The 43,807-nt window shown below is 47.4% G+C and carries 38 protein-coding genes and 1 tRNA gene; 27 read left to right on the top strand and 12 right to left on the bottom strand.

Annotated elements, in window-relative coordinates; translation table 11 throughout:
• Window positions 1-152: 152 nt before the first annotated feature.
• The 7 genes from ACYVB1_RS15875 to rpsF form a co-directional block, all read right to left on the bottom strand.
• A complete protein-coding gene (locus ACYVB1_RS15875; RefSeq protein WP_460924766.1) occupies window positions 153-2,213 on the bottom strand; it encodes a thioredoxin domain-containing protein in 2,061 nt (686 codons plus the stop codon).
• Window positions 2,214-2,324: 111 nt separating this feature from the next.
• Window positions 2,325-2,738 (bottom strand): hypothetical protein, encoded by a 414-nt coding sequence (locus ACYVB1_RS15870; RefSeq protein WP_460924765.1) that lies wholly within the window; start codon window positions 2,736-2,738, stop codon window positions 2,325-2,327.
• 15 nt (window positions 2,739-2,753) lie between these two features.
• Window positions 2,754-3,731, bottom strand: a complete 978-nt coding sequence (locus tag ACYVB1_RS15865) for a GSCFA domain-containing protein (RefSeq protein WP_460924764.1) — start codon at window positions 3,729-3,731, stop codon at window positions 2,754-2,756.
• Window positions 3,732-3,751: 20 nt separating this feature from the next.
• Window positions 3,752-3,892: a hypothetical protein gene (locus tag ACYVB1_RS15860; RefSeq protein WP_460924763.1), complete on the bottom strand. Its 141-nt coding sequence runs from the start codon at window positions 3,890-3,892 to the stop codon at window positions 3,752-3,754.
• Window positions 3,893-3,916: 24 nt separating this feature from the next.
• Window positions 3,917-4,363, bottom strand: a complete 447-nt coding sequence (rplI, locus tag ACYVB1_RS15855) for a 50S ribosomal protein L9 (protein ID WP_460924762.1) — start codon at window positions 4,361-4,363, stop codon at window positions 3,917-3,919.
• A 12-nt stretch (window positions 4,364-4,375) separates the two neighbouring features.
• Entirely contained in the window at window positions 4,376-4,627 is a 252-nt protein-coding gene (gene rpsR / locus ACYVB1_RS15850; RefSeq protein ID WP_115567587.1) for a 30S ribosomal protein S18, read from the bottom strand.
• Window positions 4,627-4,995, bottom strand: a complete 369-nt coding sequence (rpsF, locus tag ACYVB1_RS15845) for a 30S ribosomal protein S6 (protein ID WP_460924761.1) — start codon at window positions 4,993-4,995, stop codon at window positions 4,627-4,629. Before rpsF ends, rpsR begins: the two co-directional genes overlap by 1 nt.
• Window positions 4,996-5,582: 587 nt before the next feature.
• On the opposite strand from rpsF, the gene ACYVB1_RS15840 reads away from it, so the two are divergent.
• The 18 genes from ACYVB1_RS15840 (at window position 5,583) to ACYVB1_RS15755 (ending at window position 29,586) form a co-directional block, all read left to right on the top strand.
• Window positions 5,583-6,923 (top strand): cytochrome c3 family protein, encoded by a 1,341-nt coding sequence (locus tag ACYVB1_RS15840; RefSeq protein WP_460924760.1) that lies wholly within the window; start codon window positions 5,583-5,585, stop codon window positions 6,921-6,923.
• A 42-nt stretch (window positions 6,924-6,965) separates the two neighbouring features.
• Window positions 6,966-9,962 (top strand): TAT-variant-translocated molybdopterin oxidoreductase, encoded by a 2,997-nt coding sequence (locus ACYVB1_RS15835; RefSeq protein ID WP_460924759.1) that lies wholly within the window; start codon window positions 6,966-6,968, stop codon window positions 9,960-9,962.
• A 20-nt stretch (window positions 9,963-9,982) separates the two neighbouring features.
• A complete protein-coding gene (gene nrfD / locus ACYVB1_RS15830; RefSeq protein ID WP_460924758.1) occupies window positions 9,983-11,410 on the top strand; it encodes an NrfD/PsrC family molybdoenzyme membrane anchor subunit in 1,428 nt (475 codons plus the stop codon).
• Window positions 11,403-11,927 (top strand): DUF3341 domain-containing protein, encoded by a 525-nt coding sequence (locus tag ACYVB1_RS15825; protein WP_460924757.1) that lies wholly within the window; start codon window positions 11,403-11,405, stop codon window positions 11,925-11,927. The genes nrfD and ACYVB1_RS15825 overlap by 8 nt, the downstream gene beginning before the upstream one ends.
• Entirely contained in the window at window positions 11,927-12,643 is a 717-nt protein-coding gene (locus ACYVB1_RS15820) for a c-type cytochrome (RefSeq protein ID WP_460924756.1), read from the top strand. The genes ACYVB1_RS15825 and ACYVB1_RS15820 overlap by 1 nt, the downstream gene beginning before the upstream one ends.
• Window positions 12,644-12,668: 25 nt before the next feature.
• A complete protein-coding gene (locus tag ACYVB1_RS15815; protein ID WP_460924755.1) occupies window positions 12,669-13,940 on the top strand; it encodes a quinol:cytochrome C oxidoreductase in 1,272 nt (423 codons plus the stop codon).
• Window positions 13,941-13,964: 24 nt separating this feature from the next.
• Window positions 13,965-15,038: a cytochrome c oxidase subunit II gene (locus ACYVB1_RS15810; RefSeq protein WP_460924754.1), complete on the top strand. Its 1,074-nt coding sequence runs from the start codon at window positions 13,965-13,967 to the stop codon at window positions 15,036-15,038.
• Between the two features lie 19 nt (window positions 15,039-15,057).
• Complete coding sequence (locus tag ACYVB1_RS15805) at window positions 15,058-16,884, top strand: cytochrome c oxidase subunit I (protein ID WP_460924753.1); 1,827 nt, start codon at window positions 15,058-15,060, stop codon at window positions 16,882-16,884.
• Between the two features lie 7 nt (window positions 16,885-16,891).
• Window positions 16,892-17,968, top strand: coding sequence for a COX15/CtaA family protein (locus ACYVB1_RS15800; protein WP_460924752.1), 1,077 nt, complete (start codon window positions 16,892-16,894; stop codon window positions 17,966-17,968).
• A 4-nt stretch (window positions 17,969-17,972) separates the two neighbouring features.
• Complete coding sequence (gene cyoE, locus ACYVB1_RS15795; protein WP_460924751.1) at window positions 17,973-18,869, top strand: heme o synthase; 897 nt, start codon at window positions 17,973-17,975, stop codon at window positions 18,867-18,869.
• Between the two features lie 9 nt (window positions 18,870-18,878).
• The gene (locus ACYVB1_RS15790; protein ID WP_460924750.1) at window positions 18,879-19,463 is read left to right on the top strand and encodes a cytochrome c oxidase subunit 3; all 585 of its coding nucleotides are present in this window, start codon (window positions 18,879-18,881) and stop codon (window positions 19,461-19,463) included.
• A 22-nt stretch (window positions 19,464-19,485) separates the two neighbouring features.
• Window positions 19,486-20,235, top strand: coding sequence for a cytochrome c oxidase subunit 3 (locus tag ACYVB1_RS15785; RefSeq protein WP_460924749.1), 750 nt, complete (start codon window positions 19,486-19,488; stop codon window positions 20,233-20,235).
• 89 nt (window positions 20,236-20,324) lie between these two features.
• Entirely contained in the window at window positions 20,325-20,669 is a 345-nt protein-coding gene (locus ACYVB1_RS15780) for a cytochrome C oxidase subunit IV family protein (protein ID WP_460924748.1), read from the top strand.
• Between the two features lie 11 nt (window positions 20,670-20,680).
• Window positions 20,681-21,346, top strand: coding sequence for an SCO family protein (locus ACYVB1_RS15775; protein WP_460924747.1), 666 nt, complete (start codon window positions 20,681-20,683; stop codon window positions 21,344-21,346).
• The gene (locus ACYVB1_RS15770; RefSeq protein WP_460924746.1) at window positions 21,324-21,881 is read left to right on the top strand and encodes a DUF420 domain-containing protein; all 558 of its coding nucleotides are present in this window, start codon (window positions 21,324-21,326) and stop codon (window positions 21,879-21,881) included. The genes ACYVB1_RS15775 and ACYVB1_RS15770 overlap by 23 nt, the downstream gene beginning before the upstream one ends.
• Window positions 21,882-21,925: 44 nt before the next feature.
• Window positions 21,926-22,186, top strand: a complete 261-nt coding sequence (locus ACYVB1_RS15765; RefSeq protein ID WP_460924745.1) for a hypothetical protein — start codon at window positions 21,926-21,928, stop codon at window positions 22,184-22,186.
• 208 nt (window positions 22,187-22,394) lie between these two features.
• On the top strand, window positions 22,395-26,096 hold the full coding sequence (locus ACYVB1_RS15760) for a sensor histidine kinase (RefSeq protein WP_460924744.1): 3,702 nt from the start codon (window positions 22,395-22,397) through the stop codon (window positions 26,094-26,096).
• A gap of 58 nt (window positions 26,097-26,154) precedes the next feature.
• Entirely contained in the window at window positions 26,155-29,586 is a 3,432-nt protein-coding gene (locus ACYVB1_RS15755) for a hypothetical protein (RefSeq protein WP_460924743.1), read from the top strand.
• Between the two features lie 396 nt (window positions 29,587-29,982).
• Here ACYVB1_RS15755 and rfaD read toward each other — a convergent pair whose 3' ends face one another.
• The gene (gene rfaD / locus ACYVB1_RS15750; protein WP_460924742.1) at window positions 29,983-30,948 is read right to left on the bottom strand and encodes an ADP-glyceromanno-heptose 6-epimerase; all 966 of its coding nucleotides are present in this window, start codon (window positions 30,946-30,948) and stop codon (window positions 29,983-29,985) included.
• Window positions 30,949-31,046: 98 nt separating this feature from the next.
• Between rfaD and ACYVB1_RS15745 the strand changes: the two genes are divergently transcribed.
• From ACYVB1_RS15745 to ACYVB1_RS15725, 5 genes are all read left to right on the top strand, one after another.
• Window positions 31,047-31,949 carry an ABC transporter substrate-binding protein gene (locus tag ACYVB1_RS15745; RefSeq protein ID WP_460924741.1) on the top strand — a complete coding sequence of 301 codons (903 nt, stop codon included), beginning with the start codon at window positions 31,047-31,049 and terminating at the stop codon, window positions 31,947-31,949.
• The gene (locus ACYVB1_RS15740; RefSeq protein ID WP_460924740.1) at window positions 31,946-32,953 is read left to right on the top strand and encodes a FecCD family ABC transporter permease; all 1,008 of its coding nucleotides are present in this window, start codon (window positions 31,946-31,948) and stop codon (window positions 32,951-32,953) included. Before ACYVB1_RS15745 ends, ACYVB1_RS15740 begins: the two co-directional genes overlap by 4 nt.
• The gene (locus ACYVB1_RS15735; protein ID WP_460924739.1) at window positions 32,954-33,376 is read left to right on the top strand and encodes a 6-pyruvoyl trahydropterin synthase family protein; all 423 of its coding nucleotides are present in this window, start codon (window positions 32,954-32,956) and stop codon (window positions 33,374-33,376) included.
• A gap of 88 nt (window positions 33,377-33,464) precedes the next feature.
• Window positions 33,465-34,598: a lipid-A-disaccharide synthase gene (lpxB, locus tag ACYVB1_RS15730; RefSeq protein ID WP_460924738.1), complete on the top strand. Its 1,134-nt coding sequence runs from the start codon at window positions 33,465-33,467 to the stop codon at window positions 34,596-34,598.
• Between the two features lie 451 nt (window positions 34,599-35,049).
• The gene (locus tag ACYVB1_RS15725) at window positions 35,050-35,178 is read left to right on the top strand and encodes a hypothetical protein (RefSeq protein ID WP_460924737.1); all 129 of its coding nucleotides are present in this window, start codon (window positions 35,050-35,052) and stop codon (window positions 35,176-35,178) included.
• 142 nt (window positions 35,179-35,320) lie between these two features.
• Here ACYVB1_RS15725 and clpX read toward each other — a convergent pair whose 3' ends face one another.
• The 4 genes from clpX to ACYVB1_RS15705 all read right to left on the bottom strand — a co-directional run bounded on the left by clpX (window position 35,321) and on the right by ACYVB1_RS15705 (window position 39,165).
• On the bottom strand, window positions 35,321-36,544 hold the full coding sequence (gene clpX / locus ACYVB1_RS15720) for an ATP-dependent Clp protease ATP-binding subunit ClpX (RefSeq protein ID WP_460924736.1): 1,224 nt from the start codon (window positions 36,542-36,544) through the stop codon (window positions 35,321-35,323).
• Between the two features lie 351 nt (window positions 36,545-36,895).
• Window positions 36,896-37,594: a ClpP family protease gene (locus ACYVB1_RS15715; protein WP_460924735.1), complete on the bottom strand. Its 699-nt coding sequence runs from the start codon at window positions 37,592-37,594 to the stop codon at window positions 36,896-36,898.
• Window positions 37,595-37,681: 87 nt separating this feature from the next.
• Entirely contained in the window at window positions 37,682-39,007 is a 1,326-nt protein-coding gene (gene tig, locus ACYVB1_RS15710; RefSeq protein WP_460924734.1) for a trigger factor, read from the bottom strand.
• 76 nt (window positions 39,008-39,083) lie between these two features.
• A tRNA-Leu gene (locus tag ACYVB1_RS15705) sits at window positions 39,084-39,165 on the bottom strand.
• A 257-nt stretch (window positions 39,166-39,422) separates the two neighbouring features.
• On the opposite strand from ACYVB1_RS15705, the gene ACYVB1_RS15700 reads away from it, so the two are divergent.
• The 4 genes from ACYVB1_RS15700 to ACYVB1_RS15685 all read left to right on the top strand — a co-directional run.
• Window positions 39,423-41,624, top strand: coding sequence for a RelA/SpoT family protein (locus tag ACYVB1_RS15700; RefSeq protein WP_460924733.1), 2,202 nt, complete (start codon window positions 39,423-39,425; stop codon window positions 41,622-41,624).
• Between the two features lie 24 nt (window positions 41,625-41,648).
• Window positions 41,649-42,149 (top strand): Fur family transcriptional regulator, encoded by a 501-nt coding sequence (locus tag ACYVB1_RS15695; RefSeq protein ID WP_460924732.1) that lies wholly within the window; start codon window positions 41,649-41,651, stop codon window positions 42,147-42,149.
• Complete coding sequence (locus tag ACYVB1_RS15690) at window positions 42,121-42,471, top strand: STAS domain-containing protein (RefSeq protein ID WP_460924731.1); 351 nt, start codon at window positions 42,121-42,123, stop codon at window positions 42,469-42,471. Before ACYVB1_RS15695 ends, ACYVB1_RS15690 begins: the two co-directional genes overlap by 29 nt.
• Window positions 42,472-42,682: 211 nt before the next feature.
• Window positions 42,683-43,807, top strand: a 1,125-nt coding sequence (locus ACYVB1_RS15685; RefSeq protein WP_460924730.1) for a hypothetical protein, incomplete at its 3' end; no start/stop codon positions are given.

The following is a 43,807-nucleotide window of genomic DNA, read 5'->3' as shown; positions in this document are numbered from 1 at the left end:
GGCCTCATCAGGCCCTCAACTTCAGAGCTCCGGTTGATTTATTGGAAGAAATTGTAAATTGAAAAGTCAACTTTCAAATGGCTCAAAATACGGGGGAGCTTACACATTAAGCAAAGCAGATTTCTCTCTTTGGTCGAAATGACATGATAAACTTACAGCGGCGGAAACCTCGTGTTCTGCTGCATACCTTGTAGTTGCTCCAGTGCGGAGGCGGCATCGTGCACAGGCAGTTGACATGTTTTGTTGTAGCAGACGTAGATGGTAGTCTTGTTGTTGATGGCAACCTTGTCTTCTAACAAAGCAAGGCTGCTTTGGCCGTTGCTGCTACCCAGCAGGAGCATGTTGGGGAGGTAAAAAGCGCTGAGTTCGCTTCGTAGCTTCTCAGTTTCTTCACCCACTATGGCTACTTCTGCTGTAGGCGTTAACTTGTGGGAATACAGCGTTGCCCAATTGCTCAGGTGCGACGGCTCTTTAATCATCAAATCTTTTACCCTGGCCAGCATGTCATTGGAAAGGCTGGAGTAGCGCTCCTCATTAAAATATAGCCCCAGGAAGTGCAGGTTGGTGGCCATGACTGAGTTAGAAGCCGGCGTTACATTATCAATGATTTCTTTTTTGCGGGCAATGAGCTTTTCAGAACTCTTGTCGGTGAAGAAGAACATGCCTTCTGCTTCGTCAAAGAAGTTCTCTAGTGTATATTCTGTCATCTGCTTTGCCTCCTGTAGCCACTGCTCGTCAAATGTTACTTCATATAACCTTGTGAAGGCGCGGATGAGGTAGGCATAATCCTCCAGGAAACCATCTATCGTAGCTTTGCCTGCTTTGTAATTATGGTAGAGCTTGTCTCCTTTCTTCAGGTGCTGGAGCAGGAAGTTGGCATTGCGCAGGGCAAGCTCCAGGAAATGCCCGTTGCCAAACACATAATAAGCATCAGCCAGTCCTTTCAGCATGAGCGCATTCCAGGAGGTCAGGATTTTGTCGTCTAGTCCGGGCCGTACGCGGTTGGCCCTTATTTCCATTATCCTGCGCTTCCAGCTTTGCACCATGGGCTGCAGTACCTCTAACTCAAGTTTATGCTCCTGTGCAAACTCCTTGTCGCTGATGCGGCGGTGCAGGATATTGCGCCCGTGCTCAAAGTTTCCTGCTGCCGTGGCGTGGAAGTATTTCGAGAAGAGCGGCTCCTCATCCCCTAATATCTCCTGCAGTTCTTCTTTTGTGAAGGTGTAGAATTTGCCTTCTTCGCCCTCACTGTCGGCATCCAGCGACGAGTAGAAGCCGCCTTCCTTGCTCATTAGTTCTCGTTCCACAAAAGCAACCGTCTCATGCACCACCTCCTGGTACAATGATTCCCGTGTTGCCTGGTATGCCTCGGCGTAGAGGGTAATTAACTGGCCATTGTCGTACAGCATCTTCTCGAAGTGCGGCACCAGCCACTCGGCATCCACAGAGTAGCGGGCAAAGCCGCCACCAACCTGGTCATATATGCCGCCGTAGGCCATCTCGCGTAGCGTCAGGTGTAGCTGGTTAAGGGCTGACTGGTCGGAAGTGTGGTTGTAGTAGCGCAGCAGGAACAGGTAATTCGTGGGCATCGGGAATTTAGGCGCCTGGCCTAAGCCACCCAGCTTTTTGTCGAAACGCGTGCTTAAATTGTAGCCCATCAGCTTAAAATCCTCTTCGCGCACATGGAAGTTGCTCTCCCGCAACCCAAATTTCTCTAACTCGCTCCGGTTAAGGTGATCCACAAAATTTTCAGCCGATTCGTCCAGGTCCTGGCGGTTTTTCTGGTAGGCCACAGCTATGTTTTGAAGCAGTCCCACCCATTGCTGTGGCGGGAAATAGGTGCCTCCATAAAAAGGCTTGGCATCCGGGTTCAGGAATACGTTCAGCGGCCAGCCGCCCTGCACTCCCATGGCATGCAGCGCATCCATGTACACGGCGTCCACGTCGGGGCGTTCCTCGCGATCCACTTTAATGCATACAAAGTGCTCGTTCATTACCCGGGCAATATCCTCTTTCTCGAACGACTGATGCTCCATAACGTGACACCAGTGGCAGGCGGCGTAGCCAATGCTCACGATGATGGGCTTATCCTCCTGCTTTGCTTTCTGCAGGGCCTCTTCGCCCCAGGGGTACCAGTCAACAGGGTTATAGGCGTGCTGCAGCAGGTAAGGGCTGCTTTCGTGTATGAGTCTGTTTGCTTTCTTTTCTTCCATAGTGGTAGTGTATTTCCTGCAGTGCTGTTAAAGGAGGTGCACTGTACGTTTTACAAGATGTGATTATACGCCAGACGTTTCTGTTGGCTGGTTATACGCTTGTGGTAAATCCTATTGCCTGTTATAGGCGGTGCCTTGTTCTTTGACTGGCTCCAGCGTAATCTTTCCGGTGGCTACATGAAAGGAATACCTCGTTACCGGGTCCACCACCTTATCGTATTTGGCATAATAGCGCAAGCCGGTTTCAGGGTCTTCCATATAGCCAGCTACATCAGGAGAGGGCATGAGAGCGGGAGGGCCGTCAGGCTTTGCTATGGGCATGTTGGGTTTAACGTGAATGTTATGAGTGGCTACGTACGTTTGCAACTTTCCCAGAAAGATGCTCAGGTCGTTGACCTGTTCCTGCGCGCTGACTTGGAGAAGCGACACCAGGAAAAATATAAAGACAAGGTACAGTGTTTTCATTGGCCTCAGGACAAGGTTGTTATCTGTATACTGCCTGCCATTCACCTTAGTTTTGTGCATGTGGTGCCAGGCTTCCTATAGCAGCTGGTCACGCAGCACCTTCTCTTCCGCCGATGTGTCAATCTTATGTTTATCTTTGAGTTGTGCCAACTGCTGCAGCGTGTTTTTCAGGAAAGCCTGGTGCGCCTCCGACTGCGGGTGGAACGGCCTGTGCGCTGCTGCCCGCTGCATTTTCTGCCATGTCTCCAGGAAGGTCTGAAAATCCTTATCATAATATGCTGCGATAAACTTTTGCCAGATATAGTCTTCGGCTACTTCAGTAGGGTGCAGCATATCCTGCTTATAGAAGCGGTAATCCCGCAGGTCATCCATCATAATTTCGAAGGCGGGGAAATACTGTACGTGAGCATGGGCTTCCTCCAGTTGGTGGCACAGCACCCGCAGTGCTGCTTTGCTCACGCTGTTTATAGTTAGCGTTTCCTTTATATGCCGTACCGGGCTCACCGTTAGCAGCACTTTTAAGCCTGGATTAATTTGCTTAAGCAGTGAAAGCGTCTGCTCGAAAGCCTGCTTCATCTCTTCGGCCTGTAGTAGTACCCGCTCAAAATTCTTTGCCGGCAGCTTATGGCAGTTGGCGACAATTTTGTCTCTATCCTGCAACTTATAAGCTACTGCGGTGCCCAGGGTGATGATGAGCAGAGACGCCTGCTGCAGTTGCTCTCTCGTATGCTGCAGGCTTTCCTCCACATGCTGTAGCAGTTCTTGTTTGTCAGGGGAGGAGAAGGAGGAATGGAGGTCGTAAGCGTACCAGATGCCGTTCTGCTCCACCAGGTGCTGTTCAAACTCATAAGGTTTGCCTGCTGCGGACTGCAGCAACAGGCAAACAGACAGCGGATTAAAGATGGTCCCGAAGGGGTTTACCAGCACATCCACCTTGTTTTGCTTTAGCTTGTTGCCAATCACCTCTGCAAAACAGGAGCCGATGGTCAGTACCTTGTCCTGAAGGGTGAGCTGTAAATCGGTAGGAGGTATCTGTAATTCTGTCCGGAACATGGTTCGTACTTGGGGGTAAGTTAGCGGTTCTGGTATTCCATACGAAGGTACAGAGAAATTTCTACAGTGCCGGATGCATCAAACTGTGCCTTTTCTGCAGGAGTAGCTATCTGCCCTTGCAGGCGGGGCATAAAAAAAGCGTCCTGCCTTTTGAGGGGCAAGACGCTTTTTTGCTTGTGTTGTGCTTATTCGGCTACCACGTTGAATCTAACCTGGTGCTTCACTTCTTTGTGCAGGTTAAGTGTAGCAGTATACTCACCGGCTGTTTTCACATCCTGGTCAAAAGAGATACGCTTACGGTCTACCTCAACACCTTTTGCTGCCTTCAGGGCATCAGAAAGCTGAAGTGTTGTAACTGAACCGAAGATTTTGCCAGTCTCACCAACTTTAGCAGGAATTTCTAAAACAACATCACCAATGCTGTCAGCCAGCTCCTGTGCGTCATTTTTGATCTTATCTGCTTTGTGGGCGGCTTGACGGATGTTCTCCGCTACAACCTTTTTGTTTGATTTATCAGCGATAACTGCCAGACCCTGTGGGATAAGGTAGTTACGGCCATAACCTGGCTTCACAGTAACGATATCGTTCTTGTAACCTAGGTATTTTACGTCGTCTTTCAGTATTACTTCCATCGTGTTCCCTCCTTATTTTAAAGAATCTCCAACATAAGGTAAAATCGCAAGGTGTCTTGCTCTGGCAACTGCCTGCGATACTTTGCGCTGGAACTTCAGGCTTGTACCTGTCAATCTTCTAGGAAGGATTTTGCCCTGCTCGTTCACAAACTTCAGCAGGAAGTTACCATCCTTGTAGTCGATATACTTGATACCGCTTTTCTTGAATCGGCAGTATTTCTGACGATTCTCTTGCTTGTGTACTCTTTCGTTAACTAAGCTCATTATGCTTTAACCTCCTCTTTTTTAGCCTGCGTTTTGAATTCACCGTTTCTTCTGCGCTCATTGTAAGCCACAGCGTGCTTGTCAAGGGCAGTAGTTAAGAAACGAACAACTTTTTCATCACGGCGATAAGCCAGCTCAAGCGCATCTACAACAGTACCTGGTGCCTTAAATTCAACGAGGTGGTAGAAACCAGTAGATTTCTTCTGGATTGGGTAAGCAAGCTTACGAAGACCCCAGTTCTCTTCGTGAATAATGTCGGCGCCATTTTCCTTAAGCACCTGTCTGAACTTCTCGACCGTTTCTTGCATCTGCGCATCGTTCAACAGAGGCGTCAGGATGAAGACCGTTTCGTAATTTTTCAATTCCATCGGTTCGATATGATTTTTAATTTTAGCCTGCAAAGGTAGAAGTTAAATCTCTTTTAAGCAAGTTCTTGCCTTATAAATTATAATGTTGACTATGGTCATAGCACCATCCCTGCTGCCGGCTGTGTAGCTGACTACTATGGCTGTTATGGCTGTGCCCACCCCACCACCTGCTATCAAGTGGAGGGTAAAAAGGGTGGCCCTATATATAAGGTGTAAAATCTACACCTGAATTTAAGGTCAAATACTGTAAGTAGTAATCTGGAACAAAGAAGAAATTGTACTGATAATTCATAATTTCTAAAACAAGTAGTGGCGTAGGTAGTTACAGGATCAGGAGAATGAATATGATAAAACCTATAACGAGACAGCTGCGGCTTAGAGGTTTTTATTTATAATAATTCTAAATAAAAACCCTGTAAATACGACAGATAAAGCGTTATATAGAACTGTAGCCATGAACTTCAGCGGAGGTTCTGCTGAGTCCAAATAATAAAGTTATTCTGTTTGATTAATGGAATTCGCATAGTAGATTTGTGGCCGTAAAGCAATTTTACCACAACTAAACACTCACTCAAGAGATCTTGGCTATGATTAGCTGTATAGTTAAAACAAAAATCAAAGTTTTCCTTGCCTTCCTTATCGCTTTGGTGGTTTCGTTTGGCGCTTACGCCCAGGGAGCCAGCGAGCAGCAGGAAGTTTCACAGAAAGGGGTAGTGCCGCAGAGTACAGAAGGGGCGACAGCGGCTGCAAATACAGGCGGGCTGCCTGTTGATGACGATGCTATTGTGACGGCTGGTGATGCGTTGTTCAAAAACAACTGTGCTGTGTGTCACTCTGCTGGTTCTGATGTTATCGTTGGTCCTGGTCTTCAGGGTGTGACTGATAGAAGAAGCCATACCTGGTTGCAGCGTTGGATTAAAAACTCACAGGCGCTTATCTCAGCCGGCGATCCAGAGGCAGTTGCTATATACAATGAGTATAACAAGCAGGCGATGCCTTCTTTCAATTTCTCTGATGAGGAAATTACTGCCATTCTGACTTACATTAAGGCTGCTGAAGTTAATGCCAGCGGAGCGGTGGAGACAACAGTAGGTTCTGACCAGGCACAGGCACCGGGAACAAACGTTGGTCAGGATGCTATCGGAGCAGTTGGTGGTTACCTGGATATCATCCTGGTGGTGCTAATTGTAGTGCTGATTGTAATGGTGGTAACATTGTTGCTCATTACTTCAGTTCTTAAAAACTACCTGAATGCGAACCGCAAGCTAAGCGAAGTTGACGATCAGGTAGTAAACCAGCGTTTTGACTTTTCTAAAATTTACAAATCCAAGGCTGTTCGCACGCTAGTGGTGCTCATCTTTGTGGTAGTGCTTCTTGACCTGACCTGGGATACAGCCATGGGTATAGGTATACAGCAGGGTTATCAGCCGCGCCAGCCAATCGCATTCTCGCACAAGCTGCACGCTGGCGAGCACCAGATTAACTGTAACTACTGCCACACTACAGTATATAAGAGCAAGAGTGCCAGTATTCCTTCTGCTAACATCTGTATGAACTGCCACAGCCAGATTCAGACACAGTCTCCTGAAATTCAGAAAATATATAGAGCACTGGAAAAGAACAGGCCAATTGAGTGGGTGCGTATTCACAACCTTCCTGACCTGGCTTACTTCAACCACTCGCAGCACACGCAGGTTGGTGGTGTAGAATGCCAGACATGCCACGGCCCAATCCAGGAAATGGAAGTAGTATACCAGTACTCTCCACTAACAATGGGATGGTGTATAGACTGCCACCGCGAAACTCCGCTTAACACAGAAGGCAATGCCTACTACGATAACCTGGTGGAGTTGCATGAAGCGACATCTAAGGGCGCGTTCACAGTATCATCAAACGGTGGTACAGAGTGTTCGAAGTGTCACTATTAATATATTCTATTTCAATACAGATTCGAGTTTTCTAAATATAATATGCAAGACAGAATAAAATACTGGAGAGGAATTGAGGAGTTAGAGAACACTCCGGAATTCGCTAAGCATGCTCATAACGAGTTTCCAGAATTCCTGCCTGTTAAGGAAACCAGTGCAGAAGAAGGCTCTTCAAGCGGTAAAACAAAAAGAAGGGACTTCCTGAAGCTGATGGGCTTCAGTGTGGCTGCTGTTTCACTGGCTTCCTGCGAAGCACCAGTAAGAAAAGCAATCCCTTACCTGAACAAACCGGCGGATGTAGAGCCAGGTGTAGCCAACTGGTATGCTTCCACTTACTACCAGAGTGGTAACTATAACAGCATTCTGGTGAAAACCCGTGAAGGTAGACCAATAAAAATTGAGCCGAACCCACAGTCAAGCCTTACTCCTTATGGTACAAGCCCTGGTGCACAGGCTTCTGTGCTTGGGGTTTATGACCACAACAGGCTGAGAACGCCACTTATCGGTGGTAAAGAAGCAGAATGGGAGCAGGTTGACAGAGAGATAAGAGCACGCCTTGGCAACGTAACTGGCAAAGTGGCTCTCGTTTCTTCTACTATCATCAGCCCATCTACTAAGCGTTTGATCAACGAGTTTGGCGCAGGGTTAGGCAACTTCGAACACGTAACATACGATGCTAACTCAGCTTATGGCTTGCTGAGCGCGAACGGAGGCGTTGTGCCAGGCTATGACTTCAGCAAAGCGCAGGTTATAGTTAGTGTGAACGCTGACTTCCTGGGAACATGGATTGCTCCGGTTCCTTTTGCAAAGCAGTATATCCAGAACCGAAAGGTTTCTGCTGATAACCCGAACATGTCGAAGCACTATCAGTTCGAGACGCATTACTCGCTGACAGGTGCTAACGCAGATATCCGTGTGCCAATCAAACCGTCTGAAGAAGCTGCAGTAGTAACGGCGCTTTATAATGGTATTACAGGCCAGGGCGGAAGAGGTGAGGTGCCGGCTGCCGCTGCAGAAGCATTGAAAACTGCCATCTCTGAATTAAGAGCTAATCAGGGCAGAGCGCTTGTAGTAGCCGGTTCTAACGACCCAGGCACGCAGGCAATGGTAGCCGCCATCAACAGCGCCCTGGGCGCCGCAGGCACTACTATTGATACTAACGCTCCTTTCTATACAAAGCAGGGTAACGACGCGGCGATGATTCGCCTGATAAGAGAGATGAATGCTGGTACTGTTGGTGCCGTGTTCTTCTACAACGCCAACCCGGTTTACGATCACCCACTGGGAGATCAGGTAGTAAGCGGCTTGAAGAAAGTGCCTCTGAAAGTATCTTTTGCAGACAGAGTGGAGGAGACATCGCAGTTTGCAGATTTCATCACGCCAGACCACCATTACCTGGAGTCCTGGAACGACAACGAACCAAGAAGAGGGTTCCTGAGCATTACGCAGCCTGCCATCAGCCCAATATTCTTGACGCGACAGATGCAGGATAGCTTGCTTACCTGGAGTGGCAGCACCATCAACTACTACGAGTACATCCGCAATAACTGGAGAAGTGTTGCTACAGGCGACTTCAACCAGTTCTGGGAGCAGACTGTGCATGATGGTGTGTTAGAGAATGGCACCACCATGCTGACAGTGAACAACAACTTCACAGCTGCTTCTCCGGTTGCGAAACCAGTAAGTGCCGCAGCTATTGAGGCGGTGCTTTACGAGAAAGTAGGTGTCGGTACAGGCGAAAACGCAAACCTGCCATGGGTACAGGAAATGGGAGACCCTATTTCTAAAGCTACATGGGGTAACTATGTAGCCATGCCTCGCAGAATGATGGAGGAGATGGAGATTGTGCAGGGCGATGTGCTGAAAGTAACAACGGCAAACGGACAGTCTATAGAACTGCCTGCGTTAGTACAACCAGGACAAGCTAATGGCACGGTAGGTATTGCTATCGGTTACGGACGTAAATCCGACATGATGCCTATTGCAAACGGCCTGGGAGCAAACGCTTACCCAATTGCCACAATAGCAGACAACACCATCCTGTATACAGGTCCTGTTACTATCGAGAAAACAGGCGCTTTGTCTCCAATTGCACAAATCCAGACACACCATACTATCATGGACCGTCTGATAGTGCAGGAAAATACGCTTGCCAAGTATAAGGAGAACCCGAAAGAAGTAACAGAGTACATTCGCCTGACAACACACGATGGTCCGGTGAAGCCTGCAACTATCTCTCTTTGGGATGACTACGAGTACAAGAACCACCACTGGGGTATGGTTGTAGACCTTAACTCCTGTATTGGTTGCGGTGCCTGTACGGTAAGTTGCCACATTGAGAACAACGTGCCGGTAGTAGGTAAGGCAGAAGTGCTGAACCGCCGCGATATGCACTGGTTGCGTATCGACCGTTACTACAGTGCAGTAGAGCATGAGGAGAAGGATTACGCCACTATGGAGGATCCGGCTGAGAACCCATCAGTAATCTTCCAGCCGATGATGTGCCAGCACTGTAACCATGCACCATGTGAAACAGTTTGCCCTGTTGCTGCTACCATGCACAGCTCAGAAGGTATCAACCAGATGGTTTACAACCGTTGCGTAGGTACACGTTACTGTGCAAATAACTGCCCTTATAAAGTACGTCGCTTCAACTGGTTCGCTTACTTCAACAACGAGAAGTTCGCAACAGAGAACTATATGATGAACCACGACCTCGGTAAAATGGTGCTGAACCCGGACGTAACAGTTCGTGCCAGAGGTGTGATGGAGAAATGTACATTCTGTGTGCAGCGTGTGCAGCTAGCCAAGTTGGAGGCGAAGCGCGAAAACAGAAGACCACGCGATGGGGAAGCTGTAAGCGCCTGCGCCCAGTCTTGCCCAACAGAGGCTATCGTATTCGGTGACATGAAAGACCCGAACAGCCGTATCTCCAAGATACTGGCTCGTGAGCAGGGTGAGCGTGCTTTCCACGTGCTGGAAGAGCTTAATACGCAGCCGAACGTAACGTACCTGACTAAGATTAGAAATTTAGCTTAATTAAATAATTCGAGAGCGTTATGCAGCATGTATCTCCGATAAGAGAGCCTCTTGTAACGGGGGGGAAAACATACCACGACATCACTGAAGATGTCTGCAGACAAGTGGAGGCGGGACCCAACCCACGTTGGGCCGCCGGCCTTGCTGTTGCCCTGGTAGGTTTAGCCATATTTATATATTCAGTTTACCGTACCCTCTGGTACGGTATTGGTGAGTGGGGTCTGAACAGAACAGTAGGCTGGGCCTGGGACATCACAAACTTCGTGTGGTGGGTAGGTATCGGCCACGCGGGAACGCTGATTTCCGCTATCCTTTTGCTGTTCCGTCAGAAGTGGAGAACCTCCATTAACCGTGCAGCAGAGGCGATGACCATTTTCGCCGTAATCTGTGCCGCCATGTTCCCGGTGTTGCACATGGGCCGTCCCTGGTTAGCGTACTGGGTACTTCCTTTGCCAAACACCTTCGGATCGCTTTGGGTTAACTTTAACTCGCCGCTTCTCTGGGACGTATTCGCGATTTCAACATACTTCTCTGTATCACTTGTTTTCTGGTACATCGGTCTGATACCGGACTTTGCAACCATCCGGGACAGAGCAACAGGGCCCATCGCCAGAAGAGCTTATGCTATGCTATCCTTTGGATGGACAGGCTCAGCGAAAGCATGGTCACGCTATGAAACAGTTTCCCTGATTCTGGCAGGTCTGGCAACACCACTGGTACTTTCGGTACACACCATCGTATCTATGGACTTTGCAACCTCTGTGATTCCGGGCTGGCACACAACCATCTTCCCTCCATACTTCGTGGCAGGTGCGATCTTCTCTGGGTTTGCGATGGTACTTACCCTGATGATCATCACACGCAAGTTGTTCCACCTCGAGGATTACATTACCCTGGAGCACGTGGAGTCAATGAACAAGGTAATTATCCTGACAGGTTCTATTGTAGGTGTGGCCTATACAACAGAGTTCTTCATTGCCTGGTATTCTCAGGTAGAGTATGAGCAGTATGCCTTCATTAACCGTGCCTTCGGACCATACTGGTGGGCTTACTGGTCCATGATGACGTGTAACGTAATCACACCGCAGCTGTTCTGGTTCAGAAGCATCAGAAGAAGCCTTACAGCAACTTTCATCATCTCCATCTTTGTGAACATTGGTATGTGGTTCGAGCGATTCGTAATCATCGTAACCTCCCTGCACAGAGACTACCTGCCTTCTTCGTGGGCAATGTTCTCTCCAACCATCATCGACGTTGGGGTTTATGTAGGAACAATAGGTTTGTTCTTCACGCTGTTCCTGTTGTTCTGTAAGTTCTTCCCGGTAGTGAACATGGCAGAGGTGAAGGCTATCCTGAAGTCATCTTCAGAAGTGACACACACGCATGCAAATACCATGCATGGTACAGACAGAGATTTGAACACTAATACTGATCACAGATATGAATAAGAAATTCGTTCTTGGTATATATGACGATGAGGATGTACTGTTACATGCCATCGAGAATATCCGGGCTACCGGTACTAACATATACGATGTGTTTTCTCCTTATCCTGTACACGGTATTGATGATGTGTTAGGCATAAAGCGTTCAAGATTACCAATCGTAGCTTTCTTCTGCGGACTTTTCGGAACGTCTTTCGCACTTTGGATGCAAATCTGGATGCTGGGTTTTGACTGGCCAATGATCATAGGTGGTAAGCCGCACATCGCTCTTCCATCTTTTATTCCAGTAACGTTCGAGTTAACCGTGCTTTGTGCTGCATTCGGTATGGTGATAACCTTCTTTATAGTGAGCAGGTTAAAGCCGTCGTTGCGCGTGAACGTGTTCGACAAACGCTCTACAGACGATAAGTTTGTAATGGCGATTGAGGTTAAAGAAGGTGTAACTGATCTTTCAGCTTTAAACAAACTGCTTCGCTCTAATGGCGCAGTAGAAGTTAATGAGAAGGAGGTAGTAAAGTAATGAAAAGATTTTCAAAAATAAGTTTACAGGCCTCTGCTGTGCTTTTCTCCTCTGCACTGGTGTTTGCCTGCAACGACCCGCAAAGTCCAGGACTGGAGTATGCCCCTGATATGTATCATCCAGTTGCCCTGGATCCATATTCTCAGGTAAAAGAGAACAAGTATAACCCGGGCGGTATGAACATGCGTGAGCCAGCGCAAGGCTCTGTAGCGCGTGGCAAGCAGGGATACAATTTATACCTGTCAATAGATACTGCAGAAGTAGCCGGCGTTGAATTAACTAACCCGCTGCTTACGCAGCAGGACAGACAGGGTATAAGTGCTGAAGAGCATCTGGCACGTGGTAAGGTTCTGTATTCTCGCTTTTGCGCTCCATGCCATGGTGAGCAAGGCGATGGACAGGGACTGGTTGGCGTGAAATACAAAGGTGTTCCTTCTTTCTCAGCTGGTAGAGTTGCAGAGCTTCCTGAAGGACATATCTACCACGTGATAGCACAGGGTAGAGGACGTATGATGCCGTACGGGTCACAGCTGAACCCGACAGAGCGTTGGCAGGTGGTAATGTATGTGCAGCAGCTTCAAAAAGGAGCAGGTGCAGATGTAGCAACAACAGAGCAGACAGAAGAAGAGGCTGGTGGCGAGACCATCACAGATAACCCGGTTACTGGTACACCAGGTAGCGAGCTTCCTGCAGATAATCAAACTCCTCAAAACTAAGTCTAAGGCATAATACTAAAGGATAATGACAGAAGAAAGACTCATCATTAGCAGGAAAACGAATAACAGGTTTTTCTTAATGATAGCTGTAGGTGTAGTTTTACTTATAGCAGGTATCATCTTTGCGGCCGCAGGCGGAGGAGCTGAACATGGTGCAGAAGGAGGACATGGTGCCGCTGCTGCTGGTCATGAAGCAGTGTCCTGGAGCAAGCGCTTGTTTGTTAACCTGTGGATGAACAACGTTTATTTCACAGGTATTGCCCTGATAGGAACATTTTTCGTGGCTGTACAATACGTGGCTTATGCCGGATGGTCAGTACTCATCAAAAGGATTCCGGAGGCACTCAGCTATTACCTGCCAATTGGAGGTGTGCTGATGTTGCTTATTTATCTTTTCGGTTCACACGACATTTTCCACTGGACTCACGAATACCTGTACGATATCAATGATCCGCGTTACGACCCAATCATTGCAGGTAAAAGAGGTTATCTGAATACAGCGTTCTTCCTGATTCGTATGGCCCTTTACTTTGGCCTTTGGATCTGGTTCTTTATGTGGTTGAGAAGAGAATCTATCAACGAAGACCTGTACGGCGGCACCAGCTACTACCATAAGAGTATCCGCATCTCTGCCATGTTCCTGGTAGTATTCGGTATTACTTCATCTACTTCAGCATGGGACTGGGTATTGTCTATTGATACACACTGGTTCTCTACCATGTTTGGCTGGTACGTGTTTGCCAGCTGGTGGGTATCCGGCCTTGCTGCCATAACCCTTACAGTAATCCTGTTGAAGCAAAACGGTTACCTGAGAATGGTTAACGCAAACCACCTGCACGATTTAGGTAAGTTTGTATTTGCCTTCTCTATCTTCTGGACATACATTTGGTTCTCACAGTTTATGCTGTACTGGTATGCCAACATTCCGGAAGAAGCCATCTATTATTTAGAGCGTTTGGGCGGTAATGGCGGTCACTACAAATGGATCTTTTTTACTAACCTAATTATAAACTTTGCCTTCCCTTTCCTTGTTCTTATGACAAGAGATGCAAAGCGCCAGATGATCATGCTGAAGATAGTAACTATCGCCATTCTGATTGGTCATTGGCTCGACTTTTACCTTATGATGATGCCAGGTACATTGCGCGAAGGGGCAGGTATAGGGTTGATTGAAATCGGTACAGCGCTGCTATTCCTGGGAGTTTTCCTGTTAACATTCACAAAAGGATTGGCAAAGGCTTCTCTGGTTCCATTGAACCATCCGTTCGTGGAGGAGAGTGTTCATCATCATGTTTAGAGATTATACTAAAAGCGTTATATAATGATTACAATCGCCATAGTTTTATCCATCGTTCTTTTATTAGTCATCCTGTTCCTCCTCTTCAGGATAGGTACCCTGGTTTCCATATTCAAGGGATCTTCGGAACGAGCAGCAGGTACTACTAAAACCAGTAACCGTGTAAACGGTACTTTGCTCCTTATCTTCTTGTTTGGTGGAGGAGCCGCTTTTGCCTGGTCATTTATCAAGTACTGGGAAGAGATGAACCAGCCGCTTGCCTCTGTGCACGGCGACTGGACTGACAGTTTGTTCTGGACAACCATGATCATCATCGGTATCGTGTTTGTCATCACACAAATCCTGCTTTTCACTTACTCTTACAGATACCAGCACCAGGACAATAAAAGAGCCTACTATTATCCGCACAACAACAAAATAGAGATTGTGTGGACGATGATCCCTGCCATTGTAATGGCGCTGCTTGTGTTCGGTGGCTGGAAAACCTGGACTAAGATTACAAGCGAAGCTCCTGAAGAATCTGTGGTAGTGGAAGTAATGGGCAAGCAGTTTAACTGGATGATTCGTTACCCGGGTGCTGATGGTAAGTTAGGTGTAGCTAAAACCACTTTAATGGATGCTACAAACGAGTTCGGAGTGGACTTCAGCGACAGAAGCGCGATGGATGACATCATCAACCCAACGCAGATTCACGTGCCGAAGGGTAAGCCTGTTCTGTTAAAGATTCGCTCAAAAGACGTTATCCATAGCGTGTTCCTGCCTCACTTCCGGGTGAAAATGGATGCTGTGCCAGGAATGCCAACTAAATTCTGGTTTGTACCTACAAAAACTACGCAGGAAATGCGCAATGAAACAGGTAACCCTGACTTCAATTATGAGCTTGCCTGTACAGAAGTTTGTGGTCGTGGTCACTTCGCTATGCGATTTGTACTGGTAGTGGACGAGCCGGAAGACTATGAGGAATGGATAGCAAGTCAACCACCTTTTGTAGAGCAGAACCCTGATGTGTTAGCCAAATTCTCAACTGAAACTCCGAAACAGATTGTGCTCGGGAAATCAACTGAAGAAAAAGCAGAAGAAGTAAAAACAGAGTTGTAGCATTTAAATACTTTTGACTATGTCGAGTACAGATATTTCCATCAACCACGATATACATCACGCGCATGAGGAGCATGATCACCACCATGATCAGAACTTCTTTGAGAAGTATATCTTTAGCCAGGACCATAAAGTAATCGCCAAGCAGTTCCTTTTTACTGGTATTGCCTGGGCGTTTGTAGGAGGTTTCCTGTCTATCCTATTCCGTTTACAACTAGCCTGGCCAGAAGCAACTTTCACTTTCCTGGAGCCAATTCTGGGTGGCTGGATTAACAATGGTAAGCTAAACCCGGAGTTCTATCTGGCACTGGTAACCATGCATGGTACCATCATGGTGTTCTTCGTGCTTACAGCAGGTTTGAGCGGTACGTTCAGTAACTTCCTTATCCCGCTGCAGATTGGTGCACGTGATATGGCATCTGGTTTCATGAACATGCTGTCTTACTGGATCTTCTTCCTGTCAAGTGTAGTCCTGTTTGCATCGCTGTTCATCGAAACAGGGCCTGCAGCGGGTGGCTGGACAGTTTATCCGCCGCTAAGCGCATTACCACAGGCCATTGAAGGTTCTAAGGGTGGTATGACCATGTGGCTTATCTCTATGGCCCTTTTCATCGTGTCTCAGTTGCTGGGTGGTGTTAACTATATCACAACAGTAATCAACCTGAGAACAAGAGGATTGTCGATGACGAAGCTGCCCCTTACTATCTGGGCTTTCTTCCTGACAGCTATCCTGGGTCTGCTTGCTTTCCCGGTGCTGTTCTCTGCCGCGCTTCTTCTGATTTTCGACAGAAGCTTCGGAACCAGCTTCTTCCTGTCTGATATTTTTATCGCTGGTGAAGCTCTTTCTCAGACTGGTGGTAGCCCAATCCTGTTCCAGCATTTGTTCTGGTTCCTTGGTCACCCGGAAGTATATATCGTGATCATGCCTTCTTTCGGTATTGTATCAGAGGTAATATCAACTAACTCACGTAAGCCTATCTTTGGTTACAGAGCGATGATTGGTTCCCTGATTGGTATCTCGTTGCTATCGTTCGTTGTGTGGGCGCACCACATGTTCGTAACGGGTATGAATCCTTTCCTTGGTTCAGTGTTCATGTTCCTGACGCTGATTATTGCAGTGCCTTCGGCCGTAAAGGTTTTCAACTGGCTTGCTACACTTTGGAGAGGTAACATCAGGTTTACATCCGCTATGATGTTTGCAGTTGGCTTTGTGTCCCTGTTTATTTCAGGAGGTCTGACTGGTATTATCTTAGGTAACTCTGCGCTGGACATTCAGCTGCACGATACTTATTTCGTAGTGGCTCACTTCCACCTGGTAATGGGTGCTGCTGCCTTCTTTGGTATGTTTGCAGGTGTTTACCACTGGTTCCCCAAGATGTTCGGCCGTTTGATGGACGAGAAATTAGGATACGTTCACTTCTGGCTAACATTTGTGTCAGTTTACCTGGTGTTTATGCCAATGCACTACATCGGTATTGCCGGTTTCCCTAGAAGATACTACGCCTGGACAGGTTTTGAAGCTTTCAGTGGATTTGCAGATATGAATGTTTTCATCACGATTTCTGCAATCATGGGCTTTACAGCACAATTTATCTTCCTGTTCAACTTTGTGTACAGCATCTTCCGTGGACGTAAGTCAACTGCCAATCCTTGGCACTCTAATACACTGGAGTGGACAACACCAGTGTTGCCAGGACATGGTAACTGGCCAGGACCGATTCCTGCCGTTTACAGATGGCCGTACGACTATAGCAAGCCGGGTTCAGTTGAAGATTATATTCCTCAAAACGTACCTTTCTCTCAAACGCAGTCTTCAAACCTGCCACAAGAGAGAGACTTTGAATAGTTAGTTAATGGCTCAAAAGTCATTTAGCAGTAAAAAATTTAGAAATATTGGCTTAGTAACAGTATTTGCTGTTTACTTTCTGATATTAGTCGGAGGAATTGTTCGAAGCACAGGTTCCGGAATGGGTTGCCCAGACTGGCCAAAATGCTTCGGAAGCTGGGTTCCTCCGACTGATGTCAGCCAGTTACCTGAAGATTACCTAGAGGTATACAAACAAAAGCGAATAGAGAAAAACGAAAAGTTAGCGGCTACTTTAGATAAGCTCGGCTTAGAGCAGATGGCTGCCACTATCTTTTCACACCCAAGTCAGTACATCGAGACAGAGTTCAATGTTACCAAAACCTGGATCGAATACCTGAATCGCTTAGTAGGTGTACTAATAGGTATTTTTGTTTTTCTGACAGTTGTTTACGCTGTTCCTTTTCTGAAACGCGATAAGAAAGTTTTTTACCTGGCGTTCGGAAGTTTTGTGCTGGTGGGGCTGCAGGGTTGGTTAGGTTCTATTGTTGTCTCTACTAATCTTTTGCCGATTACAGTAACGGTGCATATGGCGCTGGCTCTCGTGCTGGTGGCTATGCTGCAGTATGCGGTTGCCCGTGCGCAGAAAGATAACTTTCATAGTCATCTGATTTATTCTTCGAAAATAAACGGACTGTTGTGGTTACTTGGTCTGATTACGTTCGGACAGATTCTGCTGGGCACACAAGTACGGGAGGAGGTAGACATTGTCGCTTCTACTTTTGGTGGTGCAAACAGAGAGCAATGGATAGAGAGGCTTGGGTTGAATTTTTACATACACCGTTCCTTCTCCATTCTTGTACTCGCTCTGCATCTGTATGTAGCTTTCCTGCTTTATGGACTTAAGGACAGGGCCATTACCAGAATGACCCATCTGATGCTGGCAGTAGTTGCGCTGGAAATAATAATGGGTATAGGAATTACTTATTTAGCTATACCACCAATATTACAGCCGTTGCACTTAACGTTTGCAGCCATACTGTTCGGATTGCAGTTTCAGTTGTTAATAGTTTATCATTATGCCTCTCGTGGGGCAGTTAAAAAGTCAGTAGTAGTACATCGATAGCGTTATGTTAGTAGAACAAACTTCGTCGTTACTGCCTGCTTCGTCTATGGCACAAAAAGCAAAAGCGTATTTCAAACTCTTGAAGTTCAGATTAAGCTTTACGGTAGCTTTTTCAAGTGCTATAGGCTATATATTAGGTTTTCCGGGTGCCGACTATATCAGTATTGCATTAGTTATGCTGGGAGGTTTGTTAGTAACAGGCTCCGCTAACATTATCAATCAGGTCCTGGAAAAAGACCTGGACAAACACATGAAGCGGACAGCTAAGAGGCCTTTACCTACAGGCGAGGTATCGGTGACAGAAGCTGTTGTTTTCTGTGGCCTATTAGGCGTGGCAGGGCTTGCGGTTCTTGGACTGTATTTTAACTGGCTGACTGCAGCACTTTCGCTTCTTTCGCTGGTGCTGTATGGCTTTGTATATACTCCCTTAAAGCGCGTAAGCCCTATCTGTGTGTTTGTGGGTGCTATACCAGGAGGTATGCCACCGCTTATCGGGTGGGTAGCTGCAACGGGCGTGTTAGGAGCCGAAGCCTGGATACTTTTTGGAATTCAGTTTATATGGCAGTTTCCGCACTTCTGGGCAATTGCCTGGGTGCTTGATGATGATTATAAGAAGGCAGGTTTTAAAATGCTTCCGATGGAAGGAGGCAAAAACCTAAAGACAGCCATTCAAATCATGATTTATACCCTGATGTTGATACCGCTGAGCCTGCTGCCGCTGCAGTTCGGCATGACAGGTGTTACATCAGCGATGATCGCAGTGGTTTGCGGAGTGCTGTTCCTGGCCCAAACCTTTTACCTGATGCGTACCTGCTCAAAAAAGGCCGCCATGAGTATTATGTTTGGGTCTTTTTTGTATCTGCCTATTGTGCAGATAGCGTTTGTATTAGATAAGATATAAGGTGTAGCCATGGCTAACGGGCATATAAAAGAAAATGAGACTAACACAGGAGGGAGCCCACTAAAGTTCTCCCTCTGGTTGATTATTATAAGTATTATCATGATGTTTGCAGCTTTTACGAGTGCATACATCGTAAGACGGGAAGAAGGTAACTGGTTAGAGTTCGATTTGCCGGAAATCCTTCTTGTGAATACAATCATCATTGTGATAAGCAGTATCACAATGCAGCTGGCATACAATGCGGCTAAAAACAATAACTTGAAGTTGCTTAAGTTCATGCTGGTTGCTACCCTCGTTCTGGGTGTTGCTTTCCTGGCAGGGCAGTGGAGCGGGTGGGCAGACCTTGTAGAGAACAATGTGTACTTCGGAGGTACAGGCAGTAATCCTGCCGGTTCATTCCTGTATGTGCTGACAGGAGTGCATGGTTTCCACCTGATCACAGGGTTAATATTTGTAACCATCACCTTCCTGAGCAGCTTAAAGTACAAAGTGCATTCTAAAAACTTGCTTCGGATACAATTGTGTACGACCTACTGGCACTTTTTAGGAGGACTTTGGCTATATTTGTATATATTCTTAAGAGTAAATCACTAAACACGTTTTTCAATAATAAACTATGTCTTCTACTTCAACTACGCTGGAAACACCAAATTCAGGTACATGGGACGGTGGTAACGAGCCATTGAAAGCGAGCTATGGTAAACTCATGATGTGGTTTTTCCTGCTCTCTGATGCGTTCACATTTGGTGCTTTTCTAATTGTCTATGGTTTAGCTCGCCACAAGCATTTGCCATACACTGGCGAACCGGAGGCTTTCGCCTTCTCAACGCAGTGGTGGCCAATTCCAGAGAAAGTGTTCAATGCTTTCCCGGGTTTTCATGGTGTAGACCTACCGCTTGCCTTCGTGGCTTTGATGACCATGATACTCATCCTCAGCTCCGTAACCATGGTGTTGGCGGTAGAGGCAGGACATAGAATGGATAAGAATGATGTGCAGAAGTGGTTGCTGTGGACAATCCTGTTTGGTGCTACCTTCCTAGGATGCCAGGCATGGGAGTGGGCACACTTTATCACAGGTGATGAGCAAGGAATGCTCTTAGCTGATGGTACGCGTATTGTAGGTGCAAACCTAACTGTAAACCAGTATGGGCCGCCCTTGTTTGCTGACCTGTTCTTCTTTATCACAGGTTTCCACGGAACACACGTATTCTCCGGAGTTGTATTGCTGATTATGATTTTCATCAATACAGTAAATGGTGTCTACCACAAGCGCGGACACTATGAGATGGTGGAGAAAGTTGGTCTGTACTGGCACTTTGTAGACCTTGTGTGGGTATTCGTGTTCACGTTCTTCTATCTAATCTAATTTAAGAGGAAATAACTTACAGCACTTTGCTATAGTATAACTAAGTATACAAGAGCATATTACTGTAGAACTTAAGATATTTGAATTATATGGCATCGCATCATCATAACAACGACATGCACCACACCGGTGACATTCCTGAACCACAAACCAAAGGTATCTGGAAAACATTTTTCATCCTTGTAGGTATCACGGCACTTGAATTCGTGTTTGCCTTCTTCATGGAAGCGGGTACTGCCCGTAACGTTATCTTTATCATTCTGACACTATTCAAAGCGTTCTATATTGTAGCGGAATTCATGCACTTGAAGCATGAGACAAAAGCGCTTATATGGACCATTATTATTCCTTTGGCGCTTATTGTCTGGCTAATGGTGGCACTGCTTTCAGAAGGAAGTTATTACTTTGAAGCTGTCAACAATTACTTTCAGTAAGTAAAATCAACATGAGTAATTTTAAGGCACTAATATTAGGACTCCTACTATTAGTGCCTATTCTTATTTTAGTCTTTGTGGGTGTGTTTGGGGAGCATCATTTCACGCTACCTTATTTTCGCCCGCAGGTAGATGCCGCCGGACAAGTGCAGTACACAGCCGAAGGCGATACAATTTTTCAAACCGCCCCCAATTTTTCTCTTACCTCCAAGCAGGGTGAAACCTTCTCACAAGCAGACCTGGAGGGAGATATCTATGTAACACACTTCTTTTCCACTGACTGCCCACCAGCTTGTCGAAAAATAACCTCACAACTGGTGCGTGTGCAGGAAGCTTTTGAAACCAATCCTGAAGTAAAAATTGTCTCTATTACAGTAGCACCTGAAACCGATTCTCTGGAAGCCTTGCAAGATTATGCCGCCCATTACGGTGCAAAAGAAGGCAAATGGTTTTTTTTAACAGGAGACAAACAGGCTATCTACAGGCTGGCCGCTGAATGGTATGAACTACCGGTATCACAAGAACCGAAAAAGCCTTTTACCTACAGCGACAAGCTATGGCTGACAGATAAAGAAGGGAAAATCAGGGGGATTTATAACGGTTTAGAACAATCGGAGACGGACCGGTTGAGAACAGAAATAAACGTTTTGCTGGATGAATACAGTAAGAGAAAATAAAAAATTGACGAGTGGAGCTGATAAGAAGTTCCTTACCCTTATTGCAGTGCTGTCTGTTGTGATACCCGTTGTGGTGGCTGCACTTTTCTACATGCCGAAAGACGGCAACAGTTCGGTTGATGTTTCCTACTTACCGGCATTTCATGCTATCCTAAATTCACTTACGGCTATAGCACTGGTTATTGGCTATGTTAGCATCAAGCGTCAGAACATGAAAAACCATAGGGCGGCTATGCTGGCAGCCTTTGGCTTGTCTTCCATCTTCCTCGTGTCCTATGTTACCTACCACTTCCTGGGGCAGCATACGGTTTATGGCGGAGAAGGAGCTTTAAAGTATATCTACTATTTTATACTTCTAACGCATATTGTGCTTGCCGTTGTAATTGTACCGCTGGTGCTGCTTTCTGTGTACTTTGGCATTACAAACCAGTTGGCACGCCACCGGCGCGTTTCCCGCTGGACTTTCCCAATTTGGCTGTATGTGGCTGTCACAGGTGTTCTGGTCTACTTGCTGATATCACCGTATTATAGTTAAACCACTCACTACTTTTGATTGTTAATACTGTAATGAGAACGAAGATGAAAAATATACTTGCCGCTATTGCTCTGACACTGATGCTTGTTTTTTCTGGCACCGATGCTTACAGCCAGTGTGCCATGTGTCGTGCCACAGTTGAGTCTAATGTTGGTACCGGAAAAGGGCATAACCATGAACCGGAATCTGAAGTAGGTTCTGGACTGAATACAGGTATTCTCTACCTGATGGTGATACCGTACCTGCTCATTGGCACCATCGGCTTTCTTTGGTATAAGAACAGCCGCAAGAAGGCCAAAGCATAGTCCTCAGGAGAGGTGCTAGAATTGCCTGCCGGTTCCTGCAATGCGGGGAACCGGCAGGCAATTTCTGTTCAGGTAGAGCTGTAAACTAATGCTTTGTCTCTTTTCCGGAGCCTGACAAAGTCAACGTTTCAGCAAACGGTAGCACGATTTTTGAATCTATAGGCGTTATCCTACGTTTTGCTTAAATTCGTAGATAAACTACGCTGATTTGAACCGGAAATTTACTCCTTTACTTCTTTTGGCTGTGTCGCTGCTGTGCTTTTTAGCTACAGCTGCACTACACTACAATATTCTCTTTACCGCCCCCGCTGTAGATCATAGCGCAGATATAGCTGCTATTGCAGAGCGGGTGCAACAGGATATTGACAAGGCACATCGAAATGCTGAAGAAATTGGGCAGCAACTCGGGGAAAACAGTATATCCTTTACCTCCTTACTGCGCAAAGCAGAATATCCTATCTTTATTTACCGGGGCAACCGGCTTGTCTTCTGGTCTTATCATGCCATCGCCCCTGAACTTGATTTGCCAACGCCTGCAAACCGGCTGATGGCCATCAGGAACCAGTACGGCAGCTTTGTAGTAGTACCGCACCGGGTTAGAAACTATGATATTGAGGTCTACATTCCCCTGCAGCTGAACAACCCAATCAACAGTGCCCACTTAAATCCGGAACTGAAGAACGGGGTGTTCAAGACCGTGAACGGTGATCTGGTGTGGGACCCTGCAGCAGACCTTCCGAAAGTATATAGCCAGAGTGGCAATTTTCTTTTTGCTGTAAATTTCAGAGATGCAGCCGACAAGGCACCCTTTGATACACTTGAATTGATACTGCTGCTGGCAGGAGCCGTCTTCTTCGTTTTGTTTAGCATTGCGGTAGCCAAACACTTTGTCCGGCAGGGACAATATAGCAGAGGTATCTTATTGTTCCTGGTGCTCATAGCCGTGTTCCGGCTGGCGCTGTTGCTGCTGGACTTGCCTTATGCTATAACGGAGGTTAAGTTCTTCGATCCCAAACTATATGCAGCCTCCTTCTGGTCTCCCTCTATAGGGGACCTGGCCTTGAATATGCTGCTGTTGGTGACAGTTGCCGGTTCAGGTTTATATCTTTTTGCCCGTAACAATGTAATCACACAGCTTTATGCAATGCCCCAAAAGCAGGCACGGGTGCAGCAGGTAATATGCATGACTGTTTTTTACCTGCTGCTGCTGCTGCTTTTCCAGTTCTACTTCAACATCTACCATAATACGCCACTTACACTGGATATCAGCCGCTCCCTGGAACTGAGCAAGTATAAAATTGTGCTGTTCGGCATTATGCTGCTACAGACCATTGCCCTGTGCATGTTTACCTATATGCTGGCCACTGTTGTGTCGGTGCTGCTCTACAAGCAGTCGAAGGTTTGGGCGTTCAAAATGCTCCTGGTAGTGGGAGGTCTTTTATTAGTGCCTACTACTCTTTTTCTGCCGGAGCTTTCTATCATCATTCTGGTGGGTTTCCTTTTCTGGCTCATTATTATTCTGGCGGCGCAGCACCGGCATGCTGTAAGCCTTGCGTACCGCACTTACCTTTTCTTGTTCTTAGTGCTCATTATCAGTGCCTTTACAGGTGCCTTATCGCTTTACTCGCATTATCACAGCGAGCTAAAGCTATACAAGCAGGAATTTGCCTATAATCTTCTGCAGGATAATGATGTGTTAGGCGAATACCTGCTGGTGGAAGAGGTAACTGGTAGGATAGCCTCTGACGAAATGATTCAAATGCAGATGATGGGCCCTTATGTGGATGCTCCCTTCATCAAGAGAAAAATTATAAAGCAATACCTGCCAAGCCATTTCGACCGGTATGAAGTAACGGTAATGCTCTTCGACAGTGAAGGAAATGCGCTCGAAAGTGCAGATCCGTCTGCGATGACCTTGCAGGAGCTCCGGGCACGTTTTGATACACCCCAGTCGCAGACGGAGCATGAGGACCTGTTTCTGCTGAAGGACCCTACCCGCTCTGATGCCCGAGTCTATCTCAAGTTAATTAAAGTGCCCGTTAATAATTACCATATCGGCACCATCGCCTTACAGCTGACGCTTAAAAAACTACAGCCAAACAGTGTTGTGCCGGAACTGCTGGTAAATCAGAAATATACAAAGCCGTTCCGGCGCGACATGCTGAGTTATGCTTTTTACAGCGGAAACAAACTGCGCCACAGCCAGGGGGAGTACGATTATGCGACTAACTTTGACCGGAGGCTGCTGCGGCGACAGGAACTGTACAGGCAGGGCGCTAACCAGAATGACTTTCACCACTTCGGCGTGCGCAGTGGCAACAATCAAACGCTCGTCATTTCCACAGAGGAATATGGTGCGCAGGAAATCCTGTCAAACTTTTCTTTTCTGTTTCTGATGTTCGTGGCGGGGCTGGTGCTTTGTGGTTTGGTTTACCTGCTGCTGCAGCGCCACCGCTTGCAGGAGTTTACCCCCAACTTCAGTACCAAAATCCAGATATTCCTGAACTTTGGTATTCTGTTGCCTCTGCTGATGGTAAGTATTGCCACCGCCGGTCTTGTGACTACCTCCTATAAGAAGGATTTGATGGAGACCTATGAGCGGCGGGGAGAGGCAGTACAGGAAACACTGTCGCGGCAACTGAATTACATGCTGCTGGAGAGCAGGCGAAGCTTAGAGAACAGGATAGCAGAAATTGCAGCGATCTCCGAAACAGACATTAACCTGTACGACCGTAACGGAAAGCTACTGGTGACAAGCCAGCCTTTAATTTTTGAGACAGGGCTGTTGTCAAAACTGGTGAACCCTAAAGCCTTTGCAGCTATCTCAGAACGGCAGGCGCTGCGGGTGCTGCTGGAGGAGCAAACAGGCAACCTCTCTTTTAATGTAGTGTACCTGCCACTGCGCGACGAAAACGATACAGGTGAACTGGTAGGCTTTATAGGAATACCGTTTTTCGATTCGGAAAAAGAGCTCGATTTAAAACTTATTGAGCTGATTACGACCACAATGAACATTTTTACGGTAATGTTTATTACGTTTATGGTGCTGACTTTTTTTGCGTCCCGAACACTAACGGTACCGCTGCGCATGCTGGCCGATAAACTGAAACGAACATCCTTAACCGGTAAAAACGAGATGCTGGCCTATGAAGGGGCAGATGAAATCGGCATGCTGGTAAACGAGTACAACCGTATGCTGCTCACCTTGGAGCAGAACAAGCAGGACCTGGCGGTGCAGGAGAAAGAAGCAGCTTGGCGCGAGATGGCCCGGCAGGTGGCGCACGAAATCAAGAACCCGCTCACGCCCATGAAGCTCTCGCTGCAGTACCTGCAAAAAGCTATTGCCGAGAAGCGCCCTAACACAGAGCAAATGATTGAAAAGATATCGCATACGCTGATTACGCAAATCAATATACTCAGCGATATCGCCACCTCCTTCTCCAGCTTCACTAACATGCCGGAGCCAAAGGCAGAGCCAATGGACATAACTGCTGCCCTGCACAAAGCCGCCGACTTACACAACGACCCGGCCACCGCGGTGCTGAAGAAATGCATCCCGGACGAGGAGGTGATTGTGAAGGCAGATGAAAGCCTGATGGTGCGTACCTTCAACAACCTGCTGTTAAACGCCATACAGGCAGTGCCAGCCAGTCGGAAACCTCAGATTGAGGTGAAGTTAGAGAAGAGGGATAACAAAGAAGTGCTGATTTCTATCAGTGACAATGGCAGCGGTATACCGGAGGAAATCCGCAGCAAAGTGTTTATTCCAAACTTCAGCACGAAGTATACAGGTTCAGGCATAGGCCTGGCCGTTGCCAAACGAGGTATCGAAAACGCAGGTGGGCGTATTTGGTTTGAGACAGAGGAAGGGAAAGGCACCACGTTTTTTATCTCGTTACCGCTGGCATAGCATGGGCAGGAGAGGGTGCTATATAGCGTTGCTGCTTTTTGGGCTGAGCTTGCCACTTTTGGCACAGACGCCTGTGAACAACCAGCGCTGCCTCTGGATGCCCCTTACTGCGATGCCGCAGCAACTCGACTCGCTTACGCTTGACCCCGGTTCGGTAACATTCTCACACCCTAAAAAGGAGGAGTTTGGCTTTGACTATAACTACAGCCTGAATGAGTTTACCCTCACCCGTTTCCCGGCTCCTGATTCTGTGGCAATTGATTTTCTGGGCACAATGCAGGCCCTGCGCGATTCGGTGCTGGTTTGTTTCCGGGTAATGCCCCTGAAACTCACGAAGCCTGCCTTCAAGCGCGACATTTCCAAGCTGGAGATGAGTTCTTTCCAAGACCGCTTTTACCAGGAAGAGATTGCCACAAAAGAAGAGATATTCAAAACGCCGGGGCTAAACAAGACGGGTAGCATCTCGCGGGGGATTTCTTTTGGCAACACGCAGAACGTGTTCGTGAACTCGGCCCTGAACCTGCAGTTGGATGGTAAACTGACCGACGACATCAGCATCACGGCGGCCATCACTGATCAGAACATTCCTTTTCAGCCGGAGGGGAACACGCAGCAGCTACAGGAGTTTGATAAAGTATACATTACCCTGAGGCACCGGCTCTGGCAACTGACGGCTGGCGATGTGGTGCTGCAAAACAAGCCCTCGTACTTTCTGCAGTTCTACAAGAACGTGCAGGGCGGCGCCTTTGAGACAAAGTTTGGCAGCACACCGGGGCGGAAAGGCGTGACTACAGTAGCAGCCTCTGTGGCCAAGGGAAAGTTTGCCTCACAGACACTACAGGCGCAGGAAGGAGTGCTGGGGCCCTACAGGCTGCGCGGACCTAATAACGAGCGCTTTATTATCGTGCTGGCTAACTCTGAGCGTGTGTTCCTGGACGGCAGGCTGCTGGTGCGTGGCTACGATTATGACTATGTCATCGACTATAATCAGGCAGAGATAACGTTTACCACCCGCCACGTTATTACGAAGAATACCCGTATCAAAGTAGATTTCGAGTACTTCGACCAGAACTATAGCCGCAGCATTTACCACCTCAACCATTACCAGAACCTGGGCAAGCTGAAGGTGTACGGCAATTACTACAACGAATCCGACAACCCGAACAACCTCATTAACCTGAACCTGCAGAACGAGGAGAAGCGTCTGCTGGCCAGTGTGGGCGATAGCCTGAATTTAGCTGTCAGCACCGGTGCTGACAGTGTCGCCTTCGACCCGACACAGGTACTTTATACCAAACGTGATACGGTGTACAACGATGGTCAGGCTGCCGCCTCCATCTTCGTTTACTCCAACAGCCCGGATTCCGCCTTCTATAACGTGAGCTTTACAGAAGTGGGGGCTAACAACGGTGATTATGTGCTGGCGAACAGTGCCGTAAACGGGCGCATGTACCGTTGGGTAGCACCCATAAACGGAAGGCCGCAGGGGAACTATGCCCCGCTTCGGGTGCTGCCTACTCCCAAAAAGAAGCAGCTGATAACACTGGGCGGCAGCTATGAACTGCAAAAGGGCGTGAGTGTCTTTATAGAGGGTGCCGTTTCCGAGAACGACATCAACCGCTTTTCCGACAGGGACTCAGATGATGACCAGGGTAAAGCCATGCGGGTAGGGTATGTGGTGCAGGATAAGCAGGTGCCTTTGCTGGGCAAGTATAAGTTAAACAGCACCCTGAACTACGAATATACCGACCAGCACTTTGTACCGATAGACCGCTATCGCCCCATCGAGTTTGACCGTGACTGGAGTTTATTAACAACTGGAAAAGCCGAAGACCATATTCTGAACTTTTCAGTGGGAGCCACGCAGGACGTAGACAACATGTTCAATTACCGCATCAGCCGGCGTTACCGGGAGGCCCAGCTAGATGGGGTGCAGCATTATGTGGATGCATTAAAGAAGGTGGGGAAACTGGTGCTGCGCAACCACCTCTTTGTACTGAACAGCGAGCAGGGGCAGCGGCAGTCTGAATGGTACCGCGGAGACCTGGGAGCAGAATATAAGTTTGGCAAGGTAACGCCTGGCTATGCCTACCGCTTTGACAAGAACAGGATTACCTCCCTAGAAACAGATTCTGTTATTGGCTCTGCCATGTATTTTGAGGAACACCTGGTGTATGTAGAGAGCGGGGATTCAGCTACTACCAAATACCGGTTAGACTACAGCCACCGCACCGACCAGCGCCCGACCAGCGCCGGTACCATGGGGCAACCGGAGGTGGGGCAGACCTATAATGCGGTGATGCAAACGCGAATCGGTGCTGAAAACGACCTGGCTCTGCAAGCCACTTACCGAAAGCTAAATGTAGCCGCCGGCAAAGACGAAGAAACAGTACAGTCGCGGGTAGACTGGAACGCGGGTTTCTTGGATGGGAGCTTCCGGTCGGAACTCAGTTATGCCACGGGTACAGGCCGGGAGCTGCGTCGTATCTATATTTTCCAGGAGACACTGCCGGGGCAGGGAACACACTACCTGCGCGATGGCGCAAGCCACAGTAACCTGAATGATTACCTGGAGGCCCAGACCGTGGACCAGCGGCGCTACATCAAAATATACCTGCCAACCGATGAGTACATCAACGCTTATACCAACCGCTTTACCTACCGCCTGACCAGTAATACGCCCCGCAGCTGGAAATCAGAGAAGGGAATGAAAGAGCACTTATCCCGCTTTTCCATGCTCACCTTCATCAGCATAGATAAGAAAACAACCGATGAAGACCTGAAGCAGCGTTTCAACCCCTTTGCCGACGACATCGCCGACCAGTTCCTGATTTCGCTGGTGAAGTCGATGCGGCACACGGTATATTTTAACCGCAGTAACCCCTTGTATGGCATGGAGTACACGGTGCAGCAAAACCAGCAGAAGTCCTTGTTGACAAACGGCTCCGAAACCCGGAACGTGAGTAGCCAAGTGCTGGCCGGGCGCTTAAACCTGAACGAGGTGCTCAGCTCCCAGCTAAGCCTGGGGCTGAATGTGCGGGAAAACCAGTCTAACTTTTTGATTTCTAAAAACTTTAAGATTGAGAGCCGGGAAGTTTCCCCGGAGCTGTCTTACCAGCCGAACACGCGGCTGCGCTTTACAGGCAAGTATCAGTATTCATTGCGTGAGGATGTACTGGCATCAGCGGAGGCAGAGCAGGAGGGAGCCTTCCATGAGTTGGGTGTAGAGGCAAAACTCAGCCAGGTGAGCAAGCGCACCTTTACCGGCAACCTCAAGTATGTAAACATAGATTTTACAGGTGATGAATTCTCCTACGTTGGCTACGAAATCCTGAACGCCCTGCGCCCTGGCAACAACATGACTTGGTCGCTGAACCTGCAGCAGCGCCTCAGCAACGGCCTCAACATCTCTCTGAACTACGACGGCCGGAAAGCCAACGGCATCGGTGCCGTGCATACCGGACGCACACAGGTGTCGGTGCTGTTTTAGGTTTAAGTGCAGGATGTTACCAGAAGACATAGGTCTAGTTTCCAATCTGACCCGCTGGTGCGAGCTTGTAGCACGTACCATTTTGTTTCCTCCGCTGTTAATGAAAACTCCATCAGTGGAGGAAAAGGCGGCTATATTTATTCTTCAAAGCTGTTTTGGAAATCCTTGTCCGAAACCAAAGCTGAAGCGGCTTTCGCCGCTAACAATACCAGCTTAGAGTACAATTGGGTAAAAAGGTACGAGCTACAAGCTCGCACCAGCGCGTGAAAAACACCAACAGCGGCGGTTTTACAGGCTACAACATCAAGCTCTCAACAATCATCAAAAAACAAGCCCCACTCACGCAAGGTAAGCAGGGCTTGTATGCTGGCAGCTGAACTAGCTAATTCATAATTCTCAATAATATTTCCCCGGAATCAGGTAGTTCTGCACGTAATCCTTTACGCCTTCTTCCAGAGTATAAAACGGCTTGTCGTAACCAATGGAGCGGAGTTTGCTCATGTTGGCTTCCGTAAAATACTGGTAGTTGTCGCGGATATTAGCCGGTGTGTCCATAAAGTCAATGTTCACTTCTGCGCCCATGGCCTCAAAGGTATTCAGGGCAAGTGCCATAAAGGTGCGGGCTTTGCCGGAGCCGAGGTTGTAGATGCCGGAGTTCTTGCGGTGGTGCATCAGGAACAGGCACACATCCACTACGTCCTTTACATAAATAAAGTCGCGCATCTGCTCGCCGTCAGCATAATTAGGGTTATGCGAACGGAATAGTGCCAGGCGGCCTTTCTCATTTATTTGGTTGTATGCATGATAGATAACAGAGGCCATTCTTTCTTTGTGATACTCATTAGGACCATACACGTTAAAGAACTTCAGACCAGCCCAGAAGAAAGGCTTCGCCGTTTGTTCCAGCGCCCATATATCAAAGTCGTTCTTCGACTCACCGTAGGGGTTCAGCGGCTTCAGCAAAGGAATAATAGACTCATCATCATCATAGCCCAGAGCGCCGGCCCCGTAGGTAGCTGCAGAAGAAGCGTACACCAGTGGAATCTGGTATTCGCAGCAGGCGTTCCACATCTTTTTGGAGTAGTCCAGGTTCAGCAGGTCGAACACATTTTTGTTAAACTCCGTGGTATCGGTGCGGGCGCCTAAGTGAAAAATAAACTCCACCTCTTCGTAGTTCTCATCCAGCCACTCAAAAAAGCCGTCTCGGTCTACAAACTCTTTTATCTTTTTATCCTGTAAATTTCTTTCTTTTTTGGCGACAGAGAAATTGTCTACCACCACAATGTTGTTAAAATTGGCCTGGTTCAGCCTGCTGACAAGGCAGCTGGCAATAAAGCCTGCGGCGCCGGTTACTACGATCATACTTTAGTTTTTAAACCTCTAACGAAATTTAGGTTAAATTTACGAAAATAAATGGAGCCGCCCTGCTGTAAGCAGGAGGCATAAATAAAATCAGGAATTTGAAACAGAAGCAAAACGAAAGCTTGTACTATCAAATAAAATGGCTGCTATGCCTTTGCCTGTTACCGGCACTGGCGGCCTGTAATCCAAAGCAGGAAAGCCAGGAGCAAATTGTGCTGGAAGACGACCTGGGGCGGGAGATAAAACTAGACGGGCAGCCTGAACGCGTGATGGCGCTGGCAACCTCTATGACAGAGATGCTGTTTGCAGTGCTGGATACAAGCATGATTGTGGGACGCACCCAAAACGACGATTATCCTGCAGCCGCGCGCACCAAACCCGTTGTGAACAATTACCCGGTGGATTATGAGCAGGTGCTGCGCCTGAAGCCAGATCTTATTTTCACAGTAGAGGGCATTACCCCTTTGGACGTGGCAGCACGGCTGGAGGAACTGGGCATACCAGTCTATTACCAGCGCTACGAAACAGTGGAGGATATATTTACTGCCCTGGAAGACATTGGTCAGATCATGGGCCGGGAGCAGCAGGCAGAACACCTGGCAGATTCTCTGAGAGAGGAGGTGGCACAGATTAGAGCTCGTCATCAAGGTCAGCCGCAGCCTTTGCGTGTACTCGGCCTGGCTAACTACGACCCTATTTATGTGTACGGCCATAACACAGCTATCACAGATAAGCTTCGCATAGTAGGTGCTGAGAATGCTGTCGAAGAAACCTATGAGCCGCTTACAAGAGAGTACATCCTCAAAAGCAATCCTGACGTCATACTGGGTGGGACACCGCAGGAGCTGGAGGAAAATTTTTTCAGCATATACCCGGAGCTTCAGAAAATAAATGCCTACCAGAACAAGCGTCTTTACAAGCCAACAACAAGTTTAATAGCGCGGCCGTCCCCGCGTGTGGTGGAGTCGATACGCGAACTGGAGCGGTTTCTTTACCCATGATCAGGTCGCTGTACTTTACGGTTGCTTTCTTACTCATTCTGGTCGTACTGGTGCTGGGGCTGCAGGTAGGCTCGTTTGAGTCTGATTTAAGCATTTTAGCAGAAGCTTTCCTCAACTACAACCCCAACGACACCACCCATTACGTGCTGGTACATCTGCGCCTGCCGCGCCTGCTCCTGGCGCTGGTGGTGGGGGCATCGCTTGCGCTGGCAGGCTACCTGATGCAGGCGATGGTAAACAACGGCCTGGCAGACCCTTATCTGTTAGGCACCGCTTCGGGGGCATCGTTAGGTGCTATCATTGTATTCTTTGGGTTTGTGCCCATAACGATCCTTGAAATTTATATGCCGCCCATTTTTGCCCTGCTGGGTGCCTTTGTGGTGACACTGGTGGTGGTGATACTTGGCTACAGGAAACGGCAGCTGATTCCGTCGCAGTTGCTGCTGGCTGGCATTGCTATCTCTTCGCTGGGAACGGCTATTGTGGGCCTGCTTACTTTTCTGTCTGATTCGGAAAGCAAATTACGAACCGTTATTTTCTGGTCTATGGGTAGCTTTGAGCGTGCCAGCTGGGCGATGCTGCCTTATCCTGCCGCGGCACTGCTACTGGCCTTGCTACTGTTTGTGTATTACCAGAAGCACCTGAATATTTTGTTGCTGGGCGAGGAGCGGGCGCAGGCTTTAGGTGTGCAGGTAGCGCGTACACGCTGGGTGATTCTGGCTACCGTGTCCGTAGTGACAGGTTTTGCAGTGGCTACCTCGGGGCCAATTGGTTTTGTAGGTTTGATCATTCCGCATGTTACCCGTGGGCTGATGGGTACCACCGGCCGCTCTAACCTCCTCTTTTGTGCTTTCGTGGGAGGTTTTTTTATGCTGCTCTGCGATTTGCTGTCGCGCATAATTTACCCGCCTGCAGGTTTGCCGATTGGAATCATTACTTCGTTCTTTGGTGTTCCTTTCTTTGTATATTTGCTACTCAGAAAGAATTACAATTTTAAAGGTTAGATGATTTACGTAAGCAGGTTAGAGCACTTCAATGCAGCACATAAGCTGCACAACCCGAACTGGTCGTTGGCGAAGAATAAGGAGGTTTTCGGGCCATGTGCAAATACCAACTGGCATGGGCATAACTATGAGTTAATCGTAACCGTGAAGGGAAAGCCTGACCCGGACACAGGCTTCGTGATTGACCTCAAAAAGCTCAGCACGCTCATCCGTACCCACATCATTGAGAAGGTGGATCATAAGAACCTGAACCTCGATGTGGCGTTTATGGAGGATAAGCTGGCCAGCACAGAGAACCTGATCGTGGAGTTCTGGAAGATTCTGGAGCCCCGCATTCAAGACATCTCCAACAAAAATGCACAGCTACACAGCCTGAAGCTTTACGAGACCCCGCGCAATTACGTAGAGTATTTCGGCGAGTAGAAGAATCTAAAGCAGGCAGGCTTATCTCGCATAAGCTGCCTGCTGTCCTTCCTGTACCTGCACGGTAGCCTTAACAGAAACAAACTGCATGAAATATTACATTATAGCCGGGGAGCGCTCCGGTGACCTGCACGCGTCTAACCTCATCAAGCAACTTCGGAAACAAGACCCGGATGCGCAGATAAGAGGCTGGGGCGGCGATATGATGCAGCAAGCTGGCATGGACCTGGTGCGTCATTACCAGGAGATGGCCTTTATGGGTTTTGCAGAGGTGCTGAAGAGCCTGCGCAAAATTCTGGGCTTTCTGAAGGAGTGCAAAGCAGATATAAAGGCGTACCAACCCGATGTGGTGATACTGGTGGATTATGCTGGCTTTAACATGCGCATTGCCAAATTTGCCAAGTCCCGGGGGCTGAAGGTGTATTATTACATATCCCCTAAAATCTGGGCCTGGAATCAGGGCCGTGTGCATAAAATCAAAAAGGTAGTAGACCGCATGTTCGTTATCATGCCTTTTGAGGAGGAGTTTTACGGCCGCTTCGATTATAAGGTGGATTATGTGGGTAACCCGGTGAATGACTCTGTAACAGATCACGTGCGCACGCCGGATTTCAGGACCAGGAATAAGCTTTACAACAACAAACCCATCATTGCCATACTGCCCGGCAGCCGCAAACAGGAAATAGAAGGCATGCTGCATGTCATGCTCAGTGTATTGCCGTCTTTCCGCGACTTTCAGTTTGTGGTGGCAGGCGTTTCCAACCTCTCTAAGGCGTACTATGAGCAGTATAACAAAGACCCGAACATCAAGATAGTCTATGACCAGACGTATGATCTGCTGGCCCATTCACAGGCTGCCCTGGTTACTTCTGGTACAGCCACTTTAGAGACAGCGCTGTTTGGCGTACCGCAGGTGGTTTGCTACAAGACCAGCGCTATTTCCTATACCATTGGTAAGATGGTCATCAAAGTGCCTTATATCTCGCTCGTAAACCTGATTGCCGATAAACCTGTGGTAACAGAGCTTATACAAGATGATTTCACGGCCAAGCAGATTGTAGCAGAGCTAAAACGGGTGTTGTTTGATAAGCATTTTATGCAGAAGCAGCAGGAGGGCTATAACCTGGTACGCCAGAAAATTGGCAACTTCAGAACAGCAGAACGTGCAGCCCAGTTGATGGTACAGTACCTGCAGGCGGACAGATACACGAATCAGGTATAGGAGCACAAGCTCCAGGAGACAAGCCTCACTGTCTGATTCACCTCTTCTAGAGGCTACATATTCCTGATGTAGCTGGCATCATACATAGAGTAACCCTTTACAAGTCTCCCTTTGAAGGGGGATGGCTTACATCTACGAGAAATCGTTCGAAGGACTGCTTTATTAAACTGTTCAGCTAAGGGAGGGCAGTTTAAATTTCTCTACCCCATCCTTATTTGAATAAACCCGTCGGAGGCTTTAATCAAACAGTACCTACGGTGCAGTTTCCCCAATCGTGTCTACTGTTTTTAAGCTGGCCCGGTTGAGCTACAAGCCCGATATCATTTTCAGGCGTAAGTTGAAGAACTCGCGCCAGTTCGCATTGGTTCTTACAACTCGTTTCCAGCAGGCAGACGTATAGAGTAAGACAGCTTAAAGGCTGTTAATGTACCACTACTTAAACACAAGAACTATGAAATCTATTATGATTGCCTTGGGGCTTACCGGCTTAACCATTGCTGTGCTGCTGATTAGTGCGGCCTCTTCCGCTGATGACGATCTGCTGGAGGATGATTCCTATATACCGAAGCCTCGTGCCTGAGCAAAGCTTTAGGATGAGTATAACTTGTCCTACCGTTGCCTGGCGAGGCATAAACAGGAAGAGGTAGCCTTTATCGGACTACCTCTTCCTGTTTATAAAATATGTGTGTCGCTGCTCTTTGGGAGGCTTATTTTCTTTTAGCTTAAGCTACTTTCAGTTGCTTAAGGCTCGACTTTTCAAACTTTTCGCGGGCGTACTTGCCGGTAATGGTCAGTTCTTTTGTGCCTTCCTCTGATGGCAACTCAAACATGGCATCCGTCATAATGCCTTCGCAGATAGAGCGCAGACCACGGGCACCAAGCTTGTACTCCGCCGCTTTCTCCACAATATACTCCAGTGCGCTATCATCAAAATTGAGTACAATATCCTCCATTTCAAACAGGCGCTTATACTGCTTCACGATGGAGTTCTTTGGCTCTATCAGGATAAGGCGTAATGTTTCTTTATCCAGTGGATCCAGGTGTGTCAGCACGGGTAGGCGTCCAATAAGTTCTGGTATCAAACCAAAGCTTTTCAGGTCCTGAGCCGTCAGGTACTTCAGGAAGTTCTCCTTTTCATCTGCCTCATCCTGCTTTGACTTAGAGAAGCCGATAGGGCGGGTATTCAGACGGGTTTTAATTAGTCTGTCGATGCCGACAAAAGCACCTCCGCAAATGAACAGGATGTTCTCTGTGTTAACAGTAATCATTTTCTGCTCCGGGTGCTTACGGCCTCCCTGTGGGGGCACGTTTACGGATGTTCCCTCCAATAGCTTTAGCAGGGCCTGCTGCACTCCCTCACCACTTACATCGCGGGTAATAGATGGGTTATCGCTTTTACGGGCAATCTTGTCAATCTCATCGATGTATACAATGCCACGCTCCGCTGATTCTACATTATAGTCAGCAGCCTGCAGCAGGCGCGTCAGGATGCTTTCCACATCTTCGCCCACATAACCCGCCTCTGTGAGTACGGTGGCATCGGCAATACAGAAAGGTACCTGCAGGATACCGGCCATCATACGTGCGAGGTATGTCTTACCTGTACCTGTTTCGCCCACCATGATGATGTTCGATTTCTCAATCACTACATCCTGGTTCTCGGTAGGTTGCATCAGGCGCTTGTAGTGGTTGTACACGGCCACTGACATTACCTTCTTCGCCTCATCCTGGCCCACAACAAACTGATCGAGATATGCCTTCATTTCCTTCGGCTTCATCAGGCTGAACTTAGGAGTACGGCTGTTGGCGCGTATCTTATTCTCCTCGTTCAATATCTGCTGTGCCTGCCCGATACAACGGTCACAAATGTGCGCGTTGATACCAGATATCATCACCGATACATCTTTCTTGTTTTTGCCGCAAAATGAGCAAGTAATTTCTGCCATAAGAACCAGTTGATTCAATAAATTATGCCTTGGGTGTCAAGGCCTGAAGCAAAGGTACAAAATTGAAAATTTATACAAACAGAAATTCTTTAACCTAAATGTTACGAAAGCTTTAAAAAGACCAGATAAATTTTAAGATGTATATTTTTATATTATTGGTTAAAGTGTTAATAATAAGTATATTGTGTAGGTTTCGTTTCCGCGTAACCCTGTTGATAATTTTTTTAACATTATGTAATTTTGAAAAGAAAAGAAACAATATCATCAGTGTATAGCAGGGCAGGGCAGGAAAAGAAAAACCCACTCCATTTTACAGAGTGGGTTTTGTGCAATTTTTAATTAAGATAGTGCTTAAGACTTCTTGCGAATCAACACTTCATCAATCAGGCCATACTCCTTCGCTTCATCGGCTTTCATCCAGTAGTCACGGTCTGAGTTGTCATACACTTCCTGGTAAGATTTGCCGGAGTGTTCTGCCAAAATCTCATACAGCTCTTTTTTCAGCTTAAGGATCTCGCGTGCTGTGATCTCGATATCAGAAGCCTGGCCTTGCGCACCACCCATTGGCTGGTGAATCATGATACGGGCGTGTGGCAGGGCAGAACGCTTGTTAGCGGCACCGCCGGCCAGCAACACGGCACCCATAGAGGCAGCCAGACCTGTACAGATAGTGGCTACATCCGGGCTCACATACTGCATGGTGTCATATATGCCCAAGCCCGCGTATACCGAACCACCCGGGCTGTTGATGTACAGCAGGATGTCTTTCTTCGCGTCAGCCGACTCTAAGAACAACAGCTGTGCTGTGATAATGTTGGCGATAAAGTCATCTACCTGTGTGCCCAGGAAAATAATGCGGTCCATGATCAGGCGGGAAAACACGTCAATCTCACGGAAGTTTGTTGGGCGTTCCTCAATTACGGAGCGGGTCATGCTCTCGATGGTGTGCATGGCTCTGCCCTCTACGTGGTTAATATATTGGTCTACGCCCAGGCCGCTCATGCCCTGGCCTTTTACGGCAAATTTCCGGAACTCGTCTTTGTTAAACATATCTTGTTTAGGTTTACGGTTTATTCAAAAAATAAAAAAGGTCCTTTAAAAAAGGACCTTTTTTGCTAATATAGTTTATTCGTTTGGTTATTCAAACGATTTGTTTTTGAAGTCCTCTGCAGTGATTGTCTTCTCTACAACAGTCATCTGCTCTTTAAGTTTAGCGAGCACCTTCTCAGCCAGCAATTGCTCGTACTCCTGAATGTAGTTACGGCCGTTGTCCTGCTGCAGGTACTGGTTTGCATAGTTGTTCATGCTCTCCAGCAACTCTTCAGGTATCTCTGGCATGTTGAACTGAGCAAGCATCTTCTCTTTAGTAGCTTCCACTACTTCTTCGTTGCTCACTTTCAGTTCGTTCTCCTCTACCACCTTGTTTTTAATCATCGACCACTTCAGCTCACGCAGGTACTTGTCGAAGTTCTCTTCGATTTGCTCTGCTGTCAGTTTGCCTTCGTTTGTTACCTGCAGCCAACGCTTGAAGAACTCAGTTGGAAGTTCTACCTCTACGTTATCTACTAAGGTATCGATGATGTTGCGGTACAACAGGTTATCAGCCTCACGCTCATAGTTTTCCTTGATAGTTTCGCGGATTTTCTCGTGGTACTCTTCTTCTGTTGTTACTTCGTCTTTACCGAAAAGCTTGTCAAAAAGTTCTTGATTCAGCTCGGCCTCCTCCGTACGGTTGATTTTCTCTACTGTAAACTCAAACTCGCCGTTCAGGTTAGCTACGTCATCCTTGCTCAGGCCGGTAACATGGGCCAGGGCAGCGTTGTCATCGCCAAAAGTTGTGCGGATGTCGAAACGGATCACGTCGCCGGCCTTCACACCAACAAACTTATCCTGTCCTTCTACCACGCGGTTTGTAGGAATAAGCGTTTTAGACTGAAACTCACCTTCTACAGCCTTCAACTCACCAGAGATAAAGTCGCCTTGCTCAGAAGTCTCAGGGTTGATGGTTTTGCCGAACTGGCGCTTCAGGTTTGTATATGCTTCCTCAAGTGTCTTCTCGTCCACTTCAATGCTGTACCCCTCTACGCTTTTATCCAGCGGAAGGTTGAAGTCAGGAAGCAGGCCTACCGCATAGGTAAACTCGAATTCTTTCTGGTTGTCCCAGTCAATTTGCTCCTGGCTTGGCTCTGGAAGCGGCTCACCTAAAAGCTTTACATCGTTTTCGCGGATGTATTTAGAGATTTCCTCCTGTAGTGTCTTATTGATTTGCTCTACCAGGATGCTCTTGCCATACATTTTCTTTACAAGCCCTGCAGGCACTTTACCAGGTCTGAAGCCTTTGATTTGGGCTTTCTTGCTGTATTCTTTTACCTGCTGGTCTACCTTCGGAGCGTAGTCGGCCTCTTCCAGTACCACCTTCAGTTGTGCGTTGGTGCTGTCGGTTTGGTTTAATGTAATATTCAAGGCTTATAAGTTTTAATTTTTTGAAATATCTACTAAAAACAAACCCCCAACATGGCTGTTGAGGGTTTGAGATTTGTGCGGATGGAGGGACTCGAACCCCCATGCCTCGCAGCGCTAGATCCTAAGTCTAGTGCGTCTACCAATTTCGCCACATCCGCTTGAGTGTGCTTGTTTGTAATAGTGGTGCAAAGTTACTACCTGAATTTTTAAATGCAATACCTAGCATTAAATTTTCTTAAAAATTTTTATCTTACATACTCCTCAGGCTGCCTGGAGCCTTTGCTCCGGCATGTTATTGGTTGCATTTTATATTCAGCTATATTTGAACCTATAAAGCAGCTACATTATTGTATAAATAGAAGACACGAGGTAAGTGTGCTCTTTTTAGGGTACTAACTTATTTGTTCCCAGACTTTTGACCATGATCGATCCAGAAGCAGAACGCAAAGAGATCTTAAGACATTATAGAAGATTACTACGGTACGCCAAGCCTTTCCTGAAGGACGGCGATGCCAAAATCATAAAGAAAGCTTTCAATACCTCGCTGGAAGCGCATGGTGGCATGCGCCGTAAATCGGGTGAGCCTTATATTCTGCACCCGCTCGCGGTGGCCCAGATTGCGGTAGAGGAAATTGGGCTTGGTACCACCTCTATTGTGGCAGCTCTGCTGCACGATGTGGTGGAAGACACCGAGATGGAAATTTCGGATGTCGAGCGGGAGTTCGGCCCGAGTGTAGCCAGAATCATTGAAGGGCTCACCAAAATATCTGGTGTGTTCGATTACGGTACCTCCCAGCAGGCCGAGAACTTCCGGAAGATGCTGCTCACGCTGAGTGATGATGTACGGGTAATACTCATAAAGCTGGCCGACCGCCTGCACAACATGCGTACCCTCGACAGCATGCCGCGCCACAAGCAGTTGAAGATCGCTTCCGAAACCATGTACCTGTACGCCCCGCTGGCGCACCGCCTGGGTTTGTATACCTTTAAAATGGAGCTGGAGGATTTATACCTGAAGTACACCGATACGGATACCTATAAGGACATCTCCAACAAAATCCGGCAGACCCGGAATGCCCGCAATAAGTTTATAAAAGACTTTACGCACCCTATAGAGGAGGAGCTGCGCAAGTACGGGTTCAAGTTCACCATCAAAGGCAGGCCGAAGTCTATCTACTCTATCCTGAAGAAGATAAAGAAGCAGAACATCACCTTTGATGAGATTTACGACCTCTTTGCTATCCGGATTATTTTGGATGTGCCCCTGGAGAACGAAAAGGCTGCTTGCTGGCAGGTGTACTCCATTATAACCGACTTCTACCAGCCGAACCCCGACCGCCTGCGCGACTGGGTGAACACGCCGAAGGCAAATGGCTACGAGTCGTTACATACCACGGTGATGAGCCGTTCCGGTCAGTGGGTAGAGGTGCAGATCCGGACCAAGCGAATGGATGAGATAGCTGAGCGGGGGTATGCAGCCCACTGGAAGTACAAAACAGAAGGGGCCGCCTCAGGCGAGTCAGGTCTGGAGATGTGGATAAACAAGGTGCGCGACATGCTGGAGGCTAATAATTCCAACGCGCTTGAATTCATGGATGAGTTCCGTAAGAACCTGTTTGTGGAGGAGGTGTTTGTATTTACGCCGAAGGGAGAACTGATAATACTACCGGACAAAGCCACTGCGCTTGACTTTGCTTTCGAAATTCACACTGACATTGGCTTGCAGTGTCTGGGTGCCAAGGTGAACCAGAAACTGGTGCCACTGAGCTATAAGCTGAAGAACGGTGACCAGGTAGAGATCCTGACATCGCAGAAGCAGAAGCCGAATGAGGAGTGGCTGCAGTATGCAGTTACCTCCAAGGCACGCACCCGCATCAAGGATGCCCTGCGCGAAGAACGCAAAAGCAAAGCCGAGATGGGCAAAGCAATGCTGGAGCATCGCCTGAAGCAACTAGAGATAGCTGACACGCAGAGCAACATCAATAAACTGCAGGCTTACTTTAATGTGGCTTCAGTGCAGGACCTGCACTATAGAATTGCTACAGGGTATATTGATATCAAGAGTATCAAGGAAGTGATATTTATAGCTACTGCCGAAAAGGGATCTTCTATGCTGGAGCCGAAGTCCTTTGATAAGGAAGTGCAGAAAATCAGGGGCATAAATTCTGACATGTTGGTAATAGGGGAGAACACGGCTAACATGGAGAATTACACGGTAGCAAAATGCTGCAACCCGATTCCGGGCGATGATGTGTTCGGTTTCCAGACAGAAGATGGCGGCATTGAGATTCACCGGACCAACTGCAAGAGAGGTGTTGAGCTGATGTCTAACTATGGGAACCGCATCATTAAGGCGAAGTGGACAGACCAGAAAGAGCTGGCTTTCCTGGCGGGTATCCGCATCAAAGGTACCGACCGGGTTGGCCTGGTAAACGACCTGACAAAAGTTATCTCCACCAGTTTGAAAGTGAACATGCGTTCGATTACCATCGACTCCAACGACGGGATTTTTGAGGGCAACATTATGGTTTTCGTTAACGACACCGGCCACCTCGATATGCTGATGCAGCGCATGGGTAAAGTGAACGGAATACTTACCGTAGAGCGCTTCGATTAAGAGGGGCTGTTATTTTTAAAAGATATGGCATTAAATACAGTAAAGTTTGAAGAAGTAAAAAAAATCTTCACAGCATATTTAGAAAGCAAAGGCCTGCGTAAAACGCCGGAGCGCTATGCTATCTTGGAAGAGATTTATTCCCGCGACGGGCATTTTGATGTGGAGTCGCTCTACATCAGCATGAAAAATAAGAATTACCGCGTAAGCCGCGCCACCGTGTACAACACCCTGGACCTGCTGGTAGAAAACGACCTGGTGAGCAAGCACCAGTTTGGCCGTAACCTGGCGCAGTACGAAAAATCGTATGGCTATCGGCAGCACGACCACGTTATATGTACAGAGTGCCACAAGGTGGTGGAGTTCTGCGACCCGCGCATTCATAATATACAGACCATGGTAGGGGACCTGCTAAATTTTCATATCTTGCATCATTCCCTAAACCTGTATGGTATCTGCGGCGATTGCCGCGCCAAAAAAGCGACAGAGGAAAAGCAACATGAAGTATCAGACAGAGCTCAAAGATGACATCTTATTTGTGAGGCTGGAGGGAGACCTGATAGCTGGCACCGATACGCAGCGCATGATCGATGAAATAGATGGGGGAAAGCCCTTGCTGTCGCTGCTTTGCGCTATCGATCTTTCTAACGTACGCTTCATGGACAGCAGTGGCATGGGGGTATTAGTGTCGCTGCTCACCAAGTTTCGAAACCGCGGCGGCGAGCTCGTGCTCATCAAGCCCTCCGACCATATCCGCAAGCTTTTAATCGTTACAAAGCTAAATGCGATTTTCACTATCGCAGAAAATGACGAATTCGCATCGCAGTTTTTAAAGGAGTCGATTTATTAGTCTCTACGAAGAGCAGCTTAATTGTAATAAGTAATAGAAGAAGGCTACCAATATTGGTGGCCTTCTTCTATTATAGCCTTTGATAATAAACTACGATCTCTCCCCACTATGCTCTTTGCATTTATCAATCTTCAAGGTCATTTCTTGTACAATACTAATTAAATGCAAAAGATTGTATATTACTGACTGATATGACTCAACCTTATTGTAAATGTTAAGAAATATAATATTCTCTCTGTTCCTTGTTCTCACACTTTCTAACGTAGCTGCTGCCCAAGATACAGTTGTCACTAAGGCCTACATACAGTCCCTGGAGGAGAGGGTTCAGAGGCTAGAGAGCACCACCGGAGCTAATGAGCTATTTAAGGAGAGGCTTGACCTTATTAACGACAAGATAGAGAACCTCCAGACTGAATCGCAGATTAGTTCGGCCGGAGTAGCTAATCAAATAGCCGCATCATCAAATTATCTAAGTATGTGGGGGATAGTCTTTGGACTTATTTTGTTTGGTGTCGGTGCATATATTACTGTTATGCAAAATCGTACCGCGAAGTATCTGCAGGAAAGTAAGGAGGTTCTGGCCAGTCAGCGAAGCATTGAGAATGAAGTTATCAATGCTAAGAAAGTTATGGAAGATGTCCAGGGTAATGTTGATGTGACCAAGAGAGAAGTTGAGGATACCAGGAAAGAGGTGAAGGCTACTCAAGAAATGATTAATAACAATCTATCAGAACTCTATCTGAGGCTGCAAGCTGAAGAAGTAAACTATTTGATAGACAAAGTATATCAACAACCATACAGAATATATCAGCTTTATGATCGCTTCTCTGTCTTATGGTTGACTAAAGAGCACTTTCGTAGACTGGGTGATTTTATCATATTAAGAGATGAAGTGGGGGAGACAAGAGTAAAAGACACTATATTCAACATCATTCTCAATCAATTTCCCGAAACGTGGTTACAAGACAGGAAATTAAAGGAGTATTTTGTTGAAATGAACAGTTGGATCAGAGTTATTAAAAACTATGACTATCAAAGTGTAAAGCGACTTGTTGATAGTCTTCTTGTTTATATGGCGAACAAGAAACCAGAAGAGATAGACTACAAGATAGGAAGTGTTTATCTGGAAAAAGCGTATAAGCTTTATGAAGCTATAGTTGGTAACAGAATAGTACCGTCTGAGGTAAGGGATTCTCTGCCTGACAGAAAATTGACTAAATATTTTTACGAAAGACTAGGCTGCGTTGACAATTATAGCAGCAGTGTCATGGCTGCAGCCAGGTGCAGGAATGCCAGAAAGCTAGAGGCAGTCTTGTCGTATCGGGTGGCGATGCGG

The organism is Pontibacter brevis (assembly GCF_054779655.1).
The sequence above is the reverse complement of the archived record's forward strand: the minus strand, read 5'-3'. Positions and strand labels throughout refer to the sequence as shown.

Bases quoted from the DNA above. Each gene is read 5' to 3' on its own strand.
- ACYVB1_RS15790 (WP_460924750.1), top strand. From the start codon at position 18,879: ATGGCTAACGGGCATATAAAAGAAAATGAGACTAACACAGGAGGGAGC.
- ACYVB1_RS15725 (WP_460924737.1), top strand. From the start codon at position 35,050: ATGAAATCTATTATGATTGCCTTGGGGCTTACCGGCTTAACCATTGCT.
- ACYVB1_RS15785 (WP_460924749.1), top strand. From the start codon at position 19,486: ATGTCTTCTACTTCAACTACGCTGGAAACACCAAATTCAGGTACATGG.
- ACYVB1_RS15690 (WP_460924731.1), top strand. From the start codon at position 42,121: ATGAAGTATCAGACAGAGCTCAAAGATGACATCTTATTTGTGAGGCTG.
- ACYVB1_RS15820 (WP_460924756.1), top strand. From the start codon at position 11,927: ATGAAAAGATTTTCAAAAATAAGTTTACAGGCCTCTGCTGTGCTTTTC.
- rplI (WP_460924762.1), bottom strand. From the start codon at position 4,363: ATGGAAGTAATACTGAAAGACGACGTAAAATACCTAGGTTACAAGAAC.
- ACYVB1_RS15870 (WP_460924765.1), bottom strand. From the start codon at position 2,738: ATGCACAAAACTAAGGTGAATGGCAGGCAGTATACAGATAACAACCTT.
- ACYVB1_RS15825 (WP_460924757.1), top strand. From the start codon at position 11,403: ATGAATAAGAAATTCGTTCTTGGTATATATGACGATGAGGATGTACTG.
- ACYVB1_RS15840 (WP_460924760.1), top strand. From the start codon at position 5,583: ATGATTAGCTGTATAGTTAAAACAAAAATCAAAGTTTTCCTTGCCTTC.
- ACYVB1_RS15800 (WP_460924752.1), top strand. From the start codon at position 16,892: ATGGCTCAAAAGTCATTTAGCAGTAAAAAATTTAGAAATATTGGCTTA.
- clpX (WP_460924736.1), bottom strand. From the start codon at position 36,544: ATGGCAGAAATTACTTGCTCATTTTGCGGCAAAAACAAGAAAGATGTA.
- ACYVB1_RS15875 (WP_460924766.1), bottom strand. From the start codon at position 2,213: ATGGAAGAAAAGAAAGCAAACAGACTCATACACGAAAGCAGCCCTTAC.
- lpxB (WP_460924738.1), top strand. From the start codon at position 33,465: ATGAAATATTACATTATAGCCGGGGAGCGCTCCGGTGACCTGCACGCG.
- ACYVB1_RS15715 (WP_460924735.1), bottom strand. From the start codon at position 37,594: ATGTTTAACAAAGACGAGTTCCGGAAATTTGCCGTAAAAGGCCAGGGC.
- ACYVB1_RS15780 (WP_460924748.1), top strand. From the start codon at position 20,325: ATGGCATCGCATCATCATAACAACGACATGCACCACACCGGTGACATT.
- ACYVB1_RS15695 (WP_460924732.1), top strand. From the start codon at position 41,649: ATGGCATTAAATACAGTAAAGTTTGAAGAAGTAAAAAAAATCTTCACA.
- ACYVB1_RS15740 (WP_460924740.1), top strand. From the start codon at position 31,946: ATGATCAGGTCGCTGTACTTTACGGTTGCTTTCTTACTCATTCTGGTC.
- ACYVB1_RS15805 (WP_460924753.1), top strand. From the start codon at position 15,058: ATGTCGAGTACAGATATTTCCATCAACCACGATATACATCACGCGCAT.
- rfaD (WP_460924742.1), bottom strand. From the start codon at position 30,948: ATGATCGTAGTAACCGGCGCCGCAGGCTTTATTGCCAGCTGCCTTGTC.
- cyoE (WP_460924751.1), top strand. From the start codon at position 17,973: ATGTTAGTAGAACAAACTTCGTCGTTACTGCCTGCTTCGTCTATGGCA.
- nrfD (WP_460924758.1), top strand. From the start codon at position 9,983: ATGCAGCATGTATCTCCGATAAGAGAGCCTCTTGTAACGGGGGGGAAA.
- ACYVB1_RS15865 (WP_460924764.1), bottom strand. From the start codon at position 3,731: ATGTTCCGGACAGAATTACAGATACCTCCTACCGATTTACAGCTCACC.
- ACYVB1_RS15835 (WP_460924759.1), top strand. From the start codon at position 6,966: ATGCAAGACAGAATAAAATACTGGAGAGGAATTGAGGAGTTAGAGAAC.
- rpsF (WP_460924761.1), bottom strand. From the start codon at position 4,995: ATGGAATTGAAAAATTACGAAACGGTCTTCATCCTGACGCCTCTGTTG.
- ACYVB1_RS15770 (WP_460924746.1), top strand. From the start codon at position 21,324: ATGAATACAGTAAGAGAAAATAAAAAATTGACGAGTGGAGCTGATAAG.
- ACYVB1_RS15765 (WP_460924745.1), top strand. From the start codon at position 21,926: ATGAAAAATATACTTGCCGCTATTGCTCTGACACTGATGCTTGTTTTT.
- ACYVB1_RS15735 (WP_460924739.1), top strand. From the start codon at position 32,954: ATGATTTACGTAAGCAGGTTAGAGCACTTCAATGCAGCACATAAGCTG.
- ACYVB1_RS15775 (WP_460924747.1), top strand. From the start codon at position 20,681: ATGAGTAATTTTAAGGCACTAATATTAGGACTCCTACTATTAGTGCCT.
- ACYVB1_RS15810 (WP_460924754.1), top strand. From the start codon at position 13,965: ATGATTACAATCGCCATAGTTTTATCCATCGTTCTTTTATTAGTCATC.
- ACYVB1_RS15815 (WP_460924755.1), top strand. From the start codon at position 12,669: ATGACAGAAGAAAGACTCATCATTAGCAGGAAAACGAATAACAGGTTT.
- rpsR (WP_115567587.1), bottom strand. From the start codon at position 4,627: ATGAGCTTAGTTAACGAAAGAGTACACAAGCAAGAGAATCGTCAGAAA.